Below are 53115 nucleotides of genomic sequence, written 5' to 3' on the forward strand. Positions count from 1 at the left end.
CGTCGTCGAGCGGATCTCGCAGCTTTTTGATGCCGGTTGGAAGGAAATCCATGTCGTTACCGATCACGGATGGTTGCTGATGCCAGGCTCTCTGCCCAAGGCTCAGTTGCTTCCGTCGCTCTCTGAAAACAAATGGGGACGCTGCGCGGCGCTGAAGGACGGAGCTTCAAGCGACGCCCAGTTGTACCCTTGGTTTTGGAACCCGACGCAGTGGTTTGCTTTCGCGGAAGGAATATCGTGCTTCTACAAGAACGAATACTCGCACGGCGGCTTGAGCATGCAAGAGTGTGTCACCCAGAAAATGACCCTGCATTCCAACAGGGTGGTGACTGGTCCCGCTGAGATCGCAAAGGTCGAGTGGACGACGAGCATGCGATGCAAGGTAACGCTCGCGAGCCCAATTCAGGGTGCACGCTTGGATATTCGCACTCATGCAGGAAATGCGGAGTCAAGCGAAGTCAATGCCGTGAAGAACTTCAAAGACGGCAAGACAAGTTGTTCGGTGATTATCGAAGACGAGGACTTGGGGGGGCACCATTGCTGGGTGGTGGTTCTTGACGCGAACGGCCAGCCGATCGGACAGGAACAGACAATCGTGGGCGGAGACAACTAATGGAACTCGATCGAATCGATAAACTTGCATCCCGTTTGCTGGACGGCTACATCGTTCGCAAGGACTTGGTCCGAACGTTCAGTCGGCAATTTCCCGTTCCGACCTACGTCGTCGAATTCATGCTGGGCAGGTATTGCGCAGGCACAGACCCAGAGGACATTGAAGAAGGTCTTGAGATTGTGCAGCGGCAACTGAAGTCGCGCACGGTCAAGGCGGGAGAAGAGGAACTGTTCAAGGCGAGGGCACGCGAAGAGGGGACGGTGAAGCTGGTCGATATCATCAGCGCACGCCTCGACACTCGCACGGACTCCTACGTCGCAACGCTTCCGAGTTTGCAGCTGACGAACGTTCGCATCCCCTCGGATATGGTCAACGCGAATGATCGCATGTTGACGGGCGGATTCTACGCTGAAATCACGCTCTCCTACGACGCAGCCATTGCTCAGGAATCAAACGGTCGCCCGTTCGGTATTGAAAGCCTGCGGGAAATCCAGCTCTCCAAACGTAACGTGTTGTCGTCGCTCGCCGCTGCACGGGACGGATTTGAATTGGACGACTGGAAAACCTTCTTGCTGCGCAGCATCGGGATCGAAAGCGAAGGTCTGAAGGAACGCGAAGTCAACGCATTGTTTCTGAGAATGGTTCCGTTCGTGGAGCGGAATTACAATCTGGTTGAGCTGGGACCACGGGGAACCGGCAAGAGCCACCTTTTTCAGCAGGTCTCGCCGTATGCACGCTTGATTTCGGGCGGCAAAGCGACTGTCGCACAGATGTTCGTGAATCTGTCGACTGGCCGGCGTGGTCTCGTCTGCCAATACGACGTCGTCTGTTTCGATGAGGTTTCCGGGATCTCGTTCGATCAGAAGGATGGCGTGAACATCATGAAGGGGTACATGGAGTCGGGGGAGTTCAGCCGGGGCCAAGAAACCATCCGTGCCGATGGCGGGATTGTGCTGGTCGGAAACTTTGACGTCGATGTTTCCCATCAACAACGTGTCGGCCACCTTTTCGGCCCACTGCCTCCCGAAATGCGAGACGACACCGCGTTCATGGACCGGTTGCACGCCTATTTGCCCGGCTGGGACGTTCCCAAAATCAGTTCGGAATTGCTTACCGATCATTTCGGGCTGGTCAGCGATTTCCTTTCCGAGTGTTGGAATCAACTCAGGTCGCAAAGCCGAGTGTCCGCGCTCCAAGGAAAAGTGTTTTACGGAGGTGCCCTCAGCGGTCGCGATACCAACGCGGTGAACAAGACGGTGAGCGGACTGCTGAAGCTCTTGCAGCCTGGCGATACCAAGCCGACCGACGAGGAAATCGAGTGGGCGGTACGGCTGGCAATGGAGGCACGCCGTCGCGTGAAGGAGCAGCAAAAACGCATTGGCGCCGCGGAGTTCCGGAACACGCACTTTAGTTTTGTCATGGGCGAGGATGGCGTTGAGCAATTCGTCGTGACACCCGAGCTGCAGAGCCAGGCGGGGATCGGTGATGATCCGCTTGAACCCGGTCAGGTATGGACGATCAGTCCCGGCGGCCCCGACGAGAATCCCGGGCTCTTTCGGATCGAAGCGACCGAAGGTCCGGGTTCCCAGGTCAAGATTCTGAACAAGCCAGTACCGGCGCCGTTCAAGGAGTCGATCGGATTTGCTCAGCAAAACCTCTACACACGCGCCGTTCAGCTTGTTGGGGACAAGGAACCACGGTCACATGAGTTTTCAATCCAACTGCGGTCCTTCGACACGGCCAAGACCGGTGCCAAGGTTGGTATGGCGGCACTTCTAGCGATGTGCACCACTTTACTGAAAAAGAGCGTCCGAGGCGGTCTAATCGTCTGCGGCGAGGTCAACCTAGGCGGCTCCATCGAGCCGATCCACAACGCGGTCTCGATCGCGGAGATCGCCGTGGAGAAGGGAGCGACGTCGCTGTTGATGCCCGTGTCCTGCCGCCGCGACTTGTTCGATCTTTCCGACGACATGGCGACGAAGGTCGACGTCCAGTTCTATTCCGATGCCCGGGACGCACTTCTCAAAGCAATTGCGGAGTAGGCCATTTAGAGAATCGGTCTACGGAGCATTGTCCGTCTGTTCCCCACGAACTTCTCGAGGAGCGGGATGAGTTTCGATTCGCGGTTTATTGCGGATCGGGAGTTTCTCGTGCTTGCGAGAAGCTCCCGGTTTCCGCGAGCTTCCCAGACTTGGGCTCGACAATCTTACTGAGCCAAGCGGTCAGTCTTATCGATGAAGAAAGCGCCGGCGACGGACCTCATAGGTGTGACGATACAGCAGTCGCTTTAAGCCACCATTGGTTTCGGCGAGCGCGTTGATCACACTTGCCTTCAGGAGTGGATCCGAATGGCGAACGACAAACGGAATCACGGATCTTGCGTCCTCTAGACGCAATGCCCCGTTGGCTTGGTGCTGACGCACGGAACCCGTGGAGAGTCCCGTGATCTCGGCGATGACTCTTTGGTCGATGATGAAAGTCAGATCAGAAGTTTTCTGCCGCATCTCACTCTCCCTCACTATCGTGGTCTTCGGAATGAATCATCGTCTCCAAGCGGCCAACGCGGGATTGAAGCCCAGATAGACTTCGGTGATAGGCTCGAAACCGTTGCTCGAAGAATCTCTCAAGTCCAAGCACGGTCTCGGATACCGATTCGATTTCTTCTCCACAGCCCTGGACAGCGTTCGAGAGTTCATCTAACCCGGAACCAAGGTCTTCCGCGAACTCTGCCAACTCGACGCGAAACGAGTTGAGGATGCATTCGAAATTCTCGTCATGCATTGTTGGTACTCAAAGTGGAACAAAACGGAGGAATCGCACACCGCGGTTCCCTTGTAAAGTTAATCGGGGAGTGTTCGACGGAGTCGGGCCGTGAGCTGCTCAATGTGCCTCCAATCTGGCAGCAAACGGCATGCCGCAGGTTGTCGCGACAACACCTTGGCTTGGGCCCTCCAGGGACGAAAAATGCAGAAAACAGGGTGGTTTTTGGATATAACGGGACGCACGCCGTCTCAACGGATACGGAGAGCCAGTCGTTGAGGTGTGCGTCGATTTGCCGCATGTCAGCGGTGCCCATGTTTCCAAGACTATTGGTACGTCGCATCGGCACGCTGGCTGATCGCGTGTCCAGGCTGACGGCGTTCAGACGCTACAGGACACGAGCGGTTCTACATTCCACGGGATCGGAGAAGCGGCGGCATGGCCGCTACCTGCCTAGGAAAACGAGCGTCCGTTACAGCGATTCGCGCGCAACCTGGGCAGCTTCCAAGCAAGTTGCAGACGGTGACGCTCGGCGGCGTACATGTGCTCCAACGTCGAACTCGCTTTGACTTTGAACAATGAGCCACCTGCCTGCAAAATCCTTCACAGTCTCCACCACGCGACACATTCGGCTCATCGTGAAAAGCACCGTGATTGAATTCTCGAAACCTGATCATCTAGGGGTGTCGCCATAGCTGCAAATGCCTAGCTCTGTGGATTACCATGGGTGATCAGGTACAGAGTGTGGCGATGCCACGACCGCATGGGGGTGGGCACGTGGAAAAACCGAATCACGACGATTTCACGCTGGATTTACAAGGCGAGACAATCTCGGGGGAAGAAGCTGAAACTGCTGAGCATCCCGAGCAAATCGGTCGCTACCGGATCGAGAAGGTCTTGGGGAAAGGCGGTTTCGGCCTCGTGTATTTGGGCCACGATGAACGCCTGGATCGGCCCGTTGCCGTCAAAGTTCCGCATGCCCATCTGATTTCCCGGCCTGAAGATGCAGAGGCCTATCTGGCCGAGGCTCGCACCGTGGCAAGTCTCGATCATGACCACATTGTGCCGGTTTACGATGTCGGGACGACTGACGATTGTTCCTGCTTCGTCGTCTGCAAATATATCGACGGGACGGATCTGTCGACCAAACTCAAACAGCACCGTTTCAACTACCGCGATGCCGCCGAATTGGTGGCCACGGTCGCCGAAGCGCTGGGTTACGCCCACAAACAAGGCTTGGTGCATCGGGATGTGAAACCGGGCAACATTCTCATTGGGAAAGACGACAAGCCCCACGTCGTAGACTTCGGCTTGGCGCTGCGAGAGGAGAATATCGGCAAAGGACCGAAATACGCGGGGACTCCCAGCTACATGTCGCCCGAGCAGGCTCGTGGCGAGGGGCACCGGGTTGATGGGCGGAGTGATATTTTCAGTTTAGGCGTGGTTTTCTACGAACTGCTAATCGGCCGTCGCCCGTTCAATGGCGATTCGCGTGATGAACTCTTCGATCAGATTTCAAGCTACGAGCCCCGCCCTTTGCGGCAGTACGACGAGAAGATTCCGAAGGAGCTAGAGCGGATCTGCCACAAGGCGATGTCAAAGCGTGCTCGCGATCGGTATTCGTCGGCCTACGATCTGGCCGAAGACCTGCGGCACTTCCTCGTTGAACAAACGATGATCCAAAATAGCGTGACGCCCGGAAGCACCGAGCCTGCAACACTGGAATTCAGCCAACAGTCCCACGCAACATCCTCCGGGGATCCTGCGACGGATCCAATGACGCCGCCTGGTTCGAGTACTTCCGCGGATAGTCAGCCCGTGAGGATTGTGCCGAAGGGACTGCGGTCCTTTGACGCTCACGACGCTGACTTTTTTCTGGAGTTGTTGCCCGGTCCTCGCGACCGCAACGGTCTGCCCGACAGTCTGCGATTCTGGAAGACCCGCATTGAGGAAACCGATCCTGAAAATGCATTCTCCGTTGGGTTAATCTACGGGCCATCGGGCTGTGGGAAGTCGTCGCTTGTCAGGGCAGGATTGCTGCCTCGGCTCTCCGACGACGTGATCAGTGTCTACATGGAAGCCACATCGGACGAAATCGAGACTCGGATACTGCGCGGGCTACGAAAGCGTTTCGCGGCGATCGATTGTGACATGAGTCTCAAGGATACGCTGGCAGCGTTGCGACGCGGCCAAGGCATTCCGGTCGGCAAGAAGGTGCTCATCGTTCTCGATCAGTTTGAGCAGTGGTTACACAACACGAATGAGGACGGAAACGCCGAATTGGTGCAAGCCCTGCGGCAGTGTGATGGTGGGCGGGTCCAGTGTCTGATTATGGTACGAGACGACTTTTGGATGGCTGTGACGCGATTTCTTCGGGAACTGGAGATTCGGTTGCTCGAAGATCAAAACGTTTCGGCCGTTGACCTCTTCCCAGAACGCCATGCCGTCAAAGTGCTTACCGCGTTCGGTCGAGCTTACGGTGCTATTCCCGATGTCCCTGGCGATCCCCCGCAAGAGCAGGACGAGTTCGTCAGAACTTCGGTCAACAGTTTGGCAGAAGGAGGCAAGGTGATTTGTGTCCGACTTGCTCTCTTTGCGCAAATGATGAAGAGCAAACCCTGGACGCCGGCTACATTGACTCAACTCGGTGGAACGAAAGGTATCGGTGTCACTTTTCTGGAGGAGGCGTTCTCGTCGTCGGGGGCTTCACCTGCGCATCGCTATCATCAAAAGGCAGCTCGCGAGGTGCTTCGGTCGTTCGTGCCTGAGTCCGACATCAAGGGGCAGATGAAGTCCTACGACGAGTTGCTGGAGGCATCCGGATACGCGCATTACCCCAAGGATTTTGAGGCTCTCATCAACCTGCTGGATGGCGAGATGCGGCTCATCACACCGACCGATCCTGGCGGTGTGGACTCGAGTGATGAGCCCGATTCTCTCTCAGACGAGAATCTAAGGTATTACCAACTGACGCACGACTACCTCGTTCCGATGCTACGGGAGTGGCTGACCGCCAAACAGAGAGAAACCAGAAAAGGGCGTACGGAACTGAAGCTTGCCGAATTGTCGACGTTGTGGAGCACAAAACAGGAGAGCAGGTACCTTCCGTCGATGTCAGACTGGCTTGGCATTTACAGGCTGACAGAAAAAGATCAATGGACCCAGCCACAGCGAGAAATGATGAAAAGGGCGATGAAAGTGATCGGCCGTCGGGCTGCGTCATGGTTCGCAGTGGTCAGCATCGTGCTACTAACAGCAACAGTTGCGAACATCATCCAGAGATATCAGTCCGACAAAACATCTCTGGTTCAGAAGATAAGCGTGCAAGCCGACGTCATCGGTGACGCCAGTGCCCTCCCTTTGACATTCGAAGATTCTGAGACTTGTGAGGAAGTCTTGAAAATATTGCGTTTGGAACCGGCAATCGTTCATGCAACCGTCTTTGCTGGTGACGGAAGTCGATTTGCCGGCTACAAGGCTTCCGAATCGGTCTCTGATGACGTTAGCTTTCCTCCATTTCGAGATGATTCAGTTTTCGCAGATGGGTTTCTGCATGTCTCCAAGACGATCGACACTCCAAATTCCCTGGAGCCGATCGGATTGATATACGTTCGTGCGAGCATTGAAGACTTGTACGCTGCGTCGATGAGGTACGCAGGTCTTGCTGTCCTCACACTGTTGTTGAGTCTAGGTGTTGCGATTCTTCTGGGGCTTGCAGCCGCCATCGTCATCGAATGAGCTGGATGCAACATGATGCAAGTTCGTTTCACGGGAACTTCAAGTGGTACCAACGTTGGAAGCACGGATCTCCCTATTGCGCTGATAAGATACTCGTGGTGCAGCATTGAAGCGGAAGATTGGAACCGACGCCCATGAAATCGCCCGGACTCATTCGGCATCAAAACTGATCGAGCGAGAAGGTGTCCGTGATGGCGATGCCGCTGCTTCAGCCGTGCCAGAACCAAGCTCCCCCGTCATCTTCTGTTTGATGAACGCAATCGGCATCTGCGTTCGTCGCCGACGTCCATAGGCGTAGTCACCGAAACAAGGTTGGTCACGCAGCCCACCCTCAGCGGCACTGCAGATGCGTTTATCGAGATCGCGCTCAGAGCGATGCTTGCGATATTTGCACGTCGCTCGAATCTGTAGCAAAAGCCGATGCCCAGCTTACTTGCATACGGCAGTTCGATTAGCGGGTTCGTTGAAGGACAACCAAGGTCATGTCGTCGCGATCATCCGAATCCATGTGATCCAAGACGGCCTGTTCGATGCGGTCCCTGATCGCGTGTGCGTCTCCTCCAGCGGCTACTTCGCGGCGGATCGATTCCACACCAAATAGTTCGAACTCTCGATTCGATGCCTCGGCCACTCCGTCGGTGTAGAGCACGACAGTGTCACCATCCTGCAGCCCTACCTGGGCGACTTCATAGTCCATGTTGGTGCCAATTGCGAGCGGCAATCCCATTTCATCAAAACCAACCAACTCAGTCGTTGACGTCATCGCTCGAAGCACGACAGGTTCGGAATGACCTGCGTTGACAAGTTGCAGTGTCTGACCGTTCGCGGAAACGACCAGCACAATCAACGTCATGAATCGCGAATCATCTTTTCGGAAAAGGCGATCGTTGAGCAATTCCATCGCTTTTGCGAAATCCGCTTCCTGATGCAAACAGGAATCCAAGTGTGACGTAAACTCGGCATGCCAATTGGGTGGAGCCGGAGCGAAGCCAATTAAATCACCAACGACAATTGCGAATCGGTCTTGGGGGAGTGAAATAAAATTGAGGTAGTCGCAACTTCTTTCTCCGAGAGGACTGTAAAAGAAGGCCAGTTGGAACCCTGGAATCGACGGTGGTTCCTGCGGTATGTCCATTGGCGCTCGTCCCTCGATGAATCGGTTTCCCGGATGGTGTGCTGGAAACCAGTGCTCCGTCCTGATTTTACTTTAGGGGGGGCTCCGACCGCAGGGCTAGCGCCCTGCCGCTAAAATCGCAGTGGAACGGCGCGAGCGGGCTGTCGATTTAAGCCCGCACGCGTAAGCAAGGGGCAGCGCGGCGTCCCTCGCTCACGCGTCGCGCCTGGCATGATCACGTTGATTTCGGAACATCGACTAAATTGACAACCCGCGAGCCGTCCGGTCTCACCCCAAGTATAGACGTTGACGGAGCACCAGGCTCAAATTCGATTTCTTCGTCGCCCTAACGCAGGCTTCGCGTGTACTGGAAACGCAACGCTCCGTCGTATTGGCGGTCGTTGGAGCTGAGCGGAAAGGCGTAGGCGGCGGTCAGGTTGGTGTGAAGTCCGAATTCGAAGGTCGTGGCCAGGACGGCGCTGGTGATACTGGTGCTGCCGCTGAAGTTTCCGACTTGCAGGTTGCCCGCTGAGACCGCTCCGGCGTCGTCCAGGGAACTGGTCTGGTGCAGTTCGAAGGTCGGGATGATGGCGGTCAGGTAATCGGCCTGGTCGTTGCGGTAGGCGAAGCAGCCGACGGCAAGATCCGCAAACAGGTAGCTGGGATCGCTGATCGATCCGGCTTGCTGCAGCCCGTTGCCATCGGGGTTCAAGTACACGGCGTTGTCGCTGGTGGCAAAGCTGAATTGCGTGAATCCCTGCGCGAACCATTTGTCGCCGGGCATGTACAGTCCTCCCAAGAACGGTTGGATCTGGACGGAGTCGTTGGCGACTCGCAGCAGTGGGCTGCCGTTGCTCAGGTTGATCTCGATGGATTCCGCGCTCGGCAGGGCCAGACCGAGGCCACCGGAGATGGCGTAGTTGTTGGTTTTAAGCAGCAACGCCTTGAAGTACATCATCACGTTGCCGACCTCGGCGTCCGAGTTGGTGGACAGACTCCTTCCATCTGCCGTGACATTCGTGGCCGCGTCCGCCACAAAGGGGAGCCGCACCTCGAAGGAGAAAAGTTGATTCAGGAACGACTTTTCGAAGCCGGGCGTAAAACGGCTCAATCCTCCGCCACCGTAGGCGACATCGCCAATGTAGCTGTAGCGGAAGAACACACGGTCCTGCGGCAGCACGCTTCCACCTTCGGCGATCTTCAGCGAGCCCACGCTTCCGTTGGCCGCATCGGCGATCGCGGTGTCGATGTTGATGACATGATCGTAAAAATAGTATGCGTCCAGGTCCTCACCGCCGTTGAGCGTGTCGCCTCCGCCTTGAATCATCGCCCCCGAGGCCGATGAGTTGTAGACGGTGGTTCCGGCGACGGTGTTTCGTGCTTGGAAGACCGAGTCGACCGCGGCGGCGTAGGTTCCACTCGGCGTTTGCAGCAAGATAATGTCATAGCCCTGTGGCGTGGCAGCCAGCTGGGACTGGATTTGCGAGATCGTGTCACTCGTCGTCAGTGATGCGTTGCCGGAGATCGTGCCGGCCAGTGTGACGCCGGGAAGTGGGTCGCCGGAGCGGAACAGCGATTGAGCCTGCTGAACGGACATCAACGACGTCGCGAAAATGCCGACCGGTCCGGGCTCGGAGATCGACAGGGTGCTGTTTCCCGGAGGCAACGTCGCGGGCGCGTCCAGGTCGTCGGCGTAGACGAACAAGCGGTCAAAGGACGCGCTGCCGCGAGCGCGAAAGTTGCTGCCGCCGAAGAAATCCCCGACCATCGCGGGGACTCGATCGCGAAGAGACGGGCGAGTTTCACTGCCATCGCCAGCATCGACGCTTGTCGTTGCAAGTTGGAAGCAGCAAATCACCCAAAGCAGTAACCAATTACTTAAAACTTTCACCGATCGCTCCTCAGCAAGAAAACAGACACCACCCTGCGGGGAGGTATCGGCCGCCCAGTCGGACCGATCAAAGCGGTTGTCCGGCCTGCTGGGCAAGAATATCCAGAACGAACGGATCAATCGGAATAACCGGCAGAGTTTCCCAATTGCTTGCATGAATCGCGTCATTCGCGGTGCTCGGTAGCGGAACTCGTCAAGAGTTTCGGCCACCGCGAATCTCAGGGAGCGGCGGAAATGGCAGAAAAATCGCGGGCAGAAAAATGGGAGCGGAGGGTAGGGGGGAGACAGGAAAATGGATGACAAGAAAATGAGGTGTGGAGAACGAATTGACCTGAGCAGGTGCACTGGCCGCAGGCGTGGACTCCTTGTTCTCGAAGATCCTCCCCAGATTTTCTTGTCATCTATTTTCTTGTCTCACTTTCGGTTCCTTCGTTCGTCGCGGCGGGACCAAATTGTCCTGCCAACCGCCTCCTTTTCTACGGCTGCGGCGACTGCAGATTCACGATCAACTTGCGTCGATTCTCGGTTCGTTAGATCTTCGTGGGTCTGGATAGCCGCGCTGCATCGCAAATTTGACAAGCCGAAGTTCGCTGCGAATCAGGCAGGCACACTGAACGGTCTCGGACCAGACTTCCGCGTTACAGGTTGTTTTCTGAGGAGCACAGAAGATCGTTGTCCCCGGAGGCAGGTGTGCCTTCGCCATCATCCAGGCACGTGACATATGCCAATCGCTGGTGATCAACGCGACCGAGCAGGGCTGGGAGTGGTCGTGTCGCGATCGAATGATATTGGCACACTCGAGCACGTTCTGCTGCGTCGTCCTGGAAGTCTCTTCCAGTAAGAGTCGCGCGGACGAGATACCCGCATCAAGTGCCATGGCCTCCATGCCTTCCTCCTCGGTCCGGCCGGACGTGCCCGTCATACCACCGGACAGAATCAGCGCGCCGATTTGTTCCCTGCGAACCAATTCGATCGCACCGCGAATCCGAAACTCCATCTCGGACCGAAAGTCACACCCAAAGACGATTCCAAAGTCCGAAAACTGAAACAGATCTGCGGAGCGGAAGACATCACGTTCACCAAGTTCATTCATGCCCAGCTCTCACCGAATTGTAGTTGCAATCACGCCGCATTGCCCGCGTACAGGGCGGAATTGAGTCCTGGTACCTTTTTCTTCTCTACCAGGGTGGCGAGACTGAACCATCCATGCTGACGGAGACGTGCCTCCGCAGCCGACAAGCCATTGGACTTTGAGTCGCAAAAAAGTTACCGTAAGGTAATGCCGCTAAGCGTACCCGCGCATCTCGCCAAGGCGAGCAAAATCAGGTTCGGCCATGACAGTGCTTTTCTTCTTCGTTTCTTCTTTTAAACCTCTGTCCCCCTTATGCCTCTTGGAGGTTCAGGAGTCAATTACCACCGCTAGGCACTCGGCAACGTCACGTTCTAGCAGTGCAGTCAATGCTGCGATGCCACCGACAACAATCTGCCCCTGTGACGCGCTGACTCCTTCGATTGTGGAGATTGCAGCGGTTCTAGTCGTTACATCTCCAAATACAAAGCCAGTGCGCCCGACCATTCCTGATAAGCCTCTCAACGCAAGCCCGGCTTTGAAAAACGCGAATCCAGCTACCGCCCCGACTGTCGCACCTTTGACGGTATAGGACGCGGATCGCACCACCATTTCGCCAAAACTGTCGGTTTGCTTGCACGTAGAATTCACTACTAGGCTGGCAGAAAAGCTCAGAGCACCGACTGCAATGGCTCCTACAAGTGCCGCCTTAGCCGCCAACGATATGTTGCCAGATGGATCTGTTGCATTAAGCGGCGAGTTTCCAACATACCGATACAAGTTCGTGTCGAGTGATCGGAAGCCGAACTGATCGGCTGTTATGAAGGACCCCGTCGACGCGTTCAAGACTCTAGCGCGAAAATAGTAGTCTCCTGTGTTCATGTCCAATTCACGCCCAGTAAACGTAAAGCGATCGAAAAATTCTGGATCGAGGGAAGTATTGATCTTTCCAAACGCTTCATAGGCAATGTGACGCAGAGGCGTGAATTGCGATACTTGGTCCCTCGTACTTCCAATGCGATCTGCCAGGTACCAGTCAATCTCGATACCCTGTCTCATTCTCGCAAGGTTGTGGTCGATTCGATTTCCCTGCAGGTATCGGTTCACTGCGAGTTCTGCCGTGTCAAGATCGGCCCATGTATGATCGCGATCGAAGACGATATACTCCGATTCCGCGACCTCCTGGCCTTCCCCATCAAAATCTGCCGTTCTTGCGAGACGTCTGCCCAACGCATCGTAGGTGTACTCAACGCTCTGCGTCAGGATAGCTCCGGCAGCGGGATTCCTAGGGTCACCCGGATCAGTGCTCCAGTCGTCGACGCGCACCAAGCGATTGCGGTGATCGTAAATGAAGGTGCGAACCGTACCGCTTGGGTCGTCTGAGCCGTCGGGCAGGATCGGAACTCGCTTGATCTGGTTTCCTTCCCCATCGTATTCGTAGCGGTAAATGCCGTCGCTTTGGAGCTGATTCGCCGGGCCAGTGATGTAGGTCCGCTGATCGTTACCGACTGCGGACGTGAGGCGGTTGCCATTGAGGTCGTAGACGTAGATCTCGTCTGCTTGCGTGTCGAAGTCGGCGGAGGTGAGTTGACCTGTTAGGTCGTAGGCGTAGGTGATGCTCTGCGCGTATTGCTGGTCTTGGTGCGTGCGATCTTCGGTCGTGAGCAATCCGCTGAAGTCGTAGTCGTAGTCATATCCGGCGAGCAATTCATCCACTGAATTACGGTGGATGAGGTCGTCAGAGCGGCCGACAGTGTCGTAGGTTCGCTCGGTACGACCGACGAGTGTGTTGGCATCGAGATCCGCGTAGCGGCGGACTTCTTTTTCGCGACCCGCTGCGTTGTAGAAGAAGTCGACTCGGGCGGGATCGACGTCGGGGTCTTCGCCGGTGGGGACGTCGGCGTCGTACCATTTGCGGATCCAAAGGCGGTTCCGTGAATCGTATTCGGATTCGACCGTGACTCCCGCATCGTCGTAAGTTTTGGTGACGTTGCCTTGCGGATCGTATTCGTAGTTCAGGATCACACGCGGGACGTCGCGGTCGTCCAACGGGTTGTTGTCGACCGACGTCAGGCGATTCAGCACGTCGTAGGTGTGCAAATATCGGCTGTTGGAGTCACTCGCGGTCAGCATGTTGCCAAGGGTGTCGTAGGTGAAGTTGACCGTTTCCACCAACGCGTTCGGATCGGTCGCATGATCCGGAGCGTTGTTCCAGCGTTCCTCTTCGAGTCTGCCAGCGTGGTCGTATTCGAATTCCCGGCTGCGGGCGTTGCGGTCGATCGTCTTAACCTGGTTGCCTTCGGCGTCGTAACAAGTCAGCCGGATATGATCGGCAGCGGTGTTGGTCTCGCAAGAGGCACCGCTGGGGTCGTCGTAAAGCGGATCTCGCGGGTCGGATGGATTCGCGGGGGAAACCGGAACGATCGGGGCGATGCGATCCAGCAGTTCGTCGTTGGAAATGCCCTGCAAACTGGCGTCGGCCTCGACGATGTCGACCCAGTAGAACGGATCGCGTTCTTCGACCACTCGGTTCAGTTCGTCGTAGACCCAAGTCGTGATGTTGCCGACAGGGTCTTGCAGCAACACACGATTGCCCTGGGCGTCGTAGCGGAATTCGACCACTCCGCGCGGATCGCCGTTTTTGCCTTCGAAACGGTTGGTCGTCGGATTCCACCACGCCTCCGCATCGATCTGCCGGATCAGCCGGTCGTTTTGGTCGTACTCGAAGTCGGTGATGCGGCTGAAGCGATCATCGACGGGTGTCGCGGGCGATTCGGTCAGATTGCCGCTTCCGTCGAGCGACTGGGGACTGATAATGATCTCCCAATCAAGCAAGTGCTCATCGTAGAACCTCCGCACGATCGTCGGCGGATGATTCGCGTCGCCATCGACGCCGGTCTTTTCCTCCATCACTCGTCCAGCCGAGTCGTACTTCGTCTCCCGCTGTTCGACGAGCGTCCCGTCGGCCTCGTAGGAGGCTTCGCGTGTGACCTGGCCGAATTGGTTGTAGTCAAATGTCTGGTACGTTCCGTCCGGATGTGTCACTGTCGACGGCGAGCCACACGGGCAGGCATTCGTGTAGTCAAACGTCGTTGTGTTGCCGTTGAAATCGGTAAACGTTTGGCGGCGGCCTTCGCCGTCGTAGGTGAACGTCGACGAGTTTCCTTCGGCATTGGTGATCTTCGTCAGGTTGCCGCGGGAGTCATAGTTGAAAACCGTCGTCGCACCGAGCGCGTTTTTAATCGATTTGACTCGGTTGCCGCGATCGTAGGTGAACTCCGTGACGATCGGCTCGTCGAACGGATCCGACTCGGTCCCGAGTTCGACGATCTTGCGAACGTTCCCACGGGCATCGTATTCGCGTTCCGTGACAAACCCCCGGCGATCGATGATGCGGGTTTCGAGATCGGGATTCTTCAGGTCGCCGTACTCACGGAAGGTCACATTGCCCAGCGGATCCTTTTCCTCCAAGACGTTGCCACGATTGTCGAAAAGCAATTCGGTCGGATTGCCGTTGGCGTCGCGGACCACGCCGAAATTCGCCGAGGTTTCGAAATCGCGATCGTCGATGCGATTTCCCGCTGCATCGACGACGCTCTTGAACTCATAGATGCGGTAGTCGGGATGTTTCTCGTAGACGGCCGTGAGCACGGCGTCGCCCTGCGGATCGAACGCCTGGTCCAGGAAATGCTCGGGCTCGTCTCGATACGTGTACGAGGTAGTGAGTCCTGCGAGGTCCGTCACGCTGCGGAGATCTCCGGCGGCATCGTACTGGTAGACGATCTTGTTGCCTGACGGGTCGACAACTTCCTTGATGCGGCCGCGGTGGTCGCGCACGAAATCGATCGACTGGCCGCTGGAATGTGAAATGCCGTTTTCGGTGAACGTGACAACGTTGCCGTTCAGGTCGGTGATGGTTTGCAGGCCGGAAAACTGGTTGTAGCGATACTTGATTCCCGCGTTCGTGGTCAGGGTATAGACATTCGGGTTGATGCCTTGGCCTAACGCGCCGATGATGCCGCCCCTTGCGACCGTCGGATTGTCGATCGTCAAGGTGTCGTAGACGCCCGAATCGGGAACAAATTCGGCCCGATAGATGCCGCCGAAGAAGCTGGCTGAAACCAAGCGTTCTTCGTAAGTGAATCCGACCCGCTGTCCCGACGGATTGGTGAGATAAATCTTGGATCGCCCGGGAACCAATTTGTCGTTTCCACCATTGAATGCACCTCCGGCGCTGAGTGCGACCGTTTCCAGGATGCGAGGATCCTGGACCCCCAAATTCCATCCGTAACCAAAATCACCTTCATCGGGGGCGTTGTCGGTGTCGTAAACGCGAGTGACTTCGATGGGGATTCCATTGAGCGGCAGGCTGAGGTCCGTCAACTCGATACGGAAGTTTCCGACTTGGACGTTGCCGTCGACGAAGACCATGATCGGTTCGACCCAGCCCGACGCGTTGATGTCGTAGGCGACGACCGCGATCGCGTAAGCATCATTGGTCAGTGCAGACGGATCAAAGACGGCGATCTCGCCATTGACGACAGGCTCCGTTGACTGGTGAAAGACGACCCAATCGGGGTCATCGAGATCGATCGATGTGATTGAAACGCGATCCGCCCGCGCGTAAATGGCCTGGTAGTACCAAAGATTGTCTTCGGGATCTCGGACCGTTCCGATGATCGGGACGGCATTGGTGATCGAATCGCCAAGTTTTGGTTTGGTGATCTCGACGATCGGGCTTCCGGTGTCAGTTGGATCGGTCGTTCCAGGGTGGGGAGGCACACCTTGGCCGCCGATGGTCGGCTGGTTGGTCACTGCGGGATCGACGATGGTCAACGCCGAGATGCTGCGGCCGTCCAGTCCGGCCGCATCTCTTGCGACCGCTTCGAGCGACACTGTGGTGGGGATCGATGTCGCGACCAACTCCGCCGTAAAGTTCTGATCGAGTGCCACACGCGTACCGTCGACGAAAAGTTCGACCTCCGTCACTCCCACGTTGTCCGTGGCGTAGACCTCGACGGTGTAAGCGGACCTCACATCAAGCTGCCCATCGCCAAAGAAGCTGAAGCTGGACGACTTAACGAGAATCGAAACGCTCGGTGGTGTGGTGTCATCCGACACATTGATGGTCCACGTGTCGCTGTCCGTCTGGCCTCGATCATCGGTGACGGTAACCGTGACGAACGCGGAGTCGCCAGTGAAGCTGCTTGTGTCCCAAAGAATGCGGCCCCGCGTATCGATCGTCATTCCCTGAGGCGTGTTATCGTCGAGGCTCCATGCGAGCGGTCCGCCTTCGGGATCGTTCGCGCCGACTGTGTAGCGATAAGTCGCACCGCGAGTCACCGAGATGACGTGAGTTGAGGTGATCTCCGGCGGTTCGTTCTCAGCGACCGACAGGACGTAGCCCTGAGTCGAAACGGCACCATGTTCGTCGGTTGCGGTCACGGTGATCAGGGGAGCCCCCACGTCGTTGATCGTGGGCGTCCAGGTGATCAGGCCATCGTTGATTTCCATCCCGGCGGGAACGTTGGTTCCGAGACCATAAGTGACGGTATCCCCATCCGGGTCAATCGCACTGACCTGGTACTGGTACAACGCGTCGACTTCGGCACCGTAAACCGGCGTGGAGCGGAAGATCGGGGCGCGGTTACCCTTTTTCGGTCCGTCGGGGTTGCCGGGATCCACGGGGTCGTTGGAGTTGCTGACGACGACCGTGTAACGCTGTGTGCCGGTGTTGATGTCGTCGCTGACTTCGATGACGACGTTGTGGGAGCCGAGTTGGGTGTTGGTCGGCGTCCAGCGGATCAGTCCCGAATCGCGATCGATCGACATGTTGTCCGGAGCAGTCGTGAGTGACCAAGTGAGTTTATCGTCTTCAAAGTCGTCGGCTCGGACTGGATACAGGTAAGTCCGATCGGTCAGGCCGACGGTGGGCGGAATCGAGACGATAGCGGGGGCCAGGTTGTTGCAACCGACGTGGATCGAATAACGCTGCGTGTAGGAAGCGAGGAATGGATCCGAAGCGGTGACCGCAACGATGTGCGTGCCGATTTGCTGGTCATCGGGAGTCCAGCGAATCTTGCCGGTGCGGCCGTCGATGGACATACCGCGTGGTGCGGCGGTCAATTCCCACCGGAGGGAGTCACCATCGGGATCATTGGCGACCGGATCGTAGGAGTAGGGGAGATTGATCACGGACGCGACGCCCGGAACCGAAGTGATGATCGGCCGCCCGTTGGCATCGATCGAAGCGACGGACAATGAGATCGGTTGCCGGGCTTCTCCGCCACGGCCGTCGGTCACGATGACATCGAACGAAACGGACTTTGGCGCGTCCGCAGGCGGAGTCCACGAGACAAAGCCTTTTTCGGTGACCGTCATGTTTGCCGGCGATCCATCCAGGCTGTACGCCAATGAGTCGCCGTTGGCATCAAAGGCATCGATCGGGTAGACCCACTCGATGCCGAATCGTGCTTTACGGCGAGGTTTCGAACGAATTTCGGGGTCGACATTTCCGGACGCCGGATCGTTCACGGCAATCGACCAGGACTGACGGTCCTCCGCGCCTTGTTCATCCGAAACAATCAGCGTGACGTCCGCACTGGTGCCCGCATCGTCTGCCGGAACGCCCCAAGAGACCGCGTAGTACACATCGACTTGCTGGCCCGTGGAGTTTTTGATCGAGACCAGTTCCAGCGTCATTCCAACCGGATGGCCATCAGCGAGGCGATAACTGAGTTCGTCGCCATCGGAAGCGAGGTCCGGATCCTGGACACGGATTGGGTACGAATATATGGCTCCAGCAAGTGTAGCCTCGGGAGGAAGCGACGTGATCACCGGAGCAGTGTTCGGCGTGGTGACGGTGATCGTGAAGGGTTGCAAATCTGTCCCGCCGTTTCCATCCGACACCGCAAGCAGAACGTTATGATCGCCCTGTTGATCTTCTTTGGGCACCCAGACCACGGTCCCCAACGTCGGGTGCACCGTCATCCCATCGGGAGCCGTCAAAAGTGAATACGTCAACGTATCATTTTCCGGATCCGACGCGTCCACGTCATAGCGATAGAGGTCGAAAAAGGCGACGGATTCAAAGGGAGTCGAATCAAACGTAGGTGGTCGATTGTTCGCCGAATCGATTTGCCGATTTACAAATTCCATCCCGGAGATCGTTCGATTCTTTGGTAGCGTTACGGTGTAGCCCAGCGGTGTGCGGTTTCGTTCAACGATCAGGCCGTTGCCATAGTTCGCATCGATCGGTTCCGATGAAATGATCGCACCAGTTACGGGATCAAGTTCGACGAGTTGCGAAACGCCGGCGGTATCAAAAGGGACCCCATACAGACGACCATCCGAATCGAAGTCCAGCGCGAACATCCGGTTAGCGTCACCGACACGCGTGACTGCCTCGCCCGTGTTGATGTTGATGGTGAACAGCGAGTTGGTCTCAACGTCGGTTGCGAAGAGTTTGCCGCTGGGGCTGGCGGCAAGTCCTTCGACGTTCGTATACCCGTCACCGAAGATTCCGATCGGATGTGACGTCATCGTTTCCATGTCGATGATGGCAAGCCGTTCGGCGGCATGATCAAAATTGGTGCTGACTGCGGCGTAGAGAGTCTCGCCGACGAACGCTAGCCCTTCGATATGGCTGACACCGGTGACCGATCCCAAGTCGACGACGTCACCTGAGAATGGATCGATTTGGACAAGGAACCTCTCCAGCGAAAGGTCCGCAGGATCTCCCGTGACGGCGAGGAACTGTCCGTCCGGCAGACGTTCCAATGCTTCGTAAATGTTGGACGATTCGCTGTAGAGGATCTCGTCAGCTACTGCGTTGGCTTGGACTTTGAGCAACTGCCCGGGTGTGCGTTCGCCGCTGGCAACCCAAAACTCCGGCGGCGGATTCTGTCCAGGAAAGGTCTGTGCCCATCCCGGCGGAATCTCCTCACGGACATAGTACGTTCCCCCGGGCAAACCCGAGAACGCGTAGTTGCCGTTCTCGTCTGTGACTTCGAAGCGTTCGCCGATGTCTCGAATACCGTTTTGATTTTGGTCGAGGTAGATCGTCCATCCAGCTGGGCTCGGATTGTTGATCAAGCGAACGTTGTCGACGCCAGATACGTCTGGAGGATTGGTGTTGTTACCAAAAAGCTCACCTGCGATCGCCAGACGATCGACGTCGGCCAGAATTTCTGACCAAGTGCCTGATGTGATGGTCCATTCGCTCTCTTGAATAGGAACGATTTGTTGAATCCAAGGAGTTACTCCCGTCGGCGTATCACCTGTCCAATTCGCTGAACCGCCAGGGCCCGAGATACTGACCGAGTAAGGGTGAGTGTTGATCACGCTGCCACCAACAGCGAAGACTCTTTGTTCGTAGGTCAAAACTCCCCTGTTGTCGAGTTCGCTCCAATCTCCAAGGAAGGATGCTGACGCAATGAACTGGGAACCAGGGTTCAATATATCAGTGAATCGAATGTGGCCTCCTTCGTTACCGCCACTATCGTGCCACGAAAAATTTGCTTCTTGATTCTCACTAAGAGTCCATCCTGCAGGCCCGTCATCAAACGTGGATTCGGCAACTGTAATGCCCTCAATGAACTTCGTCCCGCGAATCTCGCCGCTACCAACATCACGAATTTCAATGTCAAACCTCTGCTCATCGTATCCGCCTCGTCCATCGGTGACGCTAACGGTGACTTGATGAATTGGCTCGGGAGCAAAGAAAACCCGCAAATAGTCGATGAAGTAGCTTTCGAGCCGCCCAGCACTCACGGGGCTCTGATCACTCACGCGACCTCCCAAGAAATCGAAATTCAAAAGTCCGTCAAGGTTAAATGAGTCCAGCTGAGCTGCTGTCAAAGCAAAAGAAATCAGACGTGTTCCAAACGGGCCATCATCAATGGCGTCAAACGCAGCATTGACTTCAAGATCTTCAATGAAAAGTCGGTCATCAAATTCAATCAACGCCTCGTTGCCATCTTGGATTCCACCGATTGCTAGTTCGACCGTCACGGATTGAGCGCGACTCTGGATGAAAGACAGGTCGTTCTCCCAAGAAATGTCGTTTAATACATCATCTCCCGAGACGGAGGTACGCAGGTCTCGGTCGGTATACGGTGGATCGTCGGTATCTCGATTGTCGAAATCAATTGCGGGGGTTGGCTCACCGATGCTGCCGGTACCGAAGCCGAAAAAGTCTTCATCCCCAATTGTGACGGTTATCAGATCCGGCACTGAAACATTCCACTCGACGAATCCGGTTTCCGGATCAATCGTCATGCCAGTTGGCCCGTCAACGAGACCATAGGTGAGCGTGTCTTCATCCGGGTCGATTGCGTCTACATCGTACTCGTAGACATTTTCGTTGGGTGTGAACGTCCAACTGACGATTTCATGGATCGAGAAGCGGGTACCGTTTCCTGCTGAAAATCCGACAAATGCTCGGCCGCGGTCATCAACCAACGACGTGCCGAGAATGTTCTCAAGATCAACGTCAAGATCGATCAGCGGGGAGATCGATCCTTCGACAAACAATTTCAAGTTCCCTGGAACATATTCGATTCGGGCCTGGTGAATCTGTCCGTCATCGATATTAAACGGGGGCGTCACATTTGCCAGCGCGTAGGTGTGCGACGAGTTATTGGGTTCACGCCCGGCTGAGATGACCGAGATATGGTTGTCACTGGGGTCGAAGATGCCGAATCCCGAACCATTATTGAATGTGTCAAACTCAATCGCTAGAGAGTTTGCGATTTGTCCATATCCAAGATTTCCTCCTGTTCCTCCGCTTGAAGAAGCACTGTCGTTTTGAATGACAAAAGCAAAGCCGTCTGGCCCGGGATCGACTCGAAACTCAAATTCGCTAACAAAACCGTTTCTGACACTTACCCGTTCGGATGAAAACGCAGATCCTTCCGTTCCGAACTCTCCGCGAACGAGGCGCAGTCGTTGGTCAACCGTCGTCGCTCTGCCATTGAGCGTTAGCCCATTTGTATTGGTGAAATCATCGAAATCAAAAGACGGAGAAACAACAGACGCATTAATCGGCGTCGAGATAATCGTCGGCGGTTTGTTCTCCGGATCTGGATGGACGCAGATTGTGAACTCTTGGTTCGCAACACCACCGCGGCCGTCGATTGCGGCCACGAGAACGCTGTGTTCGTTGCCCGCCAGACCCCGTGTTGATTGCTGTGGTGTTATTCGCAAAATCCGATCCGCCACTCCCTGGGATAGATAAAGAGCACCATCGGGTCCGAAGCGAAGGTCGGAAACCCGATCGGTAAATCCGCTGCCGATAACGGTCATCGCCCCATCAGAGCCCATTCGCAGCAACTGATCCGTGTCGTTGTTGACCAGATACAAATCGGTTCCCCAGACTCCACCGGGTCCAAAGGCGATCGGAGGTGCGAAACCTAGATTTACTGCATACTGTCCATCCAACAGCGTGCCATCGGAGTCGTACAGACGAAGCGAACCGTCTTCGTTGCTGATGACGAACCGGTTTAGCGGATCAACCGCAATCGCAAATGTCGGTCCTGGAACGGACGCGAGCACGCTGGGCTCGTCACCTGTACTGACCATGATATTGGACGTGCCGTGCGCCAGGAAAAGTAGACGCCCCGCGTTGTCGAACGTCATGCTGTCGACGTTGTTGATGGAATCCGATGGACCAAAGACCATGGCAACCGTCCCATCCGGATGCACCGCGGTGATCGAACCGGGGAGGCCGCCGACAAGTACCGATCCCGGCACTCCGGAGATCAGTCCGGTGCGATCAAAGGCCACTGCATCCGGATCGGATATCGGAGCTTCGCCATACTCTGTTGCCAAGTCCCCGCCTTTGGCGATTCGACGGATCTTTTCCGGCGAAGTCTCGCTGCCGGGATTGCCACCGTTTCCGACATACAAGTTGCCCAGCGAGTCAAAAGCTAATTCATTGGGCTCGTTGATATCAGCATGAATTGAGACGGCAAATCCAGGTGCAACAGGCAACGAAGGATTCTGCGTGGGAAGCGACTCATCACGCAAATCATCCTCGGACGGCGCCCAGGTGATCAGCCCCGATGCCGGATTGATCTGCATCCCGTCCGGGCCGTCAAGTAGTGTGTACTGAATCGGATCAAAATCGGGGTCGATCGCGTCGACGTCATAGCGGTAGGACGGCGCGGTTTTCGGTGTGAAAACGTGGCCACTGTAAAATACGTTCTCGACCGAGTAGTTCATGAAGCCAAAACGTCCACCCGCGAAATCAGGATCGTAGATGGTTTCGTCAATGATTACGTTCGCACCATCCTTGATCACGATGCGAAACTGATCTTCTGCTTGCTCAATGACGAAATTGTATGGAATGCCTTGCCATGTCAAAGTGTTTTGATAAAGCGTTTGTGGACCGTTGAAGAGATCGTTGTCAAAGTTATGCCCATTAACAGTAAAACTGCCGTCAAACTTTCGGATTCGCATCCCCGGTTGCGCGTTTTGGTTGAAGCCGCTATTGGACCAATGGAATGTATAAAAGGTATCCCTGTCCCTGAATCCAAACACAAATCCGATTCCATCATCGTCAACGACTGGTGTGACCTGAAATGTTCCTTCGATCCGGCTGTTGAGTGGGATTTCTTCATCAAAGAGGAAGAATGATGGGTCTGAGTTTTCCGTTTGGAAAACCGAACCGTCGGGCCGGACATCCCAGATGGCCTTGCCGTCCGATGGAGTCCGCAAGTAGTCCACCTGGGTCTTGAGGTTGGGATCGAGCGGTTTAGACTCCAGCGAGACCTTTTCAGCAATCGTTGCCGTCGTCACTGGGGTGCTGGTAATAATCGGTGGCCGATTTGGTGGTCCTTCGAGGACTTCTATCGTGAATCGTTGTTCGGCGGTGCCGCCTCGGTCGTCGGTGACGGTGACGACGATGTCGTGGTAGCCGATGTCGCTCGCGGTGGGTTGCCAAACGATCTCCGTCGTGCCTTGGGCGAAGTCCATGCCGACGGGCTTGGTGCTCAAGGTGTAGCTGAGCGGGTCATCGTCGGGGTCGGTCGCCAGGACTTCGTAGCGGTACTCCCGGTCGTATGCCGCTTCGATCTTCGGCAGCGACTCGATGATCGGTGCTTCGTTGAGCTTGCCGTAGAAGACGAGCTCGTAGTCGAATTGCTGACGCGAAGGCGTGTGGAACGTGACCGTGGGTGACGCCGTCGTTTCACCGGCTTCGAGCGTCCCATCGCCGACCGCTTCGGTGTAGTCGTAGTACGGAGTCCCGTCGGGCATGACCCCATCCGCACCGACGACCGAGACGGTTGGGTCACTGATGTTTTTGATGCCGACCAAGAGCGGCACGTCGGTTTCAAAGGTGCCCGTGTTAGTCGTCGCCAAGTTGATCAGCAGCTGATCAGAATCTTCGTTGAATGAAGTATGCCCATACACTGCACCAAATGATCCGGTGATGTCTGAAAAGCGGGAGAGGTCGAAACCAGCGGATGACGACCCGGTGATTTCTAACGAAGCGGAAACCGAATTCTGGAATTCGTCGTAGGCGATGACTTGATAACTGTTTCTCCCAGGACCAACATCGACGAGATGAAATAAGTTTCCGCTTGGATCCAAGACATCGACGGAATCGCCGTTGACGGTCACATGCGAAACAGAACTACCGGCTCGGCGTGAAGTAAATCGCAGGTTATCAAGCCCAAAACCGATTCGCTCAGTTCGGTTGCCCACATAGTCAATTTTAAGCGACCTGATTCGGGCGTTTTCGTCAGCCAGGGAGAAAGAGGAGGCCGCCCCATTGCCAATTGTAGCGGTCGCAGAGTTGACTTCAACCGAAGTGATTTCCTCGCCGGCACTGTCGAAAGCACTAACGCGCCAGGCATCCGCCGGAACGAGATTGCCCGTAACCCGGATTGCAAAACCATTGACGGAACCATGGTCTTCCCTCAGGACCTGCAAATAGTTCTTGCCTGGCCGAAGGTCCCCGAGGTCAATGTTCGCATACTCGTATCGACCCACACCGCCAGCCCCTAGGGCTCCGAACTTGTATTCGCCGTTGAGCCAAACAAAGATTCCGTTATCAACGCCAAAGTTACCTCTCAGGTCTTGAATTCCGCCGGGGCCCCCGTCGATTTCGTAGATGATTGCGGTTTCAGTGTTGACCGGCCAAGAGGTGGGTATCGACCGGAAACTCCAATTATCGTTGAGCGCGGCAGGACCATTTGTGAGCCAATCGCCGAGGATATCGGCCACGGGTGATAGATCTGGTTCTGGTGCATTGTTGATAGTGGGGTCCGAGCTCGTCGGAAAAAGAAACGACGTTCCGTTCAACCGTGATCCGATCGATGCGTTGTAGTATCCAGGCGTCCCGTCGCTTTCAAAAACGGTGAATGAAGACGGATCAGAATCAATATCCAACAATGTCCCAGACACTGCTGAGGTCGGATTCTGGAACTCGAGAACGAGGGAATCCGTTGTTCCATCAACCAACCCGTCATCGGTCAAGAAGAAATCCCCCAATCCCGACGCGTCCGATGGTTCATCAGCGAGTCCATTGAAACCATCGAATCCCGAGCTCGGAGCGCCATACTGACCGAGAATTGGGCTTTCACCACTTTGAAGCAAAAAGGAAACACGATGCGATTCGAGGAACTGATCCGCAATAGGTGTGCCTTCGCTCATCGCACCCGGTATCAGCTCAAACCCTATCGAGTGCTCAACATCTTGGTAGCCCGGGGTTGTGACCTTGCCAGAAAGCAACACAGATGTGCCAGCAGGGAAATCCGTTCCAGGCGATTGCACAGTGAGATCGATCTCCGGTGTACTCGATCTCACTGACACAGCTGACGAAGGAAGATTGGGGCTTGTCAGTGAGAATACGATGGGCTCAACGATTGCCCCGGACGGACGACTTGATTCGATGCGTCGTGAAGCCTCCTGCATCAGTGACAGAATGGCTGGCGAATCGAAATCTTGTGACGATCCGACGAGTTCCATTCTAAGAACGCGAACCGAGGTAAGCTCGTCTCTATCATCGCCGACAAGGCGAAGCGACAAATAGGCATGTGTTCCGTCGGGAATTGCCTCCAAGCCAATCGTCACCGTGGTAACCCCTGCAGAATCAACCGTTTCGGCCGCGTCAGCGACCAATCGCGATAAGGATTCCGTAGCGTTCACGATCGAGTCACGGTCTGGAGAAATCGTCTGGACTAACGAATTTCCGAATTCATCTAAAACAGCGATTTCGAAGGCGTCATTGATGAAATTCTCATCAGATTCATCAAACGACAAATCAGCGTATGATACCCGGAGCACCGTTTCGGCTTCCGGAACAACAAAACCACGCTCCAAAGTCACCAACAATGAATCTCCCTCGGTCATGACGGCACTGCAGCTATCAACGATGACGGAACCGGGATTGTTGGTCCCGCCGTACTCATTCACAGTCCAGTTGTCGAGATTGGAAAAGGCGCAGGAGCCGACACTGACTTGAAAGGTGTCGCTGTCGTCCATGATCGGATCGCCGTCATCGGTCACTCTCACCGTAATCGGATAGACTTCTCCGTCTTGGTCGGCCGTGGGTGTCCAAGTGAATGCTCCGGTTTCCGGATCGATCGAGGCGCCGTCGGGTGCGCCAGCGTCCAGTGAATACGTCAGCGTGTTCAGGGGAGAGTCGGGATCGGTTGCGATCGCGGTGAAGGCGACCGTCTGGCCCAATTCCACCGTCACGTCGTCAATGGTTTCCAGGACGGGCGGTTCGTTGACTTCCAACGCCGAAATCACCACTTCTTGTGAATCGGTCAATTCGGGATTCTGGTTGTCGGAGACTTTTACCTGGATCACGTAGTTCATTGGGGCATCGGTTTCCGATGGTGTCCACGTGAAGACTCCCGAAACCGGATCGATCGATGAGGTCGGCGGGTTGCCGGTCACGCTGAAGGTCAGGTTGTTTGCCGGGATGTCGGGGTCCGATGCCGTGGCGGTGAACGTCAGCGTTGTCTCTTCATCGACTGTCTGATCGGGGATGAAATCCAATACCGGCTGCCGGTTCACTTCTTTGACCGTGATTTCGAAAGAGACGTGATCGGATAAATTCGGTGTTCCGCTGTCCGTCACCGTCACGATGATCGGATACGTCCCCGGCCCGTCGGCCTCGCTCGGCGTCCATGAAAACTCGCCGCTGACCGGATCGATTTGGGCGCCCGCGGGTCCTTGCGTCAGAGTGTATCCCAGCAGGTTGGCCGGGTGATCGACGTCGGTGGCGGTGACTTGCAGCGAGAATGGGACCAGCTCGTCGATGGTTTGATCCACAATCGTTTCGGCATCCGGTGCAACGTTGACCTCACGTGCGACGATCGTGAACGATTCGGTGTTTGTTGCACCGTCCAGGTCCGTGACCACGACGACCACCGCGAAGCTTCCCGGTCCTTGCAGCTCAGTCGGCGTCCAGGAGAGTTCGCCGGTCTGGGAATCGATCTGCATCCCGGCCGGAGAGGACTGCAGTGAATACGCCAGCGAGTCACTCGGCAGGTCGATCTCGGTCGCGGAAGTCGACAACGTCCATTCGGTCAGCTCGTCGACAATCTGGCCTTCGATGGCGTCCATCTCTGGTGCGGAGTTCACCACTGACACCACAAAGGACTGCATGTCGGTCAGCGCTACCGGATCAACGTTGTCGCTGACGATGACCGATAGGTTGTAGTCTTGTCGGGATTGCTGCCCCGTCGGCGTCCAGCTGAATTGTCCGGTTTCCGCATCGATGCTTGCCCCGGCAGGTGCTCCGGCCGCAAGTCGGTACGTCAAACGGTTTTCGGGGATGTCCGGATCGGTCGCCTGTGCCGTGAACTGAACGGGCTCACCGACGCGAACCACAAAGTCGCCGATCGGGGACAAGATCGGCATCTCATTGTCTTCGCTGACGACAACGGTGAATGACTCTTCGTCGAATTTATCACCATCGGAAACACGTACGGCAATGACATAGTCGCCCGGGCCTTGCTCTTCGGTCGGCGTCCAGGTGAACTCGCCCGTGACCGGGTCCAGCGATGCCCCGCTCAGACCCGATTCAATTGAGTAGGTGAGTGTGTTGGCGGGTAAGTCGGGATCGGTCGCGGAAAGCTGAAGCTTGAGCTCCGTCTGCTCTTCGACTTGCTGGTTTTCGACTCGGGCAAGCACCGGTGGTTTGTTCACTTCACGAACGTCGATCGCGAAGGAGGTTTGGTCTCTTTCACCCGCTAGATCTTCGACATGGACGGTGACGTCGTATTGTCCAGGGCCGAATGCTTCCGAGGGTGTCCACTGGATTTTCCCGGTTTGCCCGCTGATCGACATCCCGGTCGGAGCGTCGAGGAGCGTGTAGGCCAAGGTGTCGTTCGGGTTGGGATCGCTTGCGGCGACGTCATATGTGAAGGGCTGTTCTTCGTCGACCGTCTGTCTTGGGATGGAGTCGAGTTGTGGCGGCAAGTTGGAGGGGTACGGCTTCCCGATCGTCACGTCGATCAGAACGTCATCGAAACTTCGATCACCGACCAGATGGGATGGCCAGTTGCGGGCGTGCATTTCCCAACCGATCTGATGCGTTGAATGGTGTTGATCATCCGCCGCGAGCACGTTTGAGTTCGCGCCGCGGACTCGCAAGTGGTTTTCAGGATTGCCTTGGTCGTCAGCCGGCTGCAAAACATAAACACCGAGATGGCTGCCGGCGGGCAGTGTCGTCTCCCAGGCTGACGGTGCGGAACGGAACTTCGAATAAACAACGTGTCGATTGGCCGATTCAAAGACCTTTTCGGCGTATCCAGGATCGGTCGGATGGCGGCCGCCGACTTCACCGGTCGCCGTCTCCACGACGAAGTATCCCAATTCGTTGAACTGCTCGGCGATGAACTCGAATTGAGTGTTTACATCAACGAGTTCCGTTTCGTTTCCCGGGAGCGTCATGAACATGATGCTGGTGAACCCGGCCGGCGCTGAATCGCCTTCACCTTCAGCAATCGTGTAGACCGGACCGGTTCCCGCGTGTCCGATCCCGTTGATCACTCTCAATGCATCGAGCGGCGAGACTGCACCGTCGGCGTTGGTATCGAAGTAGGAGGCTAGTGAATTAGTGCGCGGCCCAAGGCGGTTCTCTCCGGTCGACGCAAGCTTGTTGATCACCCGCAGTGCATCGAGCGGAGAGGCTTGGCCGTCGTTGTTGACATCCAGCGGGCGAGAGGGGTTCTGCCAGTCGGAGGCGAGCAAGAGTCGCTGCTCGAGCTGCTCCATGCGGTGGTGTCGAGTCTTTCGACGGTGGCGAGCTTTCTTGGCGCGTGATTTCGGGGCGAAGCGTGACATGGAGCTGCAAACTCTTTCGGGGGGCACTCTAATCAGTGCCCATTCTTATCCCCCTCCCCCAAAGATGCTACACGCAGCCCCTATTTTCCGAAAAACCGGCCTGCCAACGCCCACGACTTGCCCCACAAAAATTGGAAATACACCCCTGCGGAGTGCCGCCATGCACCACTATCGGGGCAAACCTACGGGCGAGTCGGTGAACACATCGTTGTCAAGTTTCTCACCGCCAATGCGGTTGTTCCAACCTCGTCGACCTGTCGATTCGCGGGCTTCAAGGTTGGGGCAACATCCCGTCGCCAATCCATTCCTCCGCGGAATCCAAACGCCGAAATCCGTCCAGCCGCTGATGTCGTTTCTTTTCTTCCTTCTGCGGGTCCTCGGCGGGTAGTGAATTGTGGACGGATCTGAAAAACTGCAGCTGACAAAACGACCGGATCAGTGTTTCGACGCTGCGTACCAAGGTGACTCCGACCCCAGGAATGGTCCGATGGAAAACCAAAAACTGAAATTCGTCTGGAACGATGGCGGCCGGGCTGCAAGCGGATTCGTTGGGTCTGCGGGGGATTGTGTAGCCCGTGCGATCGCTATCGCAACGGGAAAACCTTATCGCGAAGTCTATGGCGCCCTCGGCGAGATCGCTGGCGAGACCGCCCGCAATGGCGTGATCCAACAATATACACGCCAGTACCTCCAATCACTCGGGTGGCTGCAGTCAGGGTACGAAGGAGAGCTACCCAAGGGCGTCCTGATTGTCCGATTTAAGACAGCGCGGAGCGGCCATCTTGCTTGCGTCGTCGATGGGGAAATCCACGACACATGGGATCCCTTTGAAGATCATGTCCCAATCGAATACTACCGTCACCCGGGAACGGACGGCACTCATCCGACACTCGCGCCGCGGCGGATCTCTGAAGCAGATCCCGGCGATATGACGCATGATCAATACGCCAAGATTTTGCACAGGATCCAAGCGCTACGCAAAACAGCAAGCAACGACGCCAGTACCGAAGGCGAAATTCGCAACGCAGTCCGGATGGCACAGACCTTGATGCTCAAACACAACTTGAGCGAAGCCGATTTAACGGAAACGGAACAGGTCAATGGCACCGAAATGACTCGCAGACGTTGCTATTTGAACGGAAAACGAGCTTGCCGCTGGGAAACACGCCTCGCCAATTACGTTACCACGACCGTCGTCCCCACCGTTCAGCATTACTTCGATCGGCAAGCAAAACGCACCGCCTACTTTTTCTATGGGCCAAGAGACGACGTGGATTATGCCATCGATTTGTACAAGGAGCTGCTGGTCACAATTGCGACATCGGCACGGTTGAATCACGGGGGCTACGCCCGTGGATCGGGCGCATCGTATGCAAAGGGGTACGTCGATGGCTTACCGCGTTTTGATCCAGAATCAATTGATGCGAAGGGCCAGGAAATGATAAGGGCCAGAATGTTGACGATCCGCAGGGAGGCGAAGCTTTGGCTTGAATCGGAGTGCGGAATCTCGCTCTGCACGAAATCCGAATCTTCATCTGGGATGCACGACCCGAATGCATATGCTGCCGGGCAACGCGATGGATCCACCCACTCGGTCAGCGGACGGAGCGGGGTAAAGAGGATCGCCGACCTACGGTGATTGAAGGTCGCAGCCGACGATCCTGGATTCTACATTCGACACCGGTCTTAGATGTCGTTTAGAACGAGCCCGGCTGAATCACCTGATTCATTTGAAGCAGACTTTCGATCGATGAGCCACGATCCGTCTGGCTGGAGCCTGAGCGTTGTGGCACGCTTCGTGGGAGTGTCTTTATTGAAGAAGGTTTCACCCCTTCTTCGATCAAACCTTCAATCGCACTGCCGATTGACTTTGTCATCTCAGCATCTTTCTGATCACTGAAAAAGTTTCCCAAGGCACTCTGCAGATCGAACGTCTTTTTCTCCAGAAGATCGTCGTACTTGTCCGCACTGATTGTTCGCGTTCCCTTAACCAGAACCAGCTTGCCATCGTAGCTAGCAATGAAGGACTCCGTCACGTCGACAGTCGGATCGGATGGAAAACGCGCGGCGAAGGCGTCATCAGACAGAGTGGCGATTTCCAGAATCGCAAGAGTGAGTCTGGAGAGACACTCGAACTGGCTTTCGCTGACAACAACGTATTTTCCGCAGTACTCCGCGTATTTGACACAACAGTCACTAGCCTTCGGTTTCGAGTCGCAAACCTGGAAGAACCTTTGCGGAAGAATTTCCTCGATGTTCTTCTTGTCGTAGAACGTGGCGAAATCAGCCCACCGACTCTCCGTTGTATTTGTTGGGACGCATCCAATCGTGTATTGGTAAACGCACTTCATGAGTGCCAGACGTCTTGTTTCGTTGATGGGTCTTAGTGTCCAGTTTTCCGCAAGTGTTCGCGTTCCGTTAATTCCCGCTGATGCAGTTGCGAGTCTCGTCGGATTCCATAGCAATCCACCGTTGGCGGTATTGGAATGGTTGATAGTTGTTCCTCCACCGCTTGGAACCGCGAACATCGGAGTGCTCCCTTGATTGACAACGAACCTCGCGAGATTGTCAAGAACTTGCTGCTCGTAGATGTCCGCGAGCGTGTTTGTTTGACGATTCACGTTTCGTTGCAATTGTGTGTGGGCGCACCCTGATGCCGAAAGGATCAAGATGCCAATTGTGATAGTCGATAGGCGTGCCATTCTCTCCTCCATGAGAAAATTGATTCCGGAAGCCCCTGCGGAGGGGTGATCGACAGGCTCTGAGTTTCTACTCAAGCGTACCTGAACACACGTCGTAAGTTGGTTGACGCGCTTGCGGGATGTATCGAATTTACCGGAAGATTCGAATGGGGGTTCCGTACGACCAAGCGGTGGAATCCGAGTGAAGTGCCTCAACAAATCTCTCGGCGGTCGAGGACCACCGTTGCGTTCATTTCGTCGGCGACGAATTCATCAAGAAACGCTACGTTTGGGGGCCAAGTACCGACACGACCACTTCCACCAACCAGGAGCCCATCCGTGGTAAACAACGACTCCATGATCGGCCTGATATCCAATGCGTTTCGGGCACGCGGAGAGATTCTAGAATTCGCAGACGAAGTCGATTCGCGTGTAACGGAAATTGACTTCAATGAATTGGAGCGGTTGGCTGCCCGGCTAACCAAATATGAACCTGCGGGCGAAACAAACAGCAATGAAGGCGACTCGAACGCTGCTGCTGCTCGTTTAGAAGCGGAGCAAGAGACGGCAAGGAGGGTCGCAGAAACAGAAGCTTTACAACGGCAAGAGCAGGAGGTCCTTGAGGCATTGTCAACTTTGCCGGCAACGGCTCAGCGAATGGTCGAGATGGCTTGGATTGAATCACATCCGGCGATGCTGCGTGTTGGGGACGGCCCATTTACCCTCAAGGCTATTGATCTTCTCGATCCACCGCACGGTGTATGTCCTTCGCGTTCCGCGGCAAACCAACTGGGGCATTGGATCAACAACCGCCCTGAATTCTTTCGGTCGCTCTCGAAGTCGCCTCGGCCGGAAGATGAACCGGATCAGGTGGATGGCTTCATTGCGGATCCGAAGGTCGAAGAAATTGAGGAGATGTTGCAACAGTTGCAGGAGGCTGCGGAACGTGAGACAGCATCTCATGACTTGGAGACGGTCCTCAATGTGTTGGACGAGAAGCTAGCCGCGGCCAATTCCGATATTCCGCATGAAGTTCTACAGAGGTCAGCGGAACAGCTGGGTTCGTTGTCCGCGCGTCTGAATTCCTTGGTCGTACCAGAATGACGCTTGACGCCAACGGCCCTGGAATGATTCGTCCCCTCATTGGAAACTATCAATGAACGCTACGATCGATCGAACGTTTGTCCGTAATCGCCTTGCCAAGGAAGGCCGCTATGAAGCCGGCCAATTCTATCGGGAACAAACAAGGCTGCGGTTGCGCGGCCAGAGAATGACGCGTGCCAAAGCCACTGAGGAGGCGTGGCGCCGGACCGAAGGGCGATTTCCGCCGTTGACTCGGAGTCAGGTTGAGATTCGCCCAGCAGTAGCTCTGCTCGCGATCGCCGAGCGTCGACCCGCAGGCACACGCGAAGAGTTCGCAAGTGTTTGGCGCCGAACGTGGCAGGCAGTTGCAATGATACGGGCTCTCGCTACCAAAGACGCTCAGGCAACCGCCTTTGTCCTCCAGGCGTGCACGGAAGGGGAACAGCGACAGTTGCTTGCTGCCGATCCCTACGATGTCGTTGACGTGAGCGATTTCGTCCGAGAAGCGTCTCATCTTCAAGATGACCATCCGCAATCGGCAGACCTTCTGCGTTCACTGGCCACGTTACTCGAGCAAATCGACGCGAACCTATCCCCAGGCCGCGTGTTGAAGTTAATCGGGTGACCATCACCACCGAGCGAGAATCTGTAAACCTGCCCCACTCCCACTTGCCATGGACGCATCCGAAAAGCGAACCATCATGCAACGCCTTCGAGCGAAGAACGTCTGGGAGGAGGCCAACCAGTACCGAGAGCAAGTTCGCCAAAGCCTGCGGAGAAGAAAAGTGCCACGAAGGGAAGCCAACGAACGAGCGTGGCTTCGCACGAAGTACAAGTACCTCGGCGTGGCCCATAACAGTGATGGGCATTCTTGAAAGCGATACTCATCGCCCAAAACCCTGAAATTGTAATTAACGCCGGACAAGACGCTCGGCAGACCACGATCGGGAGGCGGACGGGAAACCCCGCGATGTCTACGCTGACGCCTAAAGGCCCCGTTTGCCATCGGTGAGTAGTTCACAGGCCTGCTAACGCACGAGAGGGCCTGCTAACACACGAGAGCAGGAGACGAGACCATGCGACCACTCCGAGCCATGGCTGGCGACGAGGCGATCCCCGTGAACCGGGGGCGGACGGGTGAAGGTAGTCTTTCCCGCAAGCCTGGATCCCCGTAAGCGACGAGGGTGCGTTTCATTTATGCAGTCGTCCCGCCTGCGGGCGCGCACGCGAGTATAACGATGACCTGCCACGGACGAAAACGCAAACGCATACTTAACGCTCGGCGCGACGACTGAGAGATGAAAGAAAAAGGAAAAGCCTGGGCCACAAGCTCCATAGGGCGACGGAGTCGTAAAGCACTTCAGTCTGAAGCCGAGTCCCGGGCCCCAGTCCCACGCCAATGCGGTCGTGTCACTGAAGAAGATGTGGCGACAACAGCATCAAAACTCGAAGCCGCGGGCAGTGTTCCTGCAATATTGGACCATGAAGGGAATTTGCACGAATGCGTGGGCCAACATCGACAACGGGGCTGCTGAACCATGACACTCAACCAATGACGAGTCGACTACCGCGAAACCCTTCGATCGTGGTTGATTCGATCAATCCAATACCGCAATGAACGCCAATGGTTGCAATGGGCGTTGCACGTCTGTATGCTGAAAACGCAACGCGAGACGGGTTTTTCCTCGCGAAAACCGCATTTTCTGAAGGTCGAAATGCCCCTCTGGGGGTGCAGAGGTCGCAAGTTCGAATCTTGTCATCCCGACTACCCGAAAACCCCGTAAAACCTAGCGTTTTGCGGGGTTTTGTCGTTTCGGGGTCGGCCGCTTTGGCCTCGGCTGAATGGTCAGCAATGGACCCTGATTTACCCTGGCTTCCTGTTTTAGGTGCAACCAGTGTGTCGATGCCCGCCGCTTTCAAATCGCGGTCCAGAATCCGCAGGATGCCCGCAGGGACCACGAACACCTTGTCGCCCGGTTCGCGTCCCTTGATCCATTCTCGCAAGTCAGCGGCCAAGTCCGACCGCAGCGGCACCGTCGAGCCTTTCCGGCTTTTCTCGTTGCTGTGACGCAAGGAAACGAACGGAACATCGCCGAACGAAAGGTCGCGACATTCCAGCGTCCGAAGTTCGTTCGCCCGCAGACCGGTCAAAACCAGCGTCTTGTAAATCAGTGCCCTTTCCCGCCCGAGCCGTTGCAATTTCGGGACCCGGTGTTCGGCGACTTTCGCGACCGGCAACCCTTCGTTCGGACCGGTGCGAACCGTCATTGCCTCGGTCAGTGGTCGCTGGCGTGCTGCGTCCAGCAACCGCGTCAATTCCGCGACTTTATCGGCTTGGGTCTTCAACTCATCCAGAACAGCCATCGCCGCTTGCTTGTCCCGGCAACCTGTTGCAACTTCTCGCACCACGCCTTCGCCATCGCGGTACTCTGCGGTCCACTTTGACGCAAGAACCTTGATCCGCGGTTCGCCACTCTTCGCACGTGTGAGTGCGGCGGCTTGCAACTTACCGGAAAGGTCACGCCACTGCGCAAACTCGACACCCTTGCGGGCTGTCGCTTCCGATTCGGGCGACTTCCGTCGTCGCAATCAGATACGCCGCTCGCAATTCGCCGGCGGCCTTTTCGAGGTCGTCTCCGTTCGGCTCAATCAGGCAACCGATCCAGGGCGAATCAGGCTTGGCGGCGGAATCCACAATGCGCCCGTGTTGGCCGGCTACCGCTTCCAAAATCATCATTGTTCCTTCTGCGCGAGAGTCCGCCAAGAGAACGAATCCCAGCAGTGAAATGGTTGCAAAAACGGTTTTGCAGAAAGTCTCGCGTCACCGGGTACGCGTGATTGTTCGTCCTGCCGCCCGGTATCATCGGGATTTGCTGATGCGTCTATAAACGTCGTTCAATGGATCAGCCTTTACCCCGCCGACGGTTACGTCGCCCTTTATCGCCTTCTCGTTCTCGGCGAAGACCCATTCGCCTTCGCCCTTGTATGCTTTGCCCTCAGGCGTTCCGCCACCAGAGATTCGCCACCCGAAAGTGTTTGCTGTTTTTTTCCACAGTTCCAATTCTAAAACGCCGCCACCTGTGGAGACGCTCAGTAGTCGGATTTTTTTCGCAACTGGATCAAAGGCAAGGACTCCTTGGTTCTTGAGGGAAAGGGCACGGCAATACTGAAATCGACGTGAATGATTGACGGACGAATGTCGGCGATCACGCGGTCGCCACGAGCGATCATCCGCTTCAAAAATCACGACTCGGCTACTCGTCGTGCATCGCATTGTCATTTGATCGGTGTTATCGACGTCGCCATTCGTAGAGTTTCTCTCCATCAACGAGATACGAGTAGCCGTAGTCCGTCTTCTCCCATTTCCCGGTGTGTTCCGTCCTTTCTCCATCGCTATCGAAGAACAAGAACTTCCCCCCGACGACCGTGGTTGACAGTCGCTTGAAATGTCCAACAGAGTATCCAGCGCCTGGATGGTAGCCTAACGCAAGAAGCTCGTGGTCATTGGATTGATCGATCCCAAATGTGCCCTGAAATGTATCGGATGACGCCACGTAGCAATTCTTGGCTTTGTTAAGTTCAATGGAAATCTCAGTTGTCCTTCCTTCCGGAGTCTTCATGCTCCAACTCCCTGCAAGGAAGGACCACGGGCTGGGATCTGGGGCAGCGCCCTCAGCGCAGTGGGAGAATGCGAATAGAGCCAGGGTTAAGGCAACCGAACTCGCTGCAATTTTCATCTTGGCACCTCGTTAGAAACGAAAAGGAAATTTCCTAAGCAATTCAAATAAAGATCGCCGTCGCCGGGCGGCGACGAAAAATTGTCCATGGCAACCTCAGTGGTTCGCCGCGCCGATTGGTGTTCGCCAAACCGCGTCCAGCGATTTTCAATATCCATGCCGCCGAACTCCGCGGCTTTGGTGCAACACGTGGTTCTGGCTAATCGTGCAGCTTGGTCCACTTGTCATCACGTGGGTCTCGTGGGACTCCGTCGATGGTTCCTGTGCCTTTAGCGCGGAGTACCGAGCCGTCTAAAGTGATCGTACTCGTGCCGTTGATCTTCTTTCCGTCGGGTAACGTGCCTGTAACCGTTTCGATCCAGTCGCCATCTTTCTTGTTGTATTCAATGTCATCAATGACACCACCAGAATATACGGCCGTCGCACGAATCTTCTTGGCTCCAGCTTCATAGAACCAGATGACGGTGCCGGAGCCTGATCCACCGTAGAACTTACCAATTAGTGCGACACCGTCTTCGATCGAATCAACATCGAGATAACAGGTTGCCGTGTCGCCTTTTTTTCCGAGGCCCGGCCAGTCGGCGACCCATTTGACCTCGCCGATCCAGCGACCTGTGAACATGTCCCGAAACTCGTTGAAATCCTTTTGTGACGTCGATTGTCCGTAGGAGGATGTGACGAAGATTGCAGTCAGCGTAAGTGCGCAAGCGATTCGTGTGACGAAACCAGTCATTCGAAGTCTCCGATGAGGTTGCGAGAAGGAATTGGCTGAGATGCCAGAACTTGTCTATGACTTGGTTGCCCAGGATGGATACTACGTTGGCGGCTTTGTCCCCGGGGCGGCGATAAGTTGTCAGCAGATTATCCTGCTTTCTGTCAAGATTGCAACCTTCTGGGGTTAATCTCACCCCTCTTTGGCCAAAGCTCTCTGCAGTGAGTGGAGAATGCGGTTTCGCAGAGGGCGGCCAGAGCCAATGGGAACGTCGAATCGCGGTGGAATGCAGCAGCCTGGAAAGCCGGATTGGGCGACGATTTGGCATCAAAAGCAGCCAGTGCCTTACAGTGCCCGTCGCAAAGTGCGTTTACGGATTCTGTGCCAAGATTGCCAAGTCTGGTACTACTGACGGTTCTCGGCCAGGACACAGGGAGGCCCACCTCCGCGCCGTGCGGAAGCTCGCCGATTTCTGCCAAACCTCAGCTGGCAAGATCTCCGAGCAACAGCTGCGGCTACTTCGTCTTGCGATACCAGTGAGTTACCGTTGCTTTACCACCGGAGCGCGTCGTGATCGCAAAATGGTTTTCGTCAATCACCTTGTTCTCCCATTTGGCTTCCGTAACGCTGCCGTCGGCCTCGACCAACCAAGTCGTCCCAAAGTACGTATCGCCCTTAAATCTATCGAGTTCGAGTCTTAGGTGCTGCCCATCTTTACGATGCATGGTGTGAAGCCAGAGTTTCTTGCTCGGTTCCCATCCAGCGAGGTGATAGGTGGGCAGGCCGTCAGACGTGCCGGGACCAGCAATGGACACACCGCCACTGACAGTTGACCAATCGACACTTCCGAGTAGTTTCCCATCGTCAGATTTGATTTCCCATGGCCCTGGGAAATACTTTACGATTCGCGAAACGATTTCATTCTCATCTGCGTTTGCACTCAATGTTTGCAAGCAGGCAAAGATGCAACAACAAATCGAGAGCATTCGTATCATCAGTGACTCCTCAATCGAAAACGTGTTAGTAAACAAGTGCCAATCGGGCCGTACTGAACCGCACGGATACGGAGCAGTACGAGGAATTCTCCGGCGCGAGCGCCGAATGGTTTTCTAGTCTATTCCATTGAGCAAGTCGAATGGGCTGGGAGATCCGTTGATTTCGGCTTCAGCGGTTTGGCGAAACAGGATGAACTATCTCTCCGAGAGGCCTGTAGATGAAGGCCAGTTGGCACCCTGGAATCGACGGTGGGTCCTGCGGTATGTCCATTGGCGCTCGTCCTTCGATGAATCGGCTTCCTGGATGGTGTGTTGGAAACCAGTGCTCCGTCCTGATTTCACGTTAGGGGGTGCTCCGACCAGAGGGCTCGCGCCCTGCCGCTAAAATCGCAGCGGAACGGCGCGAACGGGCTGTCGATTTAAGCCCGCACGCGTTTGCAAGGGACCGCGCGGCGCCACTCGCTCGCGCGTCGCGCCTGGCATGATCACGTTGACTTCGGAATGTCGACTAAATCGACAGCCCGCGAGCCGTCCGGCCTCACCCCAAGTAGAGACGTTGACGGAGCACCAGGCTCCAATTCGATTTTATCGTCGCCCTATCGCAGGCTTCGCGTGTACTGGAAACGCAACGCTCCGTCGTATTGGCGGTCGTTGGAGCTGAGCGGAAAGGCGTAGGCGGCGGTCAGGTTGGAATGGAGTCCGAATTCGAAGGTCGTGGCCAGGACGGCGCTGGTGATGCTGGTGCTGCCGCTGAAGTTTCCGACTTGCAGGTTGCCCGCCGTGACCGCTCCGGCGTCGTCCAGGGAACTGGTCTGGTGCAGTTCGAAGGTCGGGATGATGGCGGTCAGGTAATCGGCCTGGTCGTTGCGGTAGGCGAAGCAGCCGACGGCAAGATCCGCAAACAAGTAGCTGGGATCGCTGACCGATCCGGCTTGCTGGAGCCCGTTGCCATCGGGATTCAAGTACACGGCGTTGTCGCTGGTGGCGAAGCTGAATTGCGTGAATCCCTGCGCAAACCATTTGTCGCCGGGCATGTACAGTCCTCCCAAGAACGGTTGGATCTGGACGGAGTCGTTGGCGACTCGCAGCAGTGGGCTGCCGTTGCTCAGGTTGATCTCGATCGATTCCGCGCTCGGCAGGGCCAGACCCAGGCCGCCGGAGATGGCGTAGTGGTTGCTTTCAAGCAGCAACGCCTTGAAGTACATCATCACGTTGCCGACCTCGGCGTCCGAGTTGGTGGACAGACTCCTTCCATCTGCCGTGATATTCGTGGCCGCGTCCGCCACAAACGGGAGTCGCACCTCGAAGGAAAAAAGTTGATTCAGGAACGACTTTTCGAAGCCGGGTGTGAAGCGGCTCAGTCCTCCGCCACCATACGCGACATCGCCAACGTAGCTGTAGCGGAAGAACACTCGGTCCTGCGGCAGCACGCTTCCGCCCTCGGCGATCTTCAGCGAGCCCACGCTTCCGTTGGCCGCATCGGCGATCGCGGTGTCGATGTTGATAACGTGGTCATAGAAGTAGTAAGCGTCTAGGTCCTCACCGCCGTTGAGCGTGTCGCCTCCGCCCTGAAGCATCGCTCCCGAGGCCGACGAGTTGTAGACGGTGGTTCCGGCAACGGTGTTTCGTGCTTGGAAGACCGAGTCGACCGCGGCGGCGTAAGTTCCGCTTGGCGTTTGCAGCAAGATGATGTCATAGCCCTGCGGCGTGGAAGCCAGTTGGGACTGGATTTGCGAGATCGTGTCGACGGTCGTCAGCGATGCGTTGCCGGAGATCGTGCCGGCCAGCGTGACGCCGGGAAGTGGGTCACCGGAGCGGAACAGCGATTGAGCCTGCTGAACGGACATCAACGACGTGTCGAAAATGCCGACCGGACCGGGCTCGGAGATGGACATCGTGCTGTTGCCCGGCGGCAGGGGCACGGGAGCGTCCAGGTCGTCGGCGAAGACGAACAACCGGTCAAACGACGCGTTGCCCCGAGCGCGAAAGTTGCTGCCACCGAAGAAGTCGCCGACCATCGCGGGGACTCGATCGCGCAAGGTCGGGCAAGTTGCGCTGCCATCGCCGGCATCAACGCGTGTCGAGGCGAGTTGGAGGCAGCAAACCAATATCAGCAGCAAACAATTGCGTGAAACTCTCACCGATCGCTCCTCAACAGACAAAACAGGCACCACCCCGCGGGGAGGTATCGGCCGCCCGGTCGCAACGATCAAAGCGGTTGTCCGGCCTGCCGGGCAAGAACATTCCAAACGAGCAGATCAATCGGAATAACCGGCAAGGTTTCCCATTTGCTTGTATCACCCCGGAAGGGGTGAGAGCCAGTAGCCGGTGGTCGCGATAGCGCACCACCGGAAATGTAGAATAAAACAAGACTGGACCCCGACGGGGTCACAGCACTTTCTGCGACCCCGTCGGGGTCGTGTTATGGCTTCGTTTCGAGTCCGGCGGTATTCGCTGCGCTCGACCGCCGGCTACTTGCTGCGATCCCTTTCGGGATACCAACGGAGTTCCCTGGTATCTGATTGCCGATCCGGACAACGCGTCGGTCGATCTACTCAAACTCAATGACCAGGGCAGGTATGCGGCGACTGCAGATTCACGATCGACTTGCGACGATGCTTGGGTCGCGAACTTCCGTAGCGAAAAACTCCGGCCGGTTACCGTCGGGATCTTGGATCCGGGTGAACCGTCGCCAGGAAGCGGTGGAGATGGCAGAAAAATGGCGGGCAGAAAAATGGGAGCGGTGGGTAGTGGGAGACAGGAAAATTGATGACAAGAAAATGGGGTGCGGGGAACACGCTGACGTGAGCAGGTGCGACGGCGGCAAACATAGATTCCTTGTTCTCGAAGATACTCCCAGATTTTCTTATCATCCATTTTCTTGTCTCACTTTTCGTCCCTGCCTTCGTCGCGGCGCGACCATGGCGTCCTGCCAAACGTAGTCCGTCTCGATGCTTTTCCATGACCCTGGTCGCCTACGTCGAAGCGGTGATCAAAGAGGGCAAGGCGTTGACGATGGTAACATCAACCGAATCGTCTTGACCTTGCGACCGTTGTTGATGTTTCACGGACGACAGAGAAACGCCAGGAAATGAATCAAACGCGTCGACACCTTATCGGACGCGATGCTTCCGAAGAAGCTGACGCCAGCTTCTGAAGTCTCCTGCACGCAGTTCATCCCCGTCCCATGGCAATCGGCGTCTTGATCTCACGGGGTCTTTTCGAAACGTCACTGCCGCACGACTCCCAAACAATGGCGCGTCGTGCGTTCAACGATTTCGGTCTTTGAGTCAAAGAAAAACCGATTCGATCACGCAACGCCGGTCACGTGGGAGTCGTGGGGCTGATGATCAACGCGTGGGCCACACGAGATCAAAACGCTGCAACGGGTTCGGCGCGGATGACCTGCGGCCAGAGCATCTCAGAAGCTGGCGTTAGCCTCCGCTGGCCATCCGGCCGATCAGGTCCGCTGCAAACAGGAGCACCGGTTGCTATCATCTCATGCCCGCGCGACGCAAACGCCGGGCCGAACACTATTGCCCCCTTCCCTTTTTCTTCTCCCAGCGGTCGCTGACCTGTGCGACCACCTGGAATACGCCCAGCAAACCGGGGATGGTGATCTCGACATTCTATGGTGACGTCAGATGAATCTGCTGCCGGCGCATCGGTTAGGCTACAAACACAAAGCGTGATTTTGGACCGCGGTGGCGATCAATGTCTCCGGCGTCGTTGCGTTGGTCACAGGCCCCAAATGTTGATACGCCGACACCGCCACTGCGGCCAATTCGTTACACCGTTCCGATGAATCTTCGGATTGGTGAAAAGCAGTCGCCGGCAGCCTGGACCACGAGGCGACACCTGGGCAGATAGAACGCTTACGGGCACTGACGGCACTCATCCGACACTCGCGCAGCGGCGGATCTCTGAAGCAGATCCCGGCGATATGACGCACGATCAGTACACCGGGATTTTGCACAGGATCCGGGCGTTACGCAAAACAGCAAGCAACGGCGCCAGTACCGAAGGCGAAATTCGCAATGCGGTCCGGATGGCACAGACCTTGATGCTCAAACACAACTTGAGCGAAGCTGATTTGACGGAAGCGGAACAGGTCGATGGCCCGCGTTATACAAAAGAGCAAAACGGAAAGAGGCTCTCGCCACAGACAGAGGACGAGAGCCTCGAAGAGCTTTGAGCACACCGCAATACCCACGACCACAAATCACTCTGGTTCGTTCATGCCATGCCTTTCCGGGCGGAACTCGCACCACCGCCGCTTCAGGAAGTCGAGCGGGATACAGAGTCACATCAATGCTGAACGAAGTCAGAGTCGAATCGTTGCCTGGACACCACATGCCTCCTCACGAATCGGAGACTGGCGCACTCACAAATATGGATGGATGTTCTGCATTAGCTACCTCATCAGTCGAGGAAGAATCACAGGAAACGAGTACTCTACTCATCAATTTACGCTGGAGCCCCGCACAGGTCAATTAAATTTTTCGCAACCGCTTTCTGCGTGACGACGAGCATTTGAATACTTGTCTGTCACCGGCCATTTTGTCGACATGGTTCCAGGGTGCACTGCACGCTCCGTTTGTTGGTGGGTCGTTTGTCGGTGGGTGACACCAAATCAAAACCCGAAATCAAAACCCAACCTCTGCGGGGGCTTGTGCGTCCAGGCTGGTGAGTTGATCATTGCTCCGAACTCTACACCTGATTGGCATCGCACATGACGCGATTCATTCGCTCACTCCAGGAAGTCTTGGCCGATTTCGATGTTGCCGTCCTCGATCAATGGGGCGTGTTGCATGATGGCACGACGCCTTATCCACACGCGATCGAAGCGATCGGGATGCTGGCCGATCACGGCAAGCAGATGATTGTCGTCTCGAATTCAGGAAAACGCGCTGAATTGAACCGTGCTCGCATGCAGCGACTCGGCTTGCCAATGAGTTGCATCGGCGATGTGGTGACGTCCGGCGAAGCGTTGTGGGACGACATCCGACGTGGACGCCTGACGGTGCACGGCTCGGTCCCCAAGACATTGTTTCCGATTTGCGCGACGTTCCAGGATGCGGTCGATTGGAGTTCCGGCTGCGACAAGATTAAGTTGCGTGACACGTTGGACGACAGCGTCGATGCCATCTTATTGATGGGGCTCTCCGAGGAAGCCCGAGAAGATGATTATGACGATGCATTTGACAAAGCGATCGCCGGCGGAATCCCCGTGGTCTGCTCCAACCCCGACAAGTCATCGCCGCGCGCCGGTGGATTGATCATTTCACCGGGGCATCTGGCTGATCGGTTTTGCGTGATGGGCGGAGTAGTCATTTGGTATGGCAAGCCACACGTCGCGATCTACAACGCAGTCCAGCGGGCGTACCCAGACGTCCAACCCAATCGTTTTTTGATGGTCGGCGATAGTCTGGAACACGATATCGGTGGCGCTCAAAATATCGGATTCGCATCCGCATTTGTTCGCAGCGGTGTTCACCGAAACGATTTTGATGAAGCCAGCGAAAATCGTGAACAACAGAAAGTTCTCGCGAGGCTCTCCGCTCGCGCGGGAGTCAACCCGCCTAAGTTTTGTCTTAAGTGTTTCGCTTGAGAATACTTCGATCGGACTTCTTGGCACTGCGGCGTGTTCCAACGGAGCCTGCATTCAATCCGATTGGGAACGACGCTGACGCCGACTTGATAGACTAAGACACGCGGAACGTATCGCCCGATGTTGGCGAAGCAGCAGCAGGAGATGCCCATGCCAACGAATGATGCTCTTTTTCTCGGTATCGACATCGGAACGTCCGGTGTGCGATCGACGGTGATCACCCAAAGCGGTGAACCAGTCGCAACCGCCACCGCTGGTCTGCCCAAGCCTATCGAAATCGATTCACGCCCCTGTCAGGATCCTGAGCTCTGGTGGATCGCAACCTGTGACTGCCTTTCCGATCTCGCGAAACGATTGAAACAGGGCGACAGAAACCTCGGAGACGTTCGCGCGTTGAGTGTCGATGGGACATCAGGCACCTTGTTGCTTGCTGACGAAAGCCTCACCCCCATCTCCCCCGGATATCTCTACAACTCCGCCGGATTCGATCGGGAAGCGGAGATCATCGCCGCACACGCTCCTCCGGACTCGATCGCCAATGGGTCCGGATCGGCGTTAGCGCGGCTGATGTTTCTGCAGCCGCAGACCGGATTCCCGCCCGCTCGGTTCATCTTTCACCAAGCCGACTGGATCGCGGCAAAGTTTTTGGGCGGCAGTCAAGTTCAAGGCGGTGGGCTGTCGGACGAAACGAACGTGTTGAAGATGGGTTACGACGTGGTCCATCGCAGATGGCCCGATTGGATCGTGGATTGCGGCATTCCCACCAGTTCACTCCCGGACGTCCATCCCGTCGGCGATCGTTTTGGCACCGTTTCCGACGCGGTGTGCAAACAATTCGGATTTGCACACGACGTGAGCGTTGTCGCTGGAGCTACCGACAGCAATGCGGCGTTCTTGGCATCGGGTGCCTCAAAGAAAGGTGAAGGAGTGACATCGCTCGGCACCACATTGGCCATCAAATTATTGTCGGATCAACCGGTCTTCGATCCAAGTCGCGGCATTTATAGCCATCGAATCAGGGACATGTGGTTACCGGGCGGGGCCTCCAATACCGGGGGCGGTGTACTGTTGGACTTCTTCACGCCGGATCAGCTCGGTGACCTTCAATCCAACCTTGATCCATCGACGCCCACCGGCTTGGACTACTATCCGTTGTCGAAGCCTGGCGAACGCTTCCCGATCGCCGACCCCAATCTCGCCCCCCGGCTGACACCGCGTCCCCAAGACGACGCCGTCTTTTTGCAGGGGCTGCTTGAAAGCATCGCCGAGATTGAACGTGTCGGCTACGCCGCTTTGCAGGAGCTGGGCGCTCCGGCGGTGCACCAGGTTTCGACCACCGGAGGCGGCGCAGCCAACGACGCCTGGACACAGATTCGCGCGCGCGTCCTCGCTGTGCCCGTGTTAAATGCCGACTCGTCCGAAGCCGCCGTGGGCGCGGCGCGAATCGCTGCGGGATTGATTTAGTTTGTCGAGTGAAATCGTTGGCGAGTGATAGAGAATCGGCACCCAGGACCAGCGCACGCAGATGGCAGAAAAATGGGGGCAGAAAAACGGAGCGTGGTGGCGACGAGAATGGGCGACAGGAAAATGGGTGCCAAGAAAATGTTGTGCGCCGGTGATTGGATCCAGCGTCTCGTACCATCTGTCCATTGCGACAAACACCTTCCAAACACTGCGGTCAGCTGAGAGCGGTACAAGTGGCGTGCCGATAGGATATGTTGATCGTTACCGCCAAATCGCCTGCTATCATCCGGGCACTTGCGGTTCCCACGGTACTGTCTTCTTCGCGTTTTCCCTGCACAACCCCAGCGATATGAACGCAGCGAACTCGAGTGAACGGAACGTCAAACCGACCGATGACCAACGCTCGATCGCGGAAAACTCGGATGCCGGTCTACACCAACGGGACGAGGACCTGCCCCATCAAGAAATTTTGCTCGGGCCGGAAAGTCGCTTGTGGATCGAACAGCGGACGATCAAACCCGGCGGGCAGAGTTTAATCGCCGGGATGGTGGGGCTCGCAGCGATCACATTTTTGTTGGGAATCATGTTCCCATTGGAAATCCATTTGCTGAACAAATTCGACATCGGTCAACCCATCTATATCTGGATGATGATGATCGTGCAGTCCATGCTACTGCCACCGATGGTTGGTTTTTCGTTCGCCGCAACCACACCGATGTTTTGGTATGGATCAATCGTCTTGAGGTTTGCGATGGCGATCGCAGCGGTTTTGCCCGGATGCATTGGATTCGTCATCGCACTGGATATTGTCGAGGGCAGCCCACCGGGTGAATTCTTCTACTCGTTTTCCTTGGTGATGTTCGCCTGTTTGATGACGATCGCGATGGTTGCATTGACAACGCAGTTGTGGAGTCGGTGGACGTTGTCACACGCCCGATCCGACGTGACCGCATTGCCACCCACCGGGATCCGCACGATGATCGAGCTGACGGGTATCGCCGCGATCGGTTGCGCCGTCTTGATATCGAGTGGATCGCTCGAGTACCTGACGGGAATCTACTTGTTCGGCGGCATTGGTTTCATGGCGGCGATCGCGATCATCTGCACGCAGATTGCTTTCCTGCGTGAGGGACCTCGAAGTCGCACAGCAACGCTCCCCTACTTCGGTCTGGCAGCCGCCTTCGCTGCGGCCTTTATCCTGAACGGTTTCTTCGGCGTGATGGAGTACGGACGGGACGTGTTAACAAGCGAGTTATTTTTGATCAGTGCAGCTTCACTGTACGGAGCGTTGGTGATCTACGGCGTGATGTGGATTTGTCTCAGCTGGCTCCGATTCTGCGGATGGCAATGCATCGACCGGAAGAGTACGAGGCAACGCAGGGGTCAGTCGACCGTCGACGGCGAATCGTAAGAAACTAAAAAATGCGGGCCGAAAAACGGGAAGGGGCGACGACGAGAATCGACGACGGGAAAAGAGGTGTCCAGATAACACCGCATGCCGGTGATCCTATCCCGCGTTTCGCGCCACCTTTCCATTGCGATGGAAACAACTCAAGTCTTGCCGTCGCAACAGAGCGGTACCAATGGCGCGAGGAGTCTTCCACGAGGCTCGTTGGTGGGTTGCACCAAAACGACTGCTCTCGACAACGCTCAACAAAACCCTCGACGTCGTCTCAAACGATCTGCCGTCGTTCGTCGGCGGCACGGAGCGTCATCGAGACGTTTCTGAACTCCACGTTTCTGGCATGGCGGATGTATCCACCCGATCCGAACGTCAGAAAAGACGAAATGAGAATGCGTGGCTATTCGACATGGATGAGTTCGACGACGAAATGAAGGTGCGAATGAGGAGGGATAGAGCCGGGGGAACCGCCTTTGCCGTAACCCAGCTTTGAAGGAATCCACAGTTCGATCATTCCCCCTTCGCCGACGAGCTGCAGTCCTTCGGTCCAACCGGCGATGACATTTCGCAAGGGGAAAGTCGTGGGTTCACCTCGCTCGTAGGAGCTGTCGAAGACTTTGCCGCTGCGAAGCCAACCGCGATAATTGACCGTCACGGTGTCGTCAGCAGTGGGTTTCTTGCCGTCGGAACTTCTCAGGACCCGAAACCTCAATCCGGAATCGGTCGCGGTAAACCCAGGCATGTCCCCGACATCGATCGGCCCGGTTCCCTCTTGAAACTCAGGCTTATGGAAAAAAGTAAGGGATTCCCACGGGGCTGCCGGTCCATCGGACGCTGAGACATCCGCAGTTGCGAGCTCTGAAGCGATGTCCGAACTGCGATTCGCGGTCGAACGACACCCCAACCCGATGAACGCACAGCCCAATAAACACCACAACCACCGGCTCTTTATCGCCATACCTACACTCCTGGACAGCATCCTGCAACGATTTCCTCCGTCGCTCGGAGACACATCTTGCCCCGATTGGTTAAAAACCAGCCTAGCGAATACCGGCATCGCCTGAAAGTCGATCTTCCTGCCGCCCGTTCTCCCCCAGCCTCTTTGCCCGGTTACCTCCCATCTTTCTGCCATCTCACCCGCGTCCCACCTCAAGCCCCATCACACAAGGAACCTCCACAAGGACGACAAGAAAATGGGTGACAAGAAAATGGAGCGATCATTCGCCGGCGCCCAGCCGCCCCGCCCCCAATCGAGCCCACACACCCCAGACAAGCAGAATGCCCAAAAAGACAAGTGGGCGATACTGGATTCGAACCAGTGACCTCTGCCGTGTGAAAGCAGCGCTCTAACCAACTGAGCCAATCGCCCGGGCCGTCGTGGACGGTGTGGGGAGAACTTAACCTGCCAATTTGACACCTGCAAGGCCGGCGGGTTCGCAATTCGTCAAGATTTTTGATCGGCTGTTGATCGAACCAAGCGCCGCTCGAAAAGGTGGTTCTTTGCCACCCCGACACGGCACCCACGGTCGCCAAGTCGAGCCGCAATCCGACTCTCGAAATCGCGTAGAATGCGGGGGACGCCGGCCACGCCAGACGTGCGGGTGCCGCGTCTTCTGAAGTGTTGTCGATGCTCGTCGCACACTTCGTCGACTGATCCTCGTCTTCGCATTCGCGATGCACACGGCACCTTGAAATTCATGTCGGCGGCACCGCCATTGCCGCACGATTTCTCCCTCCGGAGACCGCAGCTGCCTCGAACACGGTGCAACGACTGCAGTTTCGCATGCCGCAGAAATTCCGTGGGAAGCCTACGCCCCCGAGCAACCGCCACGAATCGTAGAAACGGTCCAGTGCACGAACTACTTTCAACGACTCGACTTCGTCATCCGCTCGGGTTCTTCGACCGTTGTGTCTTGCTAACAGGCAGCTTACGCCACTTTCTTGCTGACCGCACTAGGCGAGGCGCCATCGAGCGAGGGTGGCTCGAGCTTCGCCACCGGTGATGTCGGGAATGATCTTTAGTTCGAGCGTGGTGACGTCGGCCAGATCCACTCGGTAGTCCTCTAGTTCCTGTGTCGCTCCCTGGGGGCTGAAGTTCCATTGTTGGCGGACGAGCTCGCGGTAGGACTGCCCGCCGTCGGACGACCAGCGCAGGACGAACTGTTGGGTCCGCTCGGTCTGCGGCTCGTCAAATTCCAAGGCGATTCGCCGGATTCGTTGGGGCCCGGCGAAGACCAGACGGATGGTCTGTTCGCCGGGTTCGGCGGCACGCCAGAACGAACCTCGTCCGGGCAGCAACGCGGACTCAATCGGTTGTGCGGGGTCCTCCGATGTGACGTCGACGTCGGCGATCTGCTCCAGATCCAGCCAACCGTCGTCGGGAAGTTGACCGGCTTGCTGCTCGGCGTTGGGGATGATCCGCTTCTTCATGGGGAGAGTTTCGCCTTCGAGCACCGATCTGTTGATTGCAGATTGCAATCGTCTGGCCGCGTGTAAGGTGTTGAAAGGAAAGGAGCTTACACGATATCGAAGGTGTACGAGCGGCCGGGAAGGGTGCTCAGTGGCTGAACATCATTCGATGAGGCAAACCGCCCCTCCCCTCGCCCCGCTCGACCCTCCCTGGCGGGGAGGGTGACGTACTCAGTCAGAGCTTGGTGTGCGGGATTGCGGCCGGCGGGGTGGGACTGTGACGGTTGCGACGGTTGGAGGGCGGTACGGGGGTACGATGACAACCGTTGAATCGGTTCGCAGGGGAGTGAAGGTGCGGTTCGGCCGATTGTGAGAATGAATCCAATTTTGTCCGATACAGGGTCTCACCGTCATTCGCCGTGTTTCGCTCCTCCGTCCTGACGTTGCATCTCGTTCGCTTGGCCGTGGCTCGCGCCACCGGTTGGGCTTGGCATTGGACGGGCAGCGTGGGCGAGCTGTTTTTCGACCGCTTCGGCCGCCTGTCGGCAATTGCATCGGTCTTGTGGGCGTCATTGGCCCTGGCAAGTCATCCCCGATCGTGGACGTACGCGGTCCGCAATGTGTTTTCCAAGCAGGTGTTGTTCACCGCCGTCGACGCGATCCCCGCGGCGCTCCGATTCGGAGGCGCGGTGGGCGTGTTGTTGATCGTCCAGGCGGCGATGTGGATCGATGCCGCGGGCGTCTCCACCGACGTCATCGCACCGATCTTGTGGCGTTCGATTGTTCGCGAGATCGCGCCGATGTTGGCGTGTTTGGTGGTGATCGGTCGCAGCGGAATCGCGATCAGCACGGAACTGGCAACGATGCGAGCCAACGGCGAGGTCGAAGTGATCGACTCGTTGGGAATCGACCCGATGACGTTCCTGGTGATGCCGCGAGTTTTGGCGGTGATGATCAGTGTGTTTTGCCTGGCGATCATCACGGCGGTGACAATGGTCGTGACCGGCTATGCGGTGGGGTTCATGATGGATGCAATTCACGCCAGTTGGAATGAGTTCTATGGCGAGATCGCCGGCAACTTTGAACTCAGTGACCTCACGTTTTTCCTTTCCAAAACCATGGTCGCCGGAGGGTTCGCCGGAGCGATTTGCTGTTTGGAAGGCGTCAACGCGCGAGGGTCGATGACAGATGTCCCGCGGATCGCCAGCCGCGCGGGGATCCGAGCGCTGACGGCCGTGTTCGCGGTTTCAGCGATTCTGTCGATCCTCTTCTACAATAAGATCCTCGTCTTTCAATTCGGATAGTCCCTTGACCGGCAACGCCCCCACGACCGAAACCCCGCCTCCGCAATGGGAGCTGGCAGTGCCAATCTTGGAATTCCACGAGGTGAGTTTCAAGGGAGCCGGCGAGACGTCGATTCGCATGAACAAGTTCTCGGCAACGATTCGATCGGGCGAATTGGTCGAAGTGGAACTGGAGCGGCAGCACAATCCCCGCGACCTGGTTTCGATGATGCTGGGCCTGAATCCACCGGATGCGGGCGAGGTGTTGTACAACCGGCAAGATTGGTTGGGGATCGACTACGCGCGACACTTTCAAATGCGAAGCGAAATCGGACGTGTGTTTGCGGGTTCGGCATGGATCCAAAGTCTGACGCTGCGTGACAACATTCACTTGGCGATGCGGCACCACGGCGTCGCAGAAACCGACGCGGAAGAAAAAGTGGAACATTGGATTCAAAGGCTGTCGGGCCATCAGCTCGCCAAGGTGAAATGGGCCTTGAAAAAGCGACCATCAGTGGTCGAGCCGTCGGTGCTGGCGTTGTGCCAATTGATTCGCGCGATGGCCAACCATCCCCGACTGTTGATTTTGGAACGCCCACTTCGTTTCATGCTGGAATCGTTGTACGACAACTTTGTCGCGGCGATTGACGATCTGCGTGCCTCGGGCACTGCGGTTCTATTCTTTGCCGGTGACCGAGATGAATACCGACTGGAATTCCGCAGCCCGGTGAGCAGCTGGCGGATCATCAACGGTACGATGAACACCAACGGGAGACGTCGGCCATGAACGAACCGTTTCGCCTCAGGTACGTCAATCAAATCGTCGGCGTGTTCTTGATCGTCGTCTTTCTGCTGTCGATCGTGATTTCGGTCCGCTTCACCAGCGATCTGGCGGTCAAAAAGGACTTGTTCTTTATCCATGTCCCAGAGAACATGGCTGCCCAACTGCGGAACGGTACCGAAGTGATCATCTTGGGTGAAACGGTCGGCCAGGTCGACGCGTTGGAATACATCGTGGATGATGATTTGGTTCGTGTGACGCTGGCGATCAATGCCAAACACAGCGATCGGATCACAACCGATAGCGAAGTGACGCTGGACCGCAAGTATGGCGTCGGACCGGCGGTGGTTCGCATTCGACGCAATCGCCCCGAAGGCCAAACGGATCCGCCCCAGCGACTGTTGCCCGGTCAAACGATCACGCGGATCCAGGAACAGGACGACCAAGTTGATCGGATGGCCAGCAACATCGAAGCGGCCGGTAACTCGGTCGACAACGCCGCCAAGAAACTGCAACAGTCGCTGACCGAAAACATCGACCCGGCCTTCGGAAGCAGTGAGGAAACGTTCGAATCACTCAAGCTGACCAGCGACGCGATTCGTCCGGAAGCTGTCGAGACGTTCGCCCAACTCCGCGAGACGACGGAGAATCTGGAGGCCGAACTGACTCGGCTAACGCGACGCGTCGATCAATTGGTCGATGGTGACATCCGCCAAACCATTCTGCGAATCCGGGACTCTGCGACCGCCGCGTCGGACGCCGCCGAGAGCGTCCAAAAGCTGGCGGCCAACATCGATGCCAAAAGCGACCAAACCAACGATGACATTGCGACCACACTGGAGACGCTACGTGAAACGGCACTGCTGATTCAACGGTTGACCACCGAAACGCGTGACGTCGTGAGAATCGTCCGCAGCGAAGCCGAAGCATTGCCCGGAACGACCCAGCGCGTCAACGACACCGTCGAGGACACACAGGATTTGGTCGGCGACATCCAAGACCATTGGCTGCTGAGACGTTATCGCGAGAACAAAACGCCGACCAAACAACTGTCTCCGTCCTCGGTTCGCGGTGGAGGCGTTCGCTGATGAGTGTTTTGGCGATGGCTCCCAGAATTTGGTTTAGCCTGGCGTGGCTGTCGGTGGCAGTGATCACGGCGGGCTGCGCCGGTGGCCCCCAAGAAATCGTCGGTAAGGACTCCACACTGCATCGCTACGTCGATGACGGCCGGGAGGCGTACAACGAAGGCGACCTGGACGAGGCGGAAAAGAAGTATCGCCAAGCGTTGATGCGGGCCTGGGCGATCGATGATCCCTACGAATCAGGCACCGTGGCGTACAACCTGGCCGCCTGTTTGACCAGCCGGGCCGAGTACCTGGAAGCGTCGGACTGGTTGGTCGACGCGCGTGTGGAACTCTGTCGCGCCGGAGCATCGACCGGCAACACCTGGTTGCTGTCGGCGGAAATCGCCATCACGCAGTCTCGATTCCAAGATGCCGATCGGTTCGTCAACTACGCCGCGATGACTTGCCCTCCCTGTGACATCGTCGACACGTGCTGTCTGTGTGGGCCGGCTGGAAATTGTGCCGATGCCCCCTGCCGCGACTGCTGCGTGGTGCGGCTTCCCGTCGTCGGCGACAAGCTGAACGAACAACAGCAAGAAGATCGCTGCCGCAGCGGCTACGAAGCACGCATCGAATTGGCACGTGCCCGTCTGGCAGCCAAACAACTGGATTTGGGCGGGGCGAAATCGCATTTGGCTCAAGCCTGCGAACGATCGATCGAATCGTGTGACCTGTCGTTGCACGCCGACCGGCATGACGTCGCGGCGTTGGTGCATGATCTGGAGGCCAATTTCCTACAGGCCGGAGCGCACCGGGACCGCGAAGTCCAACTGTTACGCTGCATCGGGCACTACCGCGAGATCCCCAATGTGCTTGATGCCGCGGCGCAATCCTATCGCTCGGCCGAACGGCTGGACTTGGCGGTCGACCGAATCATCCGCTCGGCGCGGATTCGCCTGGCCCGCGGCGACATCGAATCGGCGTGGCAGCGAATCCGTCACGCCGGCGATCTGGCCTCGATGTGCGGTTGCGAAGCGGTAGAAATTCGCCTCAGCCTGACCGCGAAACTGATTCGCGAATTGCTCGCAGACAAGACCGAGTTGCGCGGTGAGGAAGTCCCGGGTGATGACGCACCCGTCGATGAAAAGCGAACCGACTCGGACGGTTTACCATTGAGCCTGGATCCTCCGGAGCAAGCGTCGATCCGCCCGCTTGATCAACTCAGTGATTGGATCCACGCGAGCGGCTTGGTCGACGTGGTCGATTGAGGGCGGACCATTGTCCGACGTCCTTTCGAGGTCGCCGGGGAGCGTCCTCCGGACGACGGCCCGGAAAAGCCATCGTGCTCAAAAAGCGGTCTCTCAAGGCTGGACACCAACGATGCTGGTGTGCAGGCTTTAG

General features: G+C 56.5%; 28 protein-coding genes and 1 tRNA gene (1 of these 29 cut by a window edge). 13 read left to right on the forward strand and 16 right to left on the reverse strand.

The window, feature by feature from the left end:
• Together pglZ and brxL are read left to right on the forward strand one after the other, a co-directional pair.
• Positions 1–613, forward strand: partial view of a BREX-1 system phosphatase PglZ type B gene (gene pglZ, locus NZK35_RS05555; RefSeq protein ID WP_259631601.1) — the end only. The gene continues 1736 nt to the left of window position 1, outside the view; the window shows 613 of its 2349 coding nt (coding positions 1737–2349); its start codon lies off the left edge, out of view; the stop codon is at positions 611–613.
• Positions 613–2655 (forward strand): BREX system Lon protease-like protein BrxL, encoded by a 2043-nt coding sequence (gene brxL, locus NZK35_RS05560; protein WP_259631602.1) that lies wholly within the window; start codon positions 613–615, stop codon positions 2653–2655. Before pglZ ends, brxL begins: the two co-directional genes overlap by 1 nt.
• Positions 2656–2841: 186 nt before the next feature.
• On the opposite strand, the gene NZK35_RS05565 is transcribed toward brxL, so the two are convergent.
• Together NZK35_RS05565 and NZK35_RS05570 are read right to left on the reverse strand one after the other, a co-directional pair.
• Positions 2842–3117, reverse strand: coding sequence for a hypothetical protein (locus NZK35_RS05565; RefSeq protein WP_259631603.1), 276 nt, complete (start codon positions 3115–3117; stop codon positions 2842–2844).
• Between the two features lies 1 nt (position 3118).
• Positions 3119–3394 (reverse strand): hypothetical protein, encoded by a 276-nt coding sequence (locus NZK35_RS05570; protein ID WP_259631604.1) that lies wholly within the window; start codon positions 3392–3394, stop codon positions 3119–3121.
• 756 nt (positions 3395–4150) lie between these two features.
• Here NZK35_RS05570 and NZK35_RS05575 point away from each other — a divergent pair.
• Entirely contained in the window at positions 4151–7111 is a 2961-nt protein-coding gene (locus NZK35_RS05575; RefSeq protein ID WP_259631605.1) for a serine/threonine protein kinase, read from the forward strand.
• A gap of 451 nt (positions 7112–7562) precedes the next feature.
• Here NZK35_RS05575 and NZK35_RS05580 read toward each other — a convergent pair whose 3' ends face one another.
• The 4 genes from NZK35_RS05580 to NZK35_RS05595 all read right to left on the reverse strand — a co-directional run bounded on the left by NZK35_RS05580 (position 7563) and on the right by NZK35_RS05595 (position 28492).
• Positions 7563–8246 (reverse strand): PP2C family protein-serine/threonine phosphatase, encoded by a 684-nt coding sequence (locus NZK35_RS05580; RefSeq protein ID WP_259631606.1) that lies wholly within the window; start codon positions 8244–8246, stop codon positions 7563–7565.
• Between the two features lie 325 nt (positions 8247–8571).
• Positions 8572–10116 (reverse strand): hypothetical protein, encoded by a 1545-nt coding sequence (locus NZK35_RS05585; RefSeq protein WP_259631607.1) that lies wholly within the window; start codon positions 10114–10116, stop codon positions 8572–8574.
• Positions 10117–10621: 505 nt separating this feature from the next.
• Positions 10622–11209, reverse strand: coding sequence for a YdcF family protein (locus NZK35_RS05590; RefSeq protein ID WP_259631608.1), 588 nt, complete (start codon positions 11207–11209; stop codon positions 10622–10624).
• Positions 11210–11515: 306 nt separating this feature from the next.
• Positions 11516–28492 (reverse strand): putative Ig domain-containing protein, encoded by a 16977-nt coding sequence (locus NZK35_RS05595; protein ID WP_259631609.1) that lies wholly within the window; start codon positions 28490–28492, stop codon positions 11516–11518.
• Between the two features lie 487 nt (positions 28493–28979).
• Between NZK35_RS05595 and NZK35_RS05600 the strand changes: the two genes are divergently transcribed.
• Positions 28980–30131 carry a DUF2786 domain-containing protein gene (locus tag NZK35_RS05600; protein WP_259631610.1) on the forward strand — a complete coding sequence of 384 codons (1152 nt, stop codon included), beginning with the start codon at positions 28980–28982 and terminating at the stop codon, positions 30129–30131.
• Between the two features lie 58 nt (positions 30132–30189).
• Here NZK35_RS05600 and NZK35_RS05605 read toward each other — a convergent pair whose 3' ends face one another.
• Entirely contained in the window at positions 30190–31113 is a 924-nt protein-coding gene (locus tag NZK35_RS05605) for a hypothetical protein (RefSeq protein WP_259631611.1), read from the reverse strand.
• Positions 31114–31512: 399 nt separating this feature from the next.
• Between NZK35_RS05605 and NZK35_RS05610 the strand changes: the two genes are divergently transcribed.
• Positions 31513–32277: a hypothetical protein gene (locus NZK35_RS05610; protein WP_259631612.1), complete on the forward strand. Its 765-nt coding sequence runs from the start codon at positions 31513–31515 to the stop codon at positions 32275–32277.
• A 49-nt stretch (positions 32278–32326) separates the two neighbouring features.
• On the opposite strand, the gene NZK35_RS05615 is transcribed toward NZK35_RS05610, so the two are convergent.
• The 6 genes from NZK35_RS05615 to NZK35_RS05640 all read right to left on the reverse strand — a co-directional run bounded on the left by NZK35_RS05615 (position 32327) and on the right by NZK35_RS05640 (position 39841).
• On the reverse strand, positions 32327–32785 hold the full coding sequence (locus NZK35_RS05615; RefSeq protein ID WP_259631613.1) for a hypothetical protein: 459 nt from the start codon (positions 32783–32785) through the stop codon (positions 32327–32329).
• 1016 nt (positions 32786–33801) lie between these two features.
• Positions 33802–34845, reverse strand: coding sequence for a site-specific integrase (locus NZK35_RS05620; protein ID WP_259631614.1), 1044 nt, complete (start codon positions 34843–34845; stop codon positions 33802–33804).
• A gap of 271 nt (positions 34846–35116) precedes the next feature.
• Positions 35117–35503, reverse strand: a complete 387-nt coding sequence (locus NZK35_RS05625) for a hypothetical protein (RefSeq protein WP_259631615.1) — start codon at positions 35501–35503, stop codon at positions 35117–35119.
• 689 nt (positions 35504–36192) lie between these two features.
• A complete protein-coding gene (locus NZK35_RS05630; RefSeq protein ID WP_259631616.1) occupies positions 36193–36726 on the reverse strand; it encodes a hypothetical protein in 534 nt (177 codons plus the stop codon).
• Between the two features lie 494 nt (positions 36727–37220).
• Positions 37221–37700, reverse strand: coding sequence for a hypothetical protein (locus tag NZK35_RS05635; RefSeq protein ID WP_259631617.1), 480 nt, complete (start codon positions 37698–37700; stop codon positions 37221–37223).
• A 596-nt stretch (positions 37701–38296) separates the two neighbouring features.
• Positions 38297–39841, reverse strand: coding sequence for a hypothetical protein (locus NZK35_RS05640; RefSeq protein WP_259631618.1), 1545 nt, complete (start codon positions 39839–39841; stop codon positions 38297–38299).
• Between the two features lie 1802 nt (positions 39842–41643).
• Here NZK35_RS05640 and NZK35_RS05645 point away from each other — a divergent pair.
• The 4 genes from NZK35_RS05645 to NZK35_RS05660 all read left to right on the forward strand — a co-directional run bounded on the left by NZK35_RS05645 (position 41644) and on the right by NZK35_RS05660 (position 46186).
• On the forward strand, positions 41644–41895 hold the full coding sequence (locus tag NZK35_RS05645; protein ID WP_259631619.1) for a DUF2786 domain-containing protein: 252 nt from the start codon (positions 41644–41646) through the stop codon (positions 41893–41895).
• A gap of 537 nt (positions 41896–42432) precedes the next feature.
• Positions 42433–43311 carry a TIGR01459 family HAD-type hydrolase gene (locus NZK35_RS05650; RefSeq protein ID WP_259631620.1) on the forward strand — a complete coding sequence of 293 codons (879 nt, stop codon included), beginning with the start codon at positions 42433–42435 and terminating at the stop codon, positions 43309–43311.
• 150 nt (positions 43312–43461) lie between these two features.
• A complete protein-coding gene (locus tag NZK35_RS05655; RefSeq protein WP_259631621.1) occupies positions 43462–44775 on the forward strand; it encodes an FGGY-family carbohydrate kinase in 1314 nt (437 codons plus the stop codon).
• A gap of 349 nt (positions 44776–45124) precedes the next feature.
• Complete coding sequence (locus NZK35_RS05660; RefSeq protein ID WP_259631622.1) at positions 45125–46186, forward strand: hypothetical protein; 1062 nt, start codon at positions 45125–45127, stop codon at positions 46184–46186.
• A gap of 391 nt (positions 46187–46577) precedes the next feature.
• On the opposite strand, the gene NZK35_RS34610 is transcribed toward NZK35_RS05660, so the two are convergent.
• The 3 genes from NZK35_RS34610 to NZK35_RS05675 form a co-directional block, all read right to left on the reverse strand.
• Positions 46578–46919, reverse strand: coding sequence for an FKBP-type peptidyl-prolyl cis-trans isomerase (locus NZK35_RS34610; protein WP_323379613.1), 342 nt, complete (start codon positions 46917–46919; stop codon positions 46578–46580).
• A 553-nt stretch (positions 46920–47472) separates the two neighbouring features.
• Positions 47473–47546, reverse strand: a tRNA-Val gene (locus tag NZK35_RS05670).
• A 584-nt stretch (positions 47547–48130) separates the two neighbouring features.
• Positions 48131–48607: a hypothetical protein gene (locus NZK35_RS05675; protein WP_259631624.1), complete on the reverse strand. Its 477-nt coding sequence runs from the start codon at positions 48605–48607 to the stop codon at positions 48131–48133.
• Positions 48608–49005: 398 nt separating this feature from the next.
• Here NZK35_RS05675 and NZK35_RS05680 point away from each other — a divergent pair, with 398 nt between their 5' ends.
• From NZK35_RS05680 to NZK35_RS05695, 4 genes are read left to right on the forward strand one after another with little or no spacing between them, the layout of a single operon-like run.
• A complete protein-coding gene (locus NZK35_RS05680) occupies positions 49006–49890 on the forward strand; it encodes an ABC transporter permease (protein WP_259631625.1) in 885 nt (294 codons plus the stop codon).
• Between the two features lie 58 nt (positions 49891–49948).
• A complete protein-coding gene (locus NZK35_RS05685) occupies positions 49949–50656 on the forward strand; it encodes an ATP-binding cassette domain-containing protein (protein WP_259631626.1) in 708 nt (235 codons plus the stop codon).
• On the forward strand, positions 50653–51738 hold the full coding sequence (locus NZK35_RS05690; RefSeq protein WP_259631627.1) for an MlaD family protein: 1086 nt from the start codon (positions 50653–50655) through the stop codon (positions 51736–51738). The genes NZK35_RS05685 and NZK35_RS05690 overlap by 4 nt, the downstream gene beginning before the upstream one ends.
• Positions 51738–52982: a hypothetical protein gene (locus NZK35_RS05695; protein WP_259631628.1), complete on the forward strand. Its 1245-nt coding sequence runs from the start codon at positions 51738–51740 to the stop codon at positions 52980–52982. Before NZK35_RS05690 ends, NZK35_RS05695 begins: the two co-directional genes overlap by 1 nt.
• Positions 52983–53115 lie beyond the last annotated feature (133 nt).

Origin of the sequence: Stieleria sedimenti (genome assembly GCF_025060895.1) — a bacterium.
Lineage (GTDB): Bacteria > Planctomycetota > Planctomycetia > Pirellulales > Pirellulaceae > Stieleria > Stieleria sedimenti.

Bases quoted from the DNA above. Each gene is read 5' to 3' on its own strand.
- brxL (WP_259631602.1), top strand. From the start codon at position 613: ATGGAACTCGATCGAATCGATAAACTTGCATCCCGTTTGCTGGACGGC.
- NZK35_RS05565 (WP_259631603.1), bottom strand. From the start codon at position 3,117: ATGCGGCAGAAAACTTCTGATCTGACTTTCATCATCGACCAAAGAGTC.
- NZK35_RS05570 (WP_259631604.1), bottom strand. From the start codon at position 3,394: ATGCATGACGAGAATTTCGAATGCATCCTCAACTCGTTTCGCGTCGAG.
- NZK35_RS05580 (WP_259631606.1), bottom strand. From the start codon at position 8,246: ATGGACATACCGCAGGAACCACCGTCGATTCCAGGGTTCCAACTGGCC.
- NZK35_RS05590 (WP_259631608.1), bottom strand. From the start codon at position 11,209: ATGAATGAACTTGGTGAACGTGATGTCTTCCGCTCCGCAGATCTGTTT.
- NZK35_RS05595 (WP_259631609.1), bottom strand. From the start codon at position 28,492: ATGTCACGCTTCGCCCCGAAATCACGCGCCAAGAAAGCTCGCCACCGT.
- NZK35_RS05600 (WP_259631610.1), top strand. From the start codon at position 28,980: ATGGAAAACCAAAAACTGAAATTCGTCTGGAACGATGGCGGCCGGGCT.
- NZK35_RS05615 (WP_259631613.1), bottom strand. From the start codon at position 32,785: ATGGTCATCTTGAAGATGAGACGCTTCTCGGACGAAATCGCTCACGTC.
- NZK35_RS05630 (WP_259631616.1), bottom strand. From the start codon at position 36,726: ATGACTGGTTTCGTCACACGAATCGCTTGCGCACTTACGCTGACTGCA.
- NZK35_RS05635 (WP_259631617.1), bottom strand. From the start codon at position 37,700: ATGATACGAATGCTCTCGATTTGTTGTTGCATCTTTGCCTGCTTGCAA.
- NZK35_RS05645 (WP_259631619.1), top strand. From the start codon at position 41,644: ATGACGCACGATCAGTACACCGGGATTTTGCACAGGATCCGGGCGTTA.
- NZK35_RS05650 (WP_259631620.1), top strand. From the start codon at position 42,433: ATGACGCGATTCATTCGCTCACTCCAGGAAGTCTTGGCCGATTTCGAT.
- NZK35_RS05655 (WP_259631621.1), top strand. From the start codon at position 43,462: ATGCCAACGAATGATGCTCTTTTTCTCGGTATCGACATCGGAACGTCC.
- NZK35_RS05660 (WP_259631622.1), top strand. From the start codon at position 45,125: ATGAACGCAGCGAACTCGAGTGAACGGAACGTCAAACCGACCGATGAC.
- NZK35_RS34610 (WP_323379613.1), bottom strand. From the start codon at position 46,919: ATGCCTGGGTTTACCGCGACCGATTCCGGATTGAGGTTTCGGGTCCTG.
- NZK35_RS05675 (WP_259631624.1), bottom strand. From the start codon at position 48,607: ATGAAGAAGCGGATCATCCCCAACGCCGAGCAGCAAGCCGGTCAACTT.
- NZK35_RS05690 (WP_259631627.1), top strand. From the start codon at position 50,653: ATGAACGAACCGTTTCGCCTCAGGTACGTCAATCAAATCGTCGGCGTG.
- NZK35_RS05695 (WP_259631628.1), top strand. From the start codon at position 51,738: ATGAGTGTTTTGGCGATGGCTCCCAGAATTTGGTTTAGCCTGGCGTGG.